Raw genomic sequence first — 54,278 nt, forward strand, 5'->3', positions numbered from 1 at the left:
TCGTGATCGGCGCGTTCACCACCTCCAGCGACGCGGAGAGCGGCGCCGGGCAGTTCACCTTCGACAACCTGACGGCCTCCGTCCAGGGCGGCTACCGGACGGCCATGCTGAGCAGCCTCAAGCTCTCCGCGCTGACCGCGCTGCTCGCCACCGTGCTCGGCGTACCGCTCGCCCAGGCCGTCGTCACCTCCCGGCGCGGCTGGCTGCGCCAGGCGGTGCTCACCGCCTCCGGCGTGCTCGCCAACTTCGGCGGCCTGCCGCTCGCCTTCGCGTTCGTCGCCACCCTCGGCAACGCCGGTGAGATCACCAGGCTGCTGCACCTCACCGACCACGGCTGGTCGCTGTACTCCTTCACCGGCCTGACGGTCGTCTACCTGTACTTCCTCGTCCCGCTGATGGTGCTCACCATCACCCCGGCCCTGGACGGCCTGCGGACCCAGTGGCGCGAGGCGGCCCAGAACAACCGGGCCACCACCGTCCAGTACTGGCTCCACGTCGCCCTGCCGATCCTGCTGCCCTCCCTGCTCGGCGGCTTCGTGCTGCTCTTCGGCAGCGCCTTCGCCGCCTACGCGACGGCCGCCGCCATGGTCGGCGCGACCGTCCCGCTGGTCAGCCGCTCGATCGCGGACGCGCTCTCCGGCAACGTGCTGGTCGGCCAGGGCAACCTCGCCCTCGCCCTCAGCCTCAACATGATCGTCGTGGCCGTCCTGGTGATGGCCGTGTACCTCCCCCTCCAGCGCCGGAGCGCCCGATGGCTCAGCTGACCACCCCCGCCCGCCCCGGCCGACGCGACGTGCGCTGGTGGCGCGGTGCCGTGCTGCTGCTCGCCGGCGTCTACTTCGTCGTCCCGCTCGCGGCCTCCTTCTGGTTCTCGATCGACGAGCCCAAGGGCATCTCCTTCTCCGCCTACACCGGACTGCTCTCCGCCCCCGGCTTCCTGGACAGCCTCTGGCTGACCCTCGGCCTCGCCGTGGTCACCGTCGTGGTGCTGCTGCTCCTGCTCGTCCCGGCGCTGATCGCCGTCCGGCTCGGCTCGCCGAAGCTGCGCCCGGTCATCGACGTGCTCTGCACCCTGCCGCTGGTCGTCCCGCCGGTCGCCCTGACCGCCGGCCTCATCGGCGTGCTGCGCTGGGGCCCGGACTACCTGATGGACACCCCGTTCTTCCAGACCTTCGTGTTCGTCCAGGACCCGGACTTCCCGCTGGTGCTGGTCATCGCCTACGTGCTGATGGCCCTGCCGCTCGCCTACCGCGCCCTGGACGCCGGCCTGCGCTCGATGGACGTGCGCACCCTGGTCGAGGCCGCCCGCAACTGCGGCGCGAGCTGGCCGCGCGCGGTGTTCACCGTGGTCCTGCCCAACCTGCGCGGGGCCCTGCTGAACGCCTCCTTCCTCACCCTGGCCCTGGTCCTCGGCGAGTTCACCACCGCCTCGATCCTCGGCTTCCAGCCCTTCCCGGTCTGGATCTACTCGGTCGGCAACAGCCAGGCCCACATGTCGGTCGCGGTCTCCATCCTGAGCCTGCTGCTCACCTGGCTGCTGCTGCTCCTGCTGGCCACCGCCGGGCGCGAGCGCCGCGCCAAGACCGCCACCTCCTGAAACCCCCCGGAGTCACCAGTCATGACCACGGCCACCGCCATCGCCAACGGCGTCTCGCTCTCCCCCGGCAGCGCCACCGTCGAATTCCGCTCCCTGCGCCGCGCGTTCGGCACCACCACCGCCCTCGACGGCCTGGACCTGACCGTCCACCCGGGCGAGCTGATCGCCCTGCTCGGCCCGTCCGGCTGCGGCAAGACCACCGCGCTGCGCATCCTGGCCGGCTTCGAGCAGCACGACTCCGGCGAGGTGCTGGTCGACGGCCGGGACATCACCGCGATCCCCGCGCACAAGCGCGACGCGGGCATGGTGTTCCAGTCGTACAGCCTCTTCCCGCACCTGACCGCCCTGGACAACGTCGCCTTCGGGCTGCGGATGCGCGGCACCGGCAAGGCCGAGCGCCGCAAGCGGGCCCAGGAGCTGCTGGAGCTGGTCGGCCTGCCGCACCGCGCCGACCACTACCCGCACCAGATGTCCGGCGGCCAGCAGCAGCGCATCGCGCTCGCCCGCGCGCTCGCCCTCCAGCCGCGCGTCCTGCTGCTGGACGAGCCGCTGTCCGCGCTGGACGCCAAGGTCCGCCTCCAGCTGCGCGACGAGATCCGCCGCCTCCAGCAGGAGCTGGGCATCACCACCCTGTTCGTCACCCACGACCAGGAGGAGGCGCTGTCGATGGCCGACCGGGTCGCGGTGCTGCGGGCCGGCAGGCTGGAGCAGTGCGCCGTCCCGTCCGAGCTGTACAGCCGGCCGGCCACCGCCTTCGTCGCCGAGTTCGTCGGCACCATGAGCCGCATCCCGTGCACCCGCACCTCGGACGGCGTCGAGGTGCTCGGCCGCCGGCACGCGGTGGACGGCGCGATCCCGGCCGACGGCGAGCTCCAGGTGCTGGTCCGCCCGGAGAACGTCACCCTGACCCCGGCCGAGGACGGCCCCGCGCTGGTGGTCACCGCCTCCTTCCTGGGCGCCGTCACCCGGCTCACCGTCCGCCTGGACGACGGCACCGAGGTCAAGGCCGACCTGCCCACCGAGGCCGCCGCCGCCCTGCCGGCCGGCGCCCGGGCCGCGCTCACCCTGCCGGAGCGCCCGGTGCTGGTGGACCGCCGCACCGCCTGAGAACCTCGTACCTCCCTGCTCCGTCCACCGGGGCACCGAAGAACCACCGAAGGTACCGCCATGCCTGACTCCGCCCTGCCCGACTCCGTCCTGCCCGAGAACTCCGCCCCGCCCGCCGCCGCGCTGCCCGCCGCCGTCCTGCCCGCCGCCGTCCTGCCCGCCGCCGTCCTCTTCGACATGGACGGCACCCTGGTGGACACCGAGCAGCTGTGGTGGCAGGCCGCCGCCGAACTCGCCGAGGAACTGAACCGCCCGCTCACCGACCAGGACGCCCCCGAGGTGCTCGGCCAGGCCATCGAGCACACCGCCGCCCACCTGCACAGGGTCAGCGGCACCACGCTCGGCGAGGCCGAACTCGCCGCCCGGCTCGGCGAGTCCTTCGCCGGCAAGGTCGCCGCCGAGACGGTTCCGCGCCCCGGCGCGCTGGCCCTGCTGGCCTCGCTGCGCGACGCCCGGGTGCCCACCGCGCTGGTCTCCGCCTCCCCGCGCCGGGTGGTGGACCTGGTGCTGTCCGCCATCGGCCGGGACTGGTTCGCCGTCACCCTGGCCGCCGAGGACACCGAGCGCACCAAGCCCGCGCCCGACCCGTACCTCGCCGCCGCCGAGCGGCTCGGCCTGGACCCGGCGGCCTGCCTCGCCGTCGAGGACACCCCGACCGGGGTCACCTCCGCCACCGCGGCCGGCTGCGCCGTGCTCGCCGTGCCGTCCACCGCGGTTCCGATGCCCCGGGGCGAGCGGATCACCCTGCTCGCCAGCCTGGAGCAGGCCGACCTCGCCCTGCTCGGGAAGCTCGCCGGTCCCGGCGCGGTTCGACCCTGACATGCCCTATCTCCTGCTCGCCCTCGCCATCGTCAGCGAGGTCTGCGCCACCAGCTGCCTCAAGCTCACCGAGGGGTTCACCCGGCTCTGGCCGAGCCTCGGCGTCGGCATCGGCTACGCGCTCTCCTTCGTGCTGCTCGGCCGCGCGCTCAAGCACATACCGGTCTCGGTCGCCTACGCGGTCTGGTCCGGGGCCGGCACCGCGGCGGTCGCCGGGATCGGCGTGGTCGCCTTCGGCGAGTCGCTCGGGCGGCTCCAGTGGCTGGGCATAGCGCTGGTGATCGTCGGGGTGGTCGTGCTCAACCTCAAGGGCGGACACTCCTGACGCCGTTCTGACGCTCCGTCAATTTCCGAATACGCTGGTCAACCACCCTGTCGGGGCGGGACGTCGGACGTGCCGGCCTCCCGCCCCGAAGCCTTCGCTACGGTGTCCCCCATGACGGACCCCCGACCCCACCACTACCGCTTCGTCCACCGCGAACTCGCCCGCCAGGTACTGGAGTTCGGCCCGCGCGTGGCCACCCCGACCCCGGACGGCGGCAGCCTGCTGCCCGTCGTCACCCAGATCTGGGACGACCTCGGCGCCGCCCTGCCGCCCGAGGACCGCCTGCCCCACCACGGCCTCGACTGCCGGCACCTGTCGGTCGACGGCCACCACATGCTGCTGGTCACCCTGCCCACCGCGGTCGGCGCCACCGAGGCCCACTTCGTCGCCGCCGTCCAGCCCCAGGGCGCCAGGTCGGTGCGCTACGTGACCCTGGAGCACGCGTTCAGCCCCTTCGACGGCAGCCCCGGCACCGTCCTCGGCGAGTGGACCGCCGAGAGCCACCTCAACCACGGCCCGGGGCCCTCGCCCGTCGCCGAACTGTTCGTCACGGCCGTGGTGCAGCTCGTCACCCCGAAGAAGCGCGGCTTCTGGCGCCGCTGAGACCGACCCTCGCACGTCCCACCGGGCCGGGCCGCCGACGTCAAGAAGGCGTCGACGGCCCGTAAAGGTCCCGCAAACATCCTCCCCCGGACCCCGGCGCGGGCGATCATCGGCGCACTGGTCGGGGCTATGCTCGCCCGGTCCGACAAACGACGCATCGGGGGGCGAAAGTGTCCGACTTCAAAGTCAGTACAGAATTCCTCGCCAAGCTGGCCCAGGACCTCAAAGGCTGCGGCGACGAACTCGAACAGGGGCTCAAGGCCTTCGAAGCGGCCGGCCACACCGGCACCGGCTTCGACTTCCTGGACGAGGCCTGCGGGCACTTCAAGGACAAGTGGCAGTTCGGCCTGAAGAAGGTCCGGGAGTGCGTCAAGGTCCTGGACGAGGGCCTGGAGCAGGTGCAGAAGAACTACGACGGCACCGAGCAGAGCATCGTCAAGGTCCTCACCCCGGCGGGGCAGTCGTGAGCGCCCCGACGCCGCCGGCGCCCGACTGGTCCGGCCTCGGCTTCAACCCCACCCCCGGCGACTCCGCCGCCGTCACCGCGCTCAGCACCGGCCTGCGCCGGGTGGGCCAGCACCTGACAGGCGTGCACACCACGCTCTCCCAGCTCTCCTCCAACCAGGGCGAGTGGACGGGCGAGGCCGCCAAGCAGTTCGCCAAGCAGTTCGACAAGCTCCCCGGCTACCTCCAGGACGCCGCCGACTCGATCACCGCGGCCTACACGGCGCTCGACGTCTGGTACAAGGCGCTGACCGAACACCAGCCCAAGGCGGCCGAGTTGGCCGCCTCCGCGGTCGCCGCCAAGAAGAAGAAGGACGAAGCGGACCGGGCGCACAGCGCCGCGGCCGCCGCCCCCGACCTCCAACTGGCCGGCCGCCACTACTCCGACGACGCGAGCCTCGCCGCCGCCGAACAGCGCTACAACACGGCGAAGAGCCACCTCGACTCGGCCGCCGGCCTGCTCACCAGCGCCTCCAACGAGCTGGCCGGCCTCCAGAAGCAGGCCCACGAGCTCGCCGGGACCCACCAGTCGGACGCGAGGAAGACGGCCGAGGCCGTCCGCAAGGCCGCCGACAGCAAGGCCCCGCCGGAGCCCGGCTGGCTCAGCAAGGTCGGCGACTGGTTCAAGAACCACGGCGCGGACCTGCTGACCGTCGCGGCCGGCGTCTGCGGCGTCGCGGCGATCTTCTTCCCCGCCTTCGCGCTGCCGGCGCTCCTGCTGAGCGCCGCCGCCGCGGGCGCGCACGCGACCCAGTACGCCGCCAAGGGCCAGCTGTGGCCGCCGCAGAAGAACATCGGCAACTGGCTGACCCTGGGCGGCGACGTCCTCGGCGCGATTCCCGGCGTGGGCGTCGCGGCCAAGGGCGTGACCGCCGTCCGGGAGGCCCGCGCCGCCGGTGCGGGCGTGCGCGGCGCGGTCTCCGCCGGGTCCACCGAGGTCCGGACCGCCGCCCGGGGGATCGACCCGGCCAACCCGCTCTTCACCACGGCGATCGAGAAGCCGGCCATCAAGCTCGGCGTCTCCAAGGCCACCGCGATGAACGTCTCCGACGGCGTCCAGGCCGCCACCACCGCCGGGCTCAACGCCCCGACCGCGTACGCGCTCACCCAGGACAACCCGAGCGACAACCTCGCCGGCGCGGTCAACTACACCACCGGCGGCAACAGCGTCATCGGCTCGGCGGGCATGGCGGCCGGCGGCGGCAAGGCCAACGTCATCATCGGCAGCGTGTCCACCGTCGGCAACCTGCTCGGCATGGGCGGATGGGCGGCCGGCTATGGCCGTTGAGACCCCGGGGGCCACCGCCCCGCCGCTCTGGCTCGACCTGCCCGCGGGCTTCACCGCCGTCGACCTGGACGAGGACCCCGGCGACCGGATGGCCCGGGCCGCGGAGCAGTTGGACACGCTCTTCCCCGACGCCGGGGCCGAGCAGAAGCTCGCCGCCGTGATCGCCTCCGAGACCGCGCTCCAGGCCCAGCTGCGGGAGGGCGCCGTCCACGTGTCCGGCTGTCTGGTCCGGGCCGGGGACGGCGGTCCGATCCACGGCGTGCTCTCCGTCTTCCTCCGCCCGCAGGACCTCGGCGCGCCGGGCAGCTACCCCGCGCGGGTCGCCGCGGAGCTGGCCGAGGCCTGGCCGGACGCCGACGTCGGCGTGGTGGACCTGCCGCTCGGCCGCGCCGCCCTGGCCGCCCGCGAGCTGACCGTCCCGGTGCCCGGCGCGGTCTTCGGCGTACCGGAGTCGGCCGTCGGCACGGTCCGCCAGCTCGAACTGCTGATCCCGCACCCGTGGAGCCCGTACGTGGTCGCCGCCGTCTTCACCACCGAGGACGTCGACCACTGGGACGAGTGGCTGCCGCTGGTCGCCGCCGCGTACCGGGGCATCTCCTTCCACCCGCCCCGGGACGAGAGCCGCGACACCGCGCCGCCCGACCAGTGGGACAACGTCCGGAAGGCCTTCGGATGACAGTCGCTCCGCCCGCCCAGGAGACCCGAAGCGGCCCGCGCCGGCTCGGGGGCGCGGTGGCGCTCATCGCGCTCTCCACCGCCGTGCTCGTCGCCGTCATCGCGCTGGACGTCTACGTCAACTCGTTCCTCGCCACCGTGGTCGGGTTCGGCTACCCCCTGGTGATGCTGATCGCGTTCGCCCTGCGCCGCGACGCCGACACCAACCCCGCGTTCCAGAAGAGGATGTTCGGCTGGAGCGCGGGCATCTGCGCGGTCGCCTTCGTCGCGTACCTCGCGGGTTCCGCCGCCTGGACCAACCTGATCCTGGGTTCGGGCCGGACGGTGCGGGCCGTGGTGGTCGACGAGAAGGTCACCGACTCGCTCCACGGCACCGGGCGGGCGTACACCCTGGCCGCCACGGAGCTGAACGACGAGGTCCCGGGCGGCCCGCTGGAGGAGCGCGACGCGCTGTTCAAGCGCGGCGACGTGGTCACCGTCCGGATGGACCCGGCCGGGCGGGTCGCCCCCAAGCTCCCCGGCGAGGTCGACTCCCCCGCCTACCTGCTGCTGTTCCTCGGCTGCAACGTCCTGATCGACGGCGTCGTGCTCTGGTCGGTGCGCCGGCCCGGGCCGTCGACCGTCTGAGCCGACCGGCAACCGCCCCGGGCCGGGCCCGGGGCGGGGTGCCGGATCAGCCCAGCAGGGCGGGCAGTTCGGCGATCGAGCCGAGGACGTGGGTCGCGCCGTCGGCCCGCAGGCGGGCCTCGTCGTGGGCGCCGGTGAGGACGCCGGCGACGACCGCGGCGCCGGCCCGGGTGCCGGTCAGCATGTCGTAGCCGGTGTCGCCGGCGACCGCGACCTGGTGGACCGAGTCGGTGCCGGTGCGCAGCAGCGCGGTGAGCACCAGGTCGGGGTACGGGCGGCCGCGGCCAGCCTCGGCGGGGCAGAGGGTCAGGTCGGCGACGGACCGCCAGCCCAGGGCGTCCAGGATGCGGTCCTGGGTGGTCCGGGAGAAGCCGGTGGTGAGGACCACCTTGCGGCCCCGGCCGCGCAGTTCGGCGATGGCCTCGGCGGCGCCGGGCAGGGCGGCGCAGTGGCCGGCGTCGACCAGGTCGTCGTAGGCGGCCTCGAAGGCGGCGTTGGCCCGCCGGGCCTTCTCCTCCTCGCCGAACAGGTGCCGGAAGACGGAGATCTTGGACTCGCCCATGGTGGCCCGGACGTGGGCCAGCATCGGGTCGAACTCCGGGCTGCCGGCCTCGACGCCGAGCGACGCGGCGGCCGCGGTGAAGGCCTGCTCGACCAGGCCGTCGTCGGCGACGGTGGTGCCGGCCATGTCGAGCACGACCAGGCGGATATCGGTGGTCACAACAAGGTTCCTTACAGGTTTGCGAGTTGGGCGGTGGTCTCGGCGATGGCGGGCGAGCAGGTCATGCCGCGGCCTCCGGGGCCGGTGACCAGCCAGACGCCGTCGCGCACGCGCTCGCGGTGGACGACCCGGGTGGTGTCGACGCACTGGGCGTACACCCCGGCCCAGCGGCGGCGGATCCGCGGCATCGGGCGGCCGAGCAGTTCCTCGACCACGCCGGCCAGGTGGTCGTACGGGTCCTCGACGACGTCGAAGCCGAACGGCTGGTCGTACTCGTGGGTGTCGCCGATGGTCAGGCCGCCGTCGCGGCGCTGGACCATCAGCAGCTGCATCCTGTGCTCGGCGGCGACCGGCGGCTGGGGCTGGGTCTCGCGCAGCCGGTCCAGGGCGGTGCCGGCGAAGGCCGGGTAGTAGCGGAAGCTGTCGCCGTCGGCGACGGAGGTGGTCAGGGTCTCGCCGAGCGGGTCGGTCTGCATCATCTGGAGGCGGACCCGGCGGACCGGCAGGGCGGGGGCGAGTTCGCGGACCAGGCCGCCGAGCCAGACTCCGGTGCAGAGGATCACCAGGTCGCCGGTGTGGATGTCGCCGTGGTCGTCGCGGACGGCGTTCTCGCCGACCACCTCGCGCACCTCGCGCCCGGGCAGGAAGGTGTACCGGCCGGTGGACTCCAGGTACCCGCGCAGCGCGCGCTGGGCGGTGCGGGGCTCGACGGCGGCGTCGCGCTCGCACCACAGGGCGCCGAGCAGCTTGCCGCGCAGGGCCGGGTTGACGGCGCGGGTCTCGTCCGGGTCGAGCAGCCGGTAGCCGCGGGCGGCGGCGTCCGGCAGGGTCAGGGCCTGCTCGGCGACGGCCAGTTCGGCCTCGGTGCGGATCGCGGTGAGCGACCCGTTCGCCCGGAAGCCGAGGTCCGGGACGCGGGCGCCGATGGACTCCCACAGTTCGCGGGCCCGCAGCGCGGTGTCCAGTTCCTCGCCCTGCGCCCGGCCGCTGACCCAGACCAGGCCGAAGTTGCGCACCGAGGCGCCGCGGGCCTCGGTCTCGCGCTCCAGGTGGACGACCTCGTGGCCGCGCTCGACGGCCTGCCAGGCGTGCATGCTGCCGAGCACGCCTGCTCCTACGACGATGACTCTCATGCGTCCAGGCTGATGCGCCCGGGTGTCCGAGGGGCGTCGGACTGCCGTCCCGGAGATGAACCACCTGGGAAGTTGTACAGACAACCCGACGGCCATTCGGGGGTGGCGCCCACGGCCCGGCCGCGCCTGCGGCCCCGTGACCCCGGCGGCCCCGGCGGTCGCAGCCGCCGGGCCCGTCGGGACGACCGGCGCGGCTACGACCGCACCACCCGCGCCCGCAGGTAGTTGCGCCGGCCGAAGTTCGGCTCGTCCACCGCCGTCAGCTCCTCCACCTGGAACCGGTACAGCGCAGCCGCCCCGCCGCCGGTCAGGAACTGCCGCCGGGCCTCCTCGTCCCGCGCGAAGGCCGGATAGCGCCCCTGGTAGGCGGCCAGCGCCGCCTCGGCCTGCCGCCCCCAGGCCTCGCCCGCGCTGCCGGTCAGCTGGAGGCCGCGCAGCTGCTCGCCGAAGACCGGCGGCGGCAGGAAGACGGTGGCGGCGGCCCGGGCCTCCTCGGCCAGGTGGTGGCTGTGCCGGGTGGAGCGCTCGCTGACGAAGTAGAGGACGAGGTCGTCGTCGTACGCGAAGAAGGCCAGGTTGGCGTGCGGGCCGTGCTCGTGCCCCGCGGTGGCGAGGGTGAGCACCATGGCCTCGGCCAGCAGCCCCTCGACGCCCTTGTACAGCAGGTCCCCCGGCCAGTCCCCCTGCGTGATGTCGAGTCGGTACGGCATTCGGCACTCCCTCCGCTGGCACGCCCGGCGCCCGCGCGCCCGAGCACGACTGAGCCGGGCGGGCGCCCCCCGGAGGAGGCCCCACGCCCGGCTCACATGCTCCACCCGTCGTCCGAAACCGGACAAGGGGCGGGCGGCCCGGGAAACGGCGTCCGAGCGCGCAGCGGCGTCGGAGTGCCCGGCGGCGTCGGCGGCGGGGTCAGCGCCCATGCGTCGCGTAGCCGCGGTCGACCGGGGGCAGCGCGCCCGGCCCGAGCAGCGGCCGCAGCGCACCCGCCCGCATCCGGTCCACCAGCGGTCCGCAGCGCCCGGCGAGCGGCGCCAGCACCACCGCGACCAGCAGCCCGACCAGCGCGCCCACCGCCACGTCGTGCGGGTAGTGCACGCCGACCCAGACCCGGGAGGCGGCCATCAGCACCGCGAACAGGCCGGCCACCCAGCCGAGCCGCCGGTCGACGAACCAGAGCGCGGCCGCGGCGGCGAAGGCGATCACCGAGTGGTTGCTCGGGAAGGACCAGTCCCCGGTACCCGGGCAGGTCTCCAGCGCGACGCTGCCGGGGATCTGGGCGCACGGCCGGAGTTCCTCGACCATGCCCTTGAACACCGAGTTGACGCCGTAGGCGACGACCACGATCACCGGCGAGGCGAGCACCCTGGCCATCACGGCCGAGTCCGCGCCGCGCGCCCGCCACCACGCGAGGAGCATGAAGACCGCGAACAGCCCGAGGCCGAGCGCCGACCAGACCTTGATCAGCTCGTCCAGCCAGTGCGGGGCCGACTGCGCCCAGCCGTTGACCCGGGTGTACAGGCCGCCGTCGATTCCGCTGCCGTCGTACACGGCGAGCGCCCGGGATGGCGTCACATGTCACCTCCGTGACGTCGCGCCTTACGGGCGCGGAACAGTTCGAGAACAATGGGGAGCACGGAGACAACTACTACCAGACCGATGATGGGCAGCAGGTACCGGTCGATACTGGGGACGGACGAGCCGAGCCCGTACCCGGCGAGCACCACGCCGACCGTCCAGACCACGCCGCCGAGCACCTGCCAGAGGGTGAACGAGCGGACCGGCACGTCGAGTACGCCGCAGAGCGGATTCAGCACCGTACGGACCACCGGGATGAACCGGGCGAGGACGATCGCCTTGCCGTGCCCGTACTTGGTCAACAGCTCCTCGGCCCGCGCCACGCCCTCCAGCAGGCTCTTGCGCCGGGTCCGGGCCAGCAGCGCCCGACCGCCGCGGCGGCCGATCAGGTAGCCGACCTGGGCTCCGACGAGCGCGCCGACCAGGGCGGCGGGCAGCACCTGCCACAGGTGCAGCTGCGGGCCCTTGGTGGCGCCGGGGACGCAGAGCAGTCCGGCGGTGAACAGCAGCGAGTCACCGGGCAGGAAGAAGCCCACCAGCAGGCCGGTCTCGGCGAACAGCACCACGGCGATGCCGAGCGCGCCGAAGGCGGCGAGCAGTGAGGACGCGTCCAGCGGGTTCACCGCGAGGTGAACGGCCGGATCGGCGAGGAACTGGAGCAAGGCCGACGGACCTCCCGTACGTTGGGGGGCGGTTCGCATCGGAACCCGCCCAGACCGTCTACAGTTGCGTAGACGGTCTACATGACTGTAGACGAAACTTGGAGGAAGCGCCGCCATGCCCGACGTACCGTCCGCCCGCCGGCCCGCCGGGGAGCTGGAGGCCGAGGTGCTGGCCGCCCTCTGGTCCGCCCGGCAGCCGATGACGCCGCAGGACGTCCAGGCCGCGCTCGGCGGGGACCTCGCCCGCACCACCATCGCGACGATCCTCGGCCGGCTGTTCGACAAGGGCACGGTCGTGCGCACCCGGGCCGGCCGGGCCTACGCCTACACCCCGACCGTCCAGGACACCGCGGGGCTCGCCGCCCGCCGGATGCACACCGAACTCGGCCGCGAGTCCGACCGCTCCACCGTGCTGGCCCGCTTCGTCTCCGACCTCTCCGCCGAGGACGAGCAGCTGCTCCGCGAACTGCTCGGCGACGGCGCCCCGGGCGCGGAGGCGACCGGGGCCGGCGCCGCGGGCCCGGACACCGCGGGCCCGGGCACCCCGGGAGCGGCCGGCCGATGATGCTCGCCGTCTGGGTCCCGCTGCTGCTGCCCTTCCTGGCCGCCCCGCTGGCCCGCCGCCTCGCCGAGGCGCTGCCGCCGCGGGCCGCCGCCTGGATGCTGGCCGCGACCACCGCCGTGCTGGCCGGCGGCACGCTCTGCTCGCTCGGCCTGCTCGCCGCCGACGGGCTGCTCCAGCTCCCGCCCGTCGCCGCCCTCGGCCACCTCTCGCTGCCCTGGCTCACCGCCGCCTCGCCCGGCGCGCCGTTCGCGGCCGCGCTCGCCGCCCTGGCGCTCCTCGCACTCGGCGCACTGGCGGCGCGCACCGTCCACCGGCGGCAGCGGGAGCTGCGCACCGCCCGGGCCGCGCTCCCGGCCCACGACCACCCCGGCCGACCCACCGACGGCACCGGCGGCACCGAGCGCACCGACCGCACCGACCGCACCGACCGCACCGACCGCACCGACCGCCACCGTACGGACCGGACGGACCGGACGGGCGCCCACCGGCCGGGCCGCGCCCCCTCCTCTGCCCAGCATTCGGACATGCGCCCCCCGTGCGCCTCCGTGCGCCGGTCACGCCCCTCGGCGTGGCCGCCCGCGCTCACCCGGCTGCGGCCGGTCGCCCTCCTGCGGCCCGCCGCGCTGTTCCGGCCCGCCGACCACCCGCTCACCGTGCTGGACGACGACTGCGCCGACGCCTTCGCCCTGCCCGGCCGCCTTGGCCGCCCCGGCCGACCGGGCGAGCCCGGCCGGATCGTGGTCACCTCCGGCATGCTGCGCGCCCTCGACGGCCCCGAGCGCTCCGCCCTGCTCGCCCACGAACGGGCCCACCTGACCGCCCGCCACCACCTCTTCCTCGCCCTCGCCGAGCACGCCGCCGACGTCCATCCGGCGCTGCGCCCGCTGCGCGCACCCCTCGGGTACCACCTGGAGCGCTGGGCCGACGAGGTCGCGGCGGCCCGGGTCGGCGACCGCGCCGTGACCGCCCGCGCGGTCGGCCGGGCGGCCCTGGCCGCGAGCCGTTCCCCCTGGCCGGCCCGCCCCCGGACGGTCGCCACCGCCCACTCCGGCCCGGTCCCGCGCCGGGTCGCCGCACTGCTCCGGCCCCGCCCGGCCTCCGCCCCGGGCACCTGGCTGCGGGCCGCCGCCGTGGCCCTGGCCGCCTGCCTGGCGCTGAGCACCGGCGCCGCCCTGGAGGCCACCGCCGACCTGCACCACACCGTGGAGGCGGCCCAGCAGGGCTCCGGCGCCCAGCGCTGACCGCCGGCCGTGGCCGCCGGGGGTCGGGCCCCGCACCCCGGTGGGCACGGCCGGGCCCGGGGCCGGACCCGCGTTCCGTACCGCCCGGTATGCCGACTTGCCCGACCCCGTCCCCAGCGGCCCACCGCACCCGTACGCTTTCGTCAGCGCGTCGGCCCCGACGCGTCCTCGAACGGCGGCGAGGAGCGAAGCGAGTGCGGCAGACCGGACGGCAGTCCCGACGACCAGAGCGCCGCACCCCGCCGTCCGCGACGGAGCTGGCCAAGGTCCACGACCGCACCCTCGCCGACGCCGCCGCCCGGGAACTGTCCACCCCCGCCCGCACCGAGGAGACCGGCGGCCCCGGCCTGCTCGAACCCCGGCCCGAGATCGGCGACTCCTGGGCCCGGCTGCGCCGCCTCGGCCTCGACCCCGACACCGGCGCCGCCGCCGTCCTGCTGGGCCCCGGCGAAATCGAACAGCGACGCCGCACCAGCGGGCTCGACACCGTCCTGCCGGTGCTGCGCGAGACCCTGGTGGAGACGGGCGGCACGGCCCCGCTGCTGCTGGCCGTCGCCGACGCCGAGGGCCACGTGCTCTGGCAGGAGGGCGAACGCGGCCTGCGCCGCAGCGCCGACCGGATCGGCTTCATCACCGGCGCCCGCTGGATCGAGGAGAGCGTCGGCACCAACGGCATCGCGGTCGCGCTGCGCGCCCGGCGCCCGATGCACGTCCACTCCGCCGAGCACTACCTGCGCAGCCACCACTCCTGGACCTGCGTGGCCGCACCGGTGCGCGACCCCGGCACCGGGCAGCTGGTCGGCGCCATCAACCTGAGCGGCCCCGCGCACAGCATCCGCCCGTACCTGCTCCAGCTCACCGCGACCGCCGCCCGGCTGGCCGAGACCGAGCTGCGCGCCCACCGGCTGGAGGCGCTGCACCAGCTGCGCACCCTGGCCGCCCCGCTGCTCGCCCGGGTCGGCGGACCGGCGCTGGTGGTGGACGCGGCCGGCTGGACCGCCGCCGCGGCCGGGCTGCCGCCGCCCAGCCGGCTGCGGGTGCCCAGCGAGGGCTGGACCCCGGCAGGCGTGCACTGGGTGCCGGGCCTCGGCGAGTGCGCGCTGGAGCCGCTCGCCGACGGCTGGCTGGTGCGCCCGGTCCGGCCGCCCGGGGAGAACGGCTCGGGCACGGTGACCGCCGAGCAGGCCGAGGGCGCCCACCTCCGGCTGGACCTGCGCCGCCCGGACCGCCCCGGGCTGTCCGTCCGGGGCGCGGCCGACAGCTGGTCGCACCCGCTCAGCCCGCGCCACGCCGAACTGCTGCTCCTGCTCGCCACCGGACGCGAGGGCAGCACGGCCGCCCAGCTCGCCGACGCGCTGTTCGGCGACCCGGGCCGGACGGTGACGGTGCGCGCGGAGCTCTCCCGGCTGCGCCGCTACCTGGGCGGGCTGCTGGCCCACCGGCCGTACCGGATCGCCGAGTCGGTGCTGGTCACCGTGGACGGGCCGGACGACCCGTACGACCTGCTGCCCTCCTCCTCGGCCCCGGCCGTGCGGCGGCTGCGGGCCGCGCTGGCCGCGGGGACGGCCCGGCTGCCCGGTGCGCCGCCCCTGCCGCCGCCGCGCGTCGCCGCGCCGACGGAGCGCCGCTGACGCTCCGCCGCCGGCCGGGCGGAGCGGATCCGGCGCCCCGTCGTCAGCCGTTCGCGAGCAGCGCGGCCAGCTCGGCGTCGGTGGGACCGCAGCGGCGCTCCTGGTGCTCGGAGACCAGCGCGTAGGTGCGGTCCAGCCAGGCCTGCACCCGGGGCTTGGAGGCCTCCAGCAGGGCGCTGCCGTGCGGGGATTCGAGCGCCAGGTGCAGCGTCGCGCCGTGGCACGGGCAGTACGCCGGCCACAGTTTGACGTCGCCCTGGCCGCTCAGCGCGCGCAGCCCGTCGCGCAGCAGTTCGCGTGAGAACACCCAGTCGGCCTCGTCGGGCCGCCCCAGGTGGAAGGTCAGCAGGACCTCGTACGGGCGCGCGGCGACGAACCGGAACCGGGTGCGCACCTCGCCGACCACCTCCTCGCCCAGCGAGATCCGCAGGATCAGCACCTCCTCCACCGCCGCCGGAGCGGCGGTGGAGCCGTCCCCATCGCCGCCCGTGGGGGTGGCGGCGAGGGGTGCACTTGAGGCTGCGGACAGCGGGTCGGGCGGCATGACGGTCTCTCCGGGACGGCGTGGGATGACCTCAGCCTGCGTCACGCCCGGCGCACCGGGCAAGGGTTGCAAGGGGGTTGCAATAACCCCCGTCCGGGGCGGCCGCTCCTTACCAGCCCTTGTCAGACGGACCGTCAACTTCCGTGTGTCGAAAGGGCGTCCACGAAATGGACGGGGGCCGACCGGGAGGTGATCACCCACTGGTACGCTCTGCCCTCTCCCCGGGCGGGCCCGCGCGGAACCGGCCCGCGACGGCCGGAGCCGGACCCGGCGGCGACGCGTGGGAGAATACGGCGACGCGACGGCGGCTTCGGGGAGGGAGGGGTCCGGTGGCTGTGCGCGAGGACACCGCGCGGGACGTGCACCACGAGCCCGCACGGCAGGGTCGGCACGGGCGGCCGCGCCCGTTCGGCGGCCTGTTCCGGCTGCCCACCCTGCGCCTGTCCGGTGCCGCGATGGCGATGTCCACCGTGGTCGGCATCAGCATCGCCACCACCCTGCTGCTCAACGAACAGCAGGGGATCGGCCGCCGGGCCGGCGTCGCCCGGGTCGGCTCCACCCCGCCGCCCACGCCGGGCGCCACCGACCAGGCCGAGGCGGCCTCGGAGCAGACCCCGACCGACGGCCTGTCGTCCGCCCCCGCCGCCGGCCGCCCCGCCGCGGGCCACCCCTCGACGGCCCCCTCCTCGCACCTCTCGGCACGCCCGTCGGGAGCCGCGCCGGTCGCCGCCACCCCGCCCGCGTCCCGCACACCGGGCCCTGGCACGCCCCAGACCGGCGGCCAGGCCTCGGCCGGGCAGGACGCACCGGCCCACGGCACCCAGCTCACCGGCACCGGCGCCGACGCCCCGGCCGGCCCCTCGCCCTCCCCTTCCGTCCCCGCCCCGCCCTGGAACGCCCAGCAGCCCGGCTACGACCCCTCCGCCCCCGGCCAGGGACCGAACATCCCCGGGCTGCGACCGACCGTGCCCGGCCGCCCGGTGCCGCCGCCCGCCGCGTCCCTCCCGGACGTCGGCGCCGCGGGCGCCCCGGGGAAGGACGCGCCCACCGGGCCCACCGCCCCCGTCGACCCCGTCGAGGGCGCCGGCCCGGCCGACCCCGGGAGCGCCCCGGACACCGACCACGCGCTGTCCGGCGCCGCCCTGCTCTCCCCGCTCGGCCGGGACGGCCTGCGCCACCGGCTCACCCTCGCGGTGGCCGAGCCGGTCACCGCGTTCCAGGCCGAGTTCCGGCTCGCCCCGGGCGAGTCGGCACCCGGCACCGGCGCCGCCTGGACCGACCTGCCGGGCGCCGTGGTCACCGCCCAGCAGGAACGCGGCACCCTCGTCTACCGCTTCACCACCCCGCCCGGCACCGACGTCCGGCCCGGCCACTACACCTTCGGCGTCCGCGGCGCCCGTCCGGCCGCGGAGCCGTCCGCCGCGGCGCGCAAGGCGGCCCCGGCGGAGAGCTGGAGCGTCTCCGCCTTCGCCCTCGACCACCCCCGCGCGGTCGCCGCGCTCGGGGGCTTCGGCCCGGCGCAGCCGCCGCCCGTCGAGCCGTGCGCGCCCCGCGCCCGGGCCGCCTCGCAGCTCCCCGAACCGGCCGACGGCCCGGCCCTTGCAACGGCCTCCGCAACGGCCCCCTCCCCGGGCTCCGCACCGTCCACCGCCCCGGCCACCGCGGCGCGCTGACCTGCCGACGGCCGGGTGTAACGGTCGTTCGACGATCCGCGGTCGGCCGTTCCGGACGGGCACATCCCCGAACCTCGTTCGTTACTGTGGGCAGCACCCCGGCCCGGCGCCCCGACGGCCCCGGCCGGGCCGCCGTTCCGCACCCGAGGAGGAGTCCGTGTCCACCGTCCTGACCCAAGGCGGCAACGCACCGCTGACCGCCGCGCGAGTGAGCGTCGAGGTCACCGCGCCCAAGGCGCTGGACGTCTCCGGCCTGCTGCTGACCGATGCCGGAAAGGTCCGCTCGGACGACGACTTCGTCTTCTTCAACGCCCCGAACGGCCCCGGCGTCAGCCACCGCCCGGCCACCGCCGGCACCCCCGACGCGATCACCGTCGACACCCGGGCCGTCCCGGCCGGCATCACCAAGATCGTGGTCACCGCGAGCCCCGCCGACCAGGTCTCCACCTTCGCCGGGATGGAGCCCACCGCCACCGTCCGCGACGCCGACACCGGCGAGGTGCTGGTCACCTTCACCCCGCCCCGGCTGGGCCTGGAGACCGCGCTCATCGTGGTCGAGGTCTACCTGCGGGGCGGTGCCTGGAAGGTGCGCGCCGTCGGCCAGGGCTACGCCGACGGCCTCGCGGGCATCGCCACCGACTTCGGCGTCTCCGTCGAGGACTCCCCGGCCCCCGCCTCCTCGGCCGCGGTCCCGGCCCCGGCCGCCCCGGCCCCCGCCGCGCCGGTCGCGCCGCCGGCCCCGGTGGACCGCACCGTCCAGCTCCCGGCTCCGCCGGCCGCCCCGCCCGCACCGGCCGGGCACCCGACCGCCACCCCGGTCTCCGGTACCCCGGTCGACCCGCGGATCGCCCTCGCCACCGGCCAGACCGCCGTCCCGGCCCCGCCCGCGGCTCCCCCGGCCCCCGCCGCGCCCGCGGCCCCGGCCGCCCCCGCCAAGATCACCCTGGACAAGGGCCGGGTCAACCTGGTCAAGGGCAGCTCGGTCTCCCTGGTCAAGAACGGCCGCCCGTTCCTCTCCTCCGTCCGGATGGCTCTCGGCTGGAAGTCCGCGGGCCGCGGCCGTGACATCGACCTGGACGCCTCCTGCCTCGCCTTCGACGCCCGGCACAAGCGGCTGGAGACGGCCTGGTTCATGAAGCTGAGCATCTTCAACGGCGCGATCTCCCACTCCGGCGACAACCTGGTCGGCGGCGAGGGCGGCGACGACGAGGCGATCACCGTCCACCTGGAGGGCCTGCCGGCGGAGGTCCACGGGCTGGTCTTCGTCGTGAACTCCTTCTCCGGCCAGAAGTTCACCGACGTGCGCGACGCCTACTGCCGTCTGCTGGACGCCCGGACGGAGGAGGAGCTGGTCCGCTTCGACCTCACCAACTCCGAGCCCCACACCGGTGTGATGATGTGCAAGCTGGTCCGCCGTCCGGGCGGCGAGTGGGAGATGACGGCAATCGGCGAGTACGTCGACGGCAAGACCGCGCGGGCGATGATCGAGCCCGCCGCCGCGGTGCTGTAGCCGCACACCGCCGCCGGTCCCGCGAGGCCGCGACGCCACGCGACGACCTCACGACGTCACATCCGCGCCCGTGAATTCACCCCCTTGAGGCATCAAGTCACCACCACGGCGACTCGATTGACTCTCAGGGGGGTGAATCCGCTCTCTCCCCCGCACCCCGAGGAGGAGAGCCGTGCCACACTTCCTGTCCCGCCTCGCCGTCGCCGGCACCGCCACCGTGCTCGCCGCCGGACTGATCACCCCGACCACCGCCCAGGCCAGCGCCCAGGCCGCCGCCCGGCCCGGCGACCGCGCCGCCGCACTGCGGTGGACAGCCCTCGGCGACTCCTACACCGCCGGGGTCGTCGTGGCCACCGGCGACGAGACCGAACCGCGCGACGGCTGCGCCCGCACCGTCGACTCCTATCCCGAGATCCTCCGCCGCGACCTCGGCTCCCTGGTCGCCCTGCGCAACGTCAGCTGCAGCGGCGCCACCACCGGCAGCGTCGACACCGGCGCGCAGTCCCCGCTCGGCCGGCCGCTCCCGCCGCTCGGCACCGACCCCAACGGCCCCTACCCGTCCGTCCCGCCGCAGATCGACGCAGTCGACCCGGCCACCGACCTGGTCACCGTCGGGATCGGCGGCAACGACCTCGGCTTCGCCGAGATCCTCAAGAGCTGCATCGAACTCGGCGCCGTCCAGCTCGGCCGGGGCACGCCCTGCAAGAACAAGTTCGACGCGAGCCTGCCCGACCGCCTGAACCGGCTGCGCGGCGACTACGCCCGGATGCTGACCGCGCTGCACGCCAAGGCCCCGTCCGCCAGGGTCCTCACCGTCGGCTACCCGCACCTCGTCCCCGAGGACGCCACGCTCTGCCAGTTCGGCAACCCCCTGCAGTTCGGCACCTTCACCACCGGCGACCTCGCCTGGGCCCGCACCGCGCTCCTGGAGCCGCTCAACGCGCTCATCGCCCAGGACACCGCCGCCCGCGGCGACACCTTCGTGAACCTCTACCCCGCCAGCGCCGGCCACAGCGTCTGCGACGCCGACCACTGGCTGGACGGCGTGCTGACCAGCGTCATCCCCCTCGAATACGCCGTGGTGCACCCCAACGCCCGCGGCCAGGCCCACACCGCCGCCCTGGTCGAGGACGCCCTCCTCGGCGGCTGACCCGCCCCGCGACGCGGCCCCCGACGACCGGCCCGACGGGCGGGACCACCGAAAACCGGTGGCCCGCCCGCCCGTCGGGGATCATCCTGGTCCGATGCCCATCGACATCCGCGAGGCCACCCCCGAGGACTGGCCCGCCATCTGGCCGTTCTTCCACGCCGTCGTCGCCGCCGGCGAGACCTTCCCCTACCCGCTGGACATGCCCTCCGAGCTGGGCCGCGAGTGGTGGATGCTCGCCGCCCCGAACCGCACGGTGGTCGCGGTGGACGAGGACGGACGGGTCCTCGGCACCGCCAACATGAACCGCAACCGCCCCGGCAACGGCTCGCACGTGGCCAGCGCCAGCTACATGGTCGACCCGGCCCGCCACGGCGAGGGGATCGGGCGGGCCCTGGTCGAGTACACCCTCGACTGGGCCCGCCGGGCCGGCTTCCGCGCCATGCAGTACAACGCGGTGGTCGCCAGCAACCACCACGCCGTGAAGCTCTACCGATCGCTCGGCTTCGAGATCGTCGGCACCGTCCCCGAGGCCTTCCTCCACCCGGTGGACGGATACGTCGGCCTGCACGTCATGCACCGGCCGCTGTAACCGCCCTACTCCTCGATCGCCCCGCCGACCCGCCGCAGGTGCTGCCGGAAGCTGTACGCCGGGTCCGCGGCGCGGCGCCGCAGGTACTCGTCGAAGGCGGTCTGCCGCCGCAGCGTGTCCCCGGCCGCGATCCGCCCGGCCTGCGCGCGCTCGGTCCGGGCGATCGCGCCGGCCGTCTCCAGCACCTCGCCGACCCGGTCGGCGGGCACGAACAGCACCCCGTCCGCGTCGGCGAACACCACGTCCTCGGCGCTCACCGGGTGCGGGCCGAACTTCGCCGTCAGCAGCGCCTCCGGCTCCCTGCCGTCCAGCCGCACCGGGCCGAGCGGCAGCGCCCCGTAACTGAAGACCGGCAGCCCGATCTCCAGCAGCTCGGGCGTGTCCCGGTGCAGCCCCCACACCACGATCCCGGCCACCCCGGCGGCCCGCGCCTCCAGCACCGCGAGGTCCCCGATGCAGGCCTCGTCGGTCCGCCCGCCGTTGTCGACCACCAGCACGTCCCCGTCCCGGGCCGCGCCGTACGCCTCCAGGAACACGTCCACGCTCCCGTAGTGCCGCACCGGCAGCACCCGCCCCGCCACCCGGGCCCCGGCCACCACCGCCCCCACTCCCACCGGCGCCACCCGCGGCTCCACCCCGAGCCGCACACAGGCGTCCGCCACCAACGGCGTGGACAGCTCCGCGAAAGCCTTCAGCATCGCCAACTCCTCTCACCGACAGCCCAGTTCACCAGCCCGGATCCTATGCCAGGCTTCAAACTCACACCATCGAGTGAAACTCCGCCGCCTACGGCACAGCCCGGTCGAGCCGCCAATAGCGTGACCACCCTCTGAAGGAGGGGCATCATGAGTGCTGTGGCGCATGAGCAACCGATCACGGGCTCCCCGACGCAGGCCGACATCCTGCTGGAGAGCTTCCTGAGCCTGCACTCCCCCGAAGGCTTCCGAGCCGAGCTCATCGAGGGAGAGATCATCGTGGCACCACCGCCGGACGGCGATCACGAGGACCACATCAATCACCTGCTCAAGCAGGTGATCCGCCTCTCCAGGACCGACATGAGCGTTTCGGGCGGCAAGGGCCTGCGCCTTGTGAGCGGCGGGCTCTGCCCGAAGAACCACGTCATCCCCGACGCCACGTTCGCTCCCGAGGAGCTCCGCCTCTTCCGCGGCGCGCCGTCCTGGATGGAACCGGACGGTGTCGCCATGGTCGCGGAGGCGACGTCCGCCAAACCCGATCAGGACCGGATCACCAAGCGGCACTGCTACGCGCGGGCCGGCATCCCGCTCTACCTGCTGATCGACCGCGAGAAGTCCCAGGTCAGCCTCTTCGGCAAACCGCATCGCGAGGAGTACACCGAGGCCCACCTCGCCGCCTTCGGTGAACCGCTCGCCATCCCCGCGCCGTTCGCATTCGACCTCGACACCAAGCCCTTCCTCTGACGCCGGGAACGCGGACGGCCCGCACCCCCCGTCAGGGGTGCGGGCCGTGGCCTGGGGCGCCGGGTCAGCCGCGGGTGGCCATGGCGCGCAGGAAGAAGGTCAGGTTGGCCGGGCGCTCCGCGAGGCGGCGCATGAAGTAGCCGTACCACTCCTGGCCGTACGGGAGGTACACGCGCATCGTGTTGCCCTCGCCGGCGAGGCGCAGCTGCTCCTCGGGGCGGATGCCGAACAGCATCTGGTACTCGAAGGAGTCCCGCTTGCGGCCGTTCCACTGGGCCAGCTGGCCGGCGATCTTGATCATGTTGGGGTCGTGCGAGGCGATCATCGGGTAGCCCTCGCCCGCCATCAGGACCTTCAGGGCGCGGACGTACGCGAGGTCGACCTCGTGCTTGCCCTGGAAGGCGACCGACTCGGGCTCCTTGTAGGCGCCCTTGCACAGGCGCACGCGGGAGCCCTCGCCCGAGAAGTCGCGGCAGTCGGCCTCGGTGCGGCGCAGGTAGGCCTGGAGCACGACGCCCAGCCAGGGGAAGTCCGCCCGCAGCTCGCGCGCGATGGCGAGGGTGGAGTCGGTGGTGGTGTGGTCCTCCATGTCGAGGGTCACCGTGGTGCCGGCGTCGGCGGCGGCCTCGCAGATGCGGCGGGCGTTCTCCAGCGCGATCTTCTCGCCGTCCACCGGGAGGAACTGGCCGACGGCCGACAGCTTGACCGACACCTCGGCGCCGGCCGCGAGGCCGGTGTCCTTGAGGGCCTTGAGCAGGTGCTCGTAGGCCTCGGCGGTGCCGGCGGCCTGGGCGGCGTCCTGGGTGTCCTCGCCGAGGTGGTCCAGGGTGACCTTGCGGCCGGTGGCGATCAGGTCGTCGGTGGCGGTGACGGCGTCGTCGAGGACGTCGCCGGCGACGAAGCGCTCGACTATCGCGTGGGTCGGCGGGAACTTCTCGACCACGGTGCGGACCTGCGGGGACCGGGAGGCCGCGAGAAGGGCGGAACGGAGCATCGTGACTCCTGGAGCTGGTGTTTCCAAGGGTGGCAGAAGGGCCGGGGCGGCGGGCATCCGGGGAGCCGCGCGCAGCGCGTCCCAAGAAGGGTGGCGGCGGGCGACGGGTGGGTGGGCCCCGCCGCCCCGGCGGGCGGCGCCCGGCTGCGGGACCGGGCGTCGCGGGTGACCGGTGGCTACTGGACGAGCCGTACGATCAGCGGCACGGGGCTGGTCAGCCCATGTGCGGGTAGCGGTAGTCCGTCGGCGGGACGAAGGTCTCCTTGACCGAGCGGGTGGAGGTCCAGCGCGCCAGGTTCTGCTTGGCGCCCGCCTTGTCGTTGGTGCCCGAGGCCCGGCCGCCGCCGAAGGGCTGCTGGCCGACGACGGCGCCGGTCGGCTTGTCGTTGATGTAGAAGTTGCCGGCCGCGAAGCGCAGCTTGTGCATCGCGTCCTGGGCCGCGGCGCGGTCCTGGGAGATGATCGAGCCGGTCAGGCCGTACGGGGACACCGACTCCATCTGGGCCAGCATCTCCTCGTACTTCTCGTCCTCGTAGACGTGCACGGCCAGGATCGGGCCGAAGTACTCGTCCTTGAAGTACTCGCTCGCCGGGTCCTGGCAGACCAGGACGGTCGGGCGCACGAAGTAGCCCACCGAGTCGTCGTAGCTGCCGCCGGCGAGGACCTCGACCTGCGGGTCGGCCTGGGCGCGGTCGATGGCCGCCTTGTTCTTGGCGAAGGAGCGGTCGTCGATGACGGCCGACATGAAGTTGCTCAGGTCGCTGACGTCGCCCATGGTGAGGCCCTCGACCTCGGCGGCGAACTCGTCCTTGAGGCCGGCCCAGATCGACGCCGGGACGTAGGCCCGCGACAGCGCCGAGCACTTCTGGCCCTGGAACTCGAAGGCGCCGCGGGTCATCGCGGTCTTCAGGACCTTCGGGTCGGCGGACGGGTGGGCGACCAGGAAGTCCTTGCCGCCGGTCTCGCCGACGATCCGCGGGTAGGTGCGGTAGCCGGCGATGTTGTTGCCGACCTCGCGCCACAGGTGCTGGAAGGTGGCGGTGGAGCCGGTGAAGTGGATGCCGGCCAGCGCCGGGTGCTTGAGCGCGACCTCGGAGACGGCCAGGCCGTCGCCGGTGACCATGTTGATGACGCCCTTGGGCAGGCCGGCCTCCTCCAGCAGCTGCATCAGCAGGTGCGCGGAGAACTGCTGGGTCGGGGAGGGCTTCCACAGCACCACGTTGCCCATCAGCGCGGGCGCGGTCGGCAGGTTGCCGGCGATCGCGGTGAAGTTGAACGGGGTGATCGCGTAGACGAAGCCCTCCAGCGGGCGGTGGTCGCTGCGGTTCCACACGCCGTCCGAGGAGATCGGCTGCTCGGCCAGGATCTGGCGGGCGAAGTGCACGTTGAAGCGCAGGAAGTCGACCAGCTCGCAGGGGGTGTCGATCTCGGCCTGCTGGGCGGTCTTGGACTGGCCGAGCATGGTGGCGGCGGCCAGGGTCTCGCGCCAGGGGCCGGCCAGCAGGTCGGCGGCCCTGAGGAAGATCGCGGCGCGCGAGTCGAAGGAGAGCGCCTGCCAGGCCGGGGCAGCGGCCAGGGCAGTGTCGATGGCGTCCTGCGCGTCGGCCTGGGTGGCGTTGCGCAGGGTGCCGAGCCGAGCCGCGTGGTTGTGCGGCTGGACGACGTGGATCTCGGTGCCGCCGCCCATCCGGCGCTCACCGTTGATCGTCATGGTCAGCTGGACCGGCTCCTGGCCGCCCAGCTCCTTCAGCTTGGCCTCCAGGCGAGCCCGTTCCGGGCTCCCGGGGGCGTAGCTGTGGACCGGCTCGTTCACCGGCGCGGGGACCTGGGTCACAGCGTCCATAGAGCGCACGCTCTCCTTCGTTCAGTGCGGGGGGACTGCCGGCGCGGGTTGCACGCCGACCACAGCACGAACGCTATTCCTGGCCACCGGGCCACTTGATTGGCCGCGCGGCTAAATTCCCCCGTACGGCGTTGTCCGGCCCGACGAACCTGGTCACGCCGCGGTCACGAATCGTCCCCTCCTACCCCATGGTTCACACCTCCGTGCACCACCGGCTCACGCTCCTGGCCCCGGCCACCGGCTCGCGCTCCGGCGCTCGGACTCCGAACAGCGCTCGGCCTCCGAACCGTGCGCGGACGGCGCACGCGGTGCGCCGGCGGGGTCACGGACGGCCTTCCGCCCGACGACAGCCCCGAACTCTGTCCGCCCGGCTAAAATCGACCGCGAAACGTTGTCCGGGCGGATGAAGGAGGACCGGCGTGACCACCTCCGGCCTGCCGCTCCGTCAACTCCTGATGTCCCTCGGCGAACCGCTGGTCGAACTGCAGGCCGCCCCGCAGGGCCTGGACGTCGCGGTGCGCGACGTCGCCATCCTCGACCCGGAGGACCCGCCGACCGCCGCCCCCGGCGAGCTCGTCCTCGCGATCGGCGCCCGCGGCCGCGCCGCCCTGCCCGCCCTGCGCGCGGCCGGCCGGGCCGGGGCCGCCGCCGTCGCGGTCAAGCTGGACGGCCCCGGCCAGGCCGACGCGCTGCGCGAGGCCGCCACCGACGCGGGCGTCGCCCTGCTCTCGGTGCGCCGCGAGACCCGCTGGGAGCACCTCGACTCGCTCGCCCGGGCGATCATCGCCGGCCCGGACGCCCCGGACGCCCCCGGCTCCCCCGAACCCAACGCCGGCGACCTCTTCTCCCTCGCCCAGACCGTCGCCGTGCTCACCAACGGCATCGTCTCGATCGAGGACACCTCCAGCCGGGTGCTGGCCTACTCCCGCTCCTCCGACTCCGACGAGGTCGACGACCTGCGCCGGCTGTCCATCCTCGGCTGGCAGGGCCCGGAGCCGTACCTCTCCAAGCTCCGCGAGTGGGGCATCTTCCAGCACCTGCGCAGCTCGGACGCCCCGATCGCGGTCGAGCCGCACCCCGAGCTGGGCCTGCGCCGCCGCCTGGCGGTCGGCATCCGGGCCGGGGCGCAGCCGCTCGGCACCATCTGGGTGCAGGAGGGCGCCCAGCCGCTGGCCCCGCTGGCCGAGCAGTCCCTGGTCGGCGCCGCCCGGGTCGCGGCCGCCCAGCTGGTGCGCCGCCGTCGGGAGCTGTCCGCCGACGTCCGGCTCACCCAGACCCTGCTCACCGGCCTGTTGGAGGGCTCCACCGGCCCCCAGTCGCTCGCCACCCACCTCGGCCTGGACCTGCGCCGCCCGGCCACCGTGCTGGCCTACAGCGCGCGCACCACGGACGCGCTGCACCGCTCCGACGTCACCGGCCTGATCTCGGTGCACACCGCGGCCCGGCACCGCACCGCGCTGCTCGCCCCGATCGAGTCCCGGGTGTACGTGCTGCTCCCCGAGCTGCCGCCCGGCCTGCCGATGACCACCGTGCGCGACTGGGCCTCCGAGGTGGTGACGGCCGCCCGCGAGCACCTGGGCGTCCCGCTGCGCGCCGCGATCGGCTCGACCGTCGACGGCCTGGCCCAAGTGCCCGACTCCCGCGCGCAGGCGGACCGGATCCTGGACGCGATGGGCCGCGGCGGGGTGGACCTCGACGTCGCGGCGCTGATCGACGTCCAGGCGGAGGTGCTGGTCAGCGAGATGCTGGCGCTGCTCCAGGAACGCTCCGGCCTGCGCGACCCGCGGCTGACCGCACTCGCCGCGTACGACCGCCGGCACGGCACCCGGCTCGCCGAGTCGGTGCTGGCCTGGCTGGACGCGCTCGGCGAGGTCCGGGTGGCCGCGGACGCCCTGCACATCCACCCCAACACCCTGCGCTACCGGGTCCGCCGGGCCGAGCAGCTGACCGGCATCGACCTCGCCCAGCCGCAGCAGCGCCTGCTGGCCATGCTGCAACTGCGACTGCCCGCGGACGAGTGGTCCGCGGGCAGCCCTTCACGCTCGGAGGGTCACTCGCCGTAGCCCTGGCCGCGCTTGTGCTCGTTCAGCCGGCGCCACGGGCCGCTGATGGCCAGCTGGATGCCCGGGGTCTGGATGTTGGCGAAGAGGGTCTTGCCGTCGTCCGAGAAGGTCACCCCGGTGAACTCGCTGAACTCGGGCTTCTCGGCGGTGCCGATGTTCAGCTCGTTGCGGGCGATCGGGAAGACCAGGCCCTCCTCGGTGGCGCCGAACAGGTGCGAGACGCCCTCGCCGTCCTCGCAGATCACGATGCCGCCGTACGGCGAGACGGTGATGTTGTCCGGGCCGTCGAAGTTGTCGTGGTCGCCCCAGACGTCGGTGTTGACGCCCAGCAGGACCTTCAGGGTGATGGTGCGGCGGGCCGGGTTGTAGAACCAGACCTGGCCGTCGTGCTGGAGCGGGCTCTCCGAGCGGGCGAAGCTGGAGACGAAGTAGAAGCCGCCGTCACCCCACCACATGCCCTCCAGCTTCCGGGCGCGGGTGACCTCGCCGTCCTTGAACTGCTTGCGCACCGAGACGGTCTTGGCGTCGCGGTCCGCGACCTTGACCCAGTCCACGCCGTAGGTGGTGCCGACCGCGGTGGCGCGGGAGAGGTCGTCGATGAACTTGCCCTGCGCGTCGAAGACCTTGAAGGCCTCCAGCACGCCGGCGTCGGCGGCCAGCCGGCGCAGCTTGTAGCGGCCGTGCTTGAAGCCGGCCGGCGGGGTCCAGCGGAACAGCAGGCCGTTCGGGTTCGAGGCGTCCTCGGTCAGGTAGACCTGGCCGCGCTTGGGGTCCACCACGACGGCCTCGTGGGCGTAGCGGCCGAAGGCCTTGACCGGCTGCGGGTCGCGGTTGTAGTCGTCGTCGAACGGGTCGACCTCGAAGATGTAGCCGTGGTCCTTGGTGAAGCCGTTCTTGCCGGCCTTGTCCTCGGTCTCCTCGCCGGACAGCCAGGTGCCCCACGGGGTCACGCCGCCGGCGCAGTTGGTGGCGGTGCCCGCGATGCCGACCCACTGCTCGACCGAGCCGTCCCGCTTGGCGTGCACGATGGTGCAGCCGCCGGCCGCGCCCGGGTCGTAGACGTGGCCCTCGGTCAGCGGCACCGGGTGCGGCCAGTTGGCGCGGGCGCCGGCCAGCTCGTGGTTGACGACCATGTAGTTGCCGCCGCGCTCGTCCTCGAAGGCGGAGGTGCCGTCGTGGTTGCTCGGGGTGAACTCGCCGGTGCGCAGCTTGGTGACGCCGGCCCGGTTGAGGACCTTGTACGAGAAGCCCTTCGGCAGGGACAGCAGGCCGCCCGGGTCCTGGACCAGCGGGCCGTAGCCGACGGCGGTGCCGGCGGCCGAGTTGGTCCCGGCGGCCGCGGCGACCGGGGCCTCGCCGCCGACCGGGGCGGCGATCGCGCCCGGGGCGCTGGCCAGCGCCTCGGCGCTGCCGGCGATCAGCACGCCGGCCCCGACGAGGGTGGAACGGTTGACGAAGTCCCGGCGGGACAGCGACATGGCAGCAACTCCTGAGGATGAGCGGGGGCGTCGGTGCGGGATGCCGACGCCCAGCAGGCTCCGCCGGACGGGTGAACCCGGCATGACGTCCACCTCACGCCCAGGCGGCCATTTGCCGACCGATGACCTTCACATGACCTCGGCTTTACGCCGGCCCCCTCCGGAGGGGCGCTCCGTCGGACGCCGCGCGGGCCGACAGCCCGTCAGTGCCGCGCCGCCCGCCACTGCTCCCAGGCCGCCAGCCACAGCTGCTCGGACAGCCGCTGCTCCTCCCACACGCCCGCCCCGCCGCCGCCCGGCCGCTCCCGCCACAGCTGCGCCCAGGCCCGCTGCGCCGGCAGGCTCGCCACCTCGCTCGCGAACACCGTGTACCGGACCACCTCCTCGACGGCCGCCTCGCCCTCCGCCGTGCCGACCAGCCAGTGCGTCTGCTGGGACAGCCGGTTGAGGTGGTTCACCATCGAGGTCACCGCCGCCGCGGCCTCCTCCCGGGTCTCGGTGGCCAGCCGCATCTGCTGGCGCACCGCCGTCTCCCAGCGCACCGCGCCGACGTCCCCGCGCAGCCCGCGCGGCAGCCGCGGCGTGCGCCCGACCCGCACCTGCGCCTCGATCGCGGCGGACTCGGCGACGGTCTGCGCGATCAGCGCCCGGTGCGCCTCCATCCCGACGGCGGGCGGCAGTTCGCGCTCCTCGACCGGCACGTGGCGGGCCCGCCGGGCGGCCAGGTCGCGCAGCAGTCCGGTGCGTCCGCGCAGGCAGCGCTCGAAGTCGCCGATCGCGCCGAGCTCCACCGCGCCGGGGGCCACCCCGCGCCCGCAGACCGTCACGGTCAGCCCGCCGACCCGCAGTCGCCCGGCCCACACCGCCTCCGGCCCGGACGCCGCCGGGGCGCCGGGCTCCGGCACCGGCCGGTCCTCGTGCACCTCCACCGCGCAGGGCTCGCCGTCCACCGTGATCCAGGCGCGCAACGCCCGTACCCGGCCCGGCCCGTCGCCCTCGTCGATGCCCAACTGCTCGTAGACGCGGTCCCGTTCGTCCTCGACCAGGTCCTCCAGCTCGGGCAGCCGCTCGCCCCGGTCGGCGCCCGGCCGGTAGGTGCGCACGGTGACGTACGGGCCGGCCGCCGAGCGCCAGTCACCGCACTGGACCTCGACCCAGCGCAGCTCGCCGCCGGAGGTCTCGAAGGCGGCCAGCGCCTCACCGTCCAGCGCCTCACCGTCGGCCCCGTCACCGGCCGCCCCGTCACCGGCCGCCGCGTCACCGGTCCGCACGTCCCCGGCCACCGTTCGACCGGCGATCACGCCGTACACCGGGAAGTCGGCCGCCGCCAGGGTCCGGCGGGAGAACGCCTCCTGATCGGCGAACGGGTCGACGGGCCGGCCGGCGGTCCGGTCCACGGGCGGTTCGGCCGCCCGGCCCGACGGCCGGTCGGCGGGCTGCTCCGCGGTCCGGTCCGCGCCGCGCTCCGCGGGCCGACCGGCGAAACGGTCCTCCCGGACCGGCCGGTCCGGAGCCGGGACGGACCCCGAGGGCCCGGTGTTCCGCTTCTGGTGCCTGCCGCCGTTCTCCCGCATCATCCTGTGCCGCACCCCCGATTCCTCGCACCCGCGCCGCTGACGCCACCTTACGTGCCCGCAGCTGCCGGGTCATCAGCTCCGCCTCCGGACGGGGGTGGTGGCCGTGTCAGGACGCCCGTTGTCAGCGGCCCTCCCTAACCTGGCGGCATGACAGCACAGAACGAGGCAGCACAGAACGGGGCGGCGCACGACGGCGCCGCCCAGGACCGGACCCAGCAGGGCGCCTTCCCCGCCCGGATCAGCATCGTCACCCTCGGGGTGACCGACCTCGACCGCAGCGCCCGCTTCTACGAGGCGCTCGGCTGGAAGCGCTCCGCCGCCTCCAGCCCGGAGATCGTCTGGTTCCGCACCGCCGACTCGGCGCTCGGGCTCTTCCCCACCGAGGAGCTGGCCGCCGACGCGGGCCTGCCCCCCGCCGGCGAGCCCTCCTTCCGCGGCGTCACCCTCGCGGTGAACCTGGAGTCCCCCGCCCTGGTGGACGCCGCGCTGCGGACGGCGGTGGAGGCCGGCGCCGTGGTGGTCAAGCCGCCGGTCCCGACCGACTGGGGCGGCTACTCCGGCTACTTCGAGGACCCGGACGGCCACCTCTGGGAGCTGGCCCACAACCCGTTCTTCCCCTTCACCGAGGACGGCTCGCTGGACCTTCCGTGACCCGGGCCCGGCTCGGCGCACTCCGTGAAGGGCGGGAGGATCAGCTCCTGGAGCGCGCCTTGAAGGCGGCCTTGCGCGCCTCCTTGGCCAGCGCCCGGTCCGGGTGCAGCTCCCCGATCGCCTCCAGGACGTCCGCCGTGTACGGGTGGTCGACCCGCCACAGCTCGCCGAACCACCCGGCCGGATCGCCGTTCACCGGCAGGTCGGTGATCAGTTCGCGGAGCAGCTCGGCGTCCCCGCCGTTGTCCAGCAGCTGGGCGGCGAAGGTGTCGACCACCGTCCACAGGGCCATCGCCCGGTCCGGCACCGGCACGTCCGTCGCGCCCTGCGCGGCCAGCCAGGCCCGCGCCGCGCCACCCAGCTCCGGGTCGTCCACGGCCTCCCGGACGGCCGGCTCCGCGTCCGGCCCGAGCAGGTTGAGCGCCGAGACGCAGAGCATCCGGCGCAGCGGGCCGTAGCCGTCGGTGCCGCGCGCCGCCGCGAGCAGCTCGCGCGCCGCCGCCACCGGCTCCCGGTCGGCGGTCCACACCCGCAGCTCCTCCTCCGGCAGCACGTTGGCGGACTCGCACACCCCGCGCAGCAGCTCGGCCGCGTTCCCCCGGGCCAGGTCGCCGACCAGCGGGGCGTCGTAGCCGTCCTCCAGCAGCCACTGGCGGATGCCGTACTGGCCGAGCGGGGTGAGCCGGACCAGCCCGAAGCGGGCCGACTCCTCCTCGTCCAGCGGCTCCTCGCCGACCACGGCGGACTCCTCGCCGTCCTCCTCGTCGAACAGCTCGGGGTCGATCGGGCGGTAGTCCAGCAGGCCGAGCTCGGCGAGGTCGCCCAGCATCGGGTCCAGCGCGACCATCACGTCCGTGATGTCGCCGAGCAGCTCCTCGCTGGGCTCCTCGCCCTCCGGGACGACCAGCAGCGCGGCCAGCACGCCCAGCGGCACGGTCTCGTTGCCCGGCTCGGCAAAGGCGGTGGTCTCGTAGAGCACCTGCAGGGCCTCGTCCAGCAGCTCGGCGGCCTCGTCGCGGGCCTCCTCGACCTCGGAGAGCCCGTCCTCGTCCTCCTCCTCGTCCGCGCCGTCCCCGGCCGGTTCCGCCGCGCCCTCGGCCCCCTCCGGGACGGAGTCCGCCTCGACGGCCAGCTCCCGGACGATCCCGGCGGCGGTCAGCCACAGCTCCAGGACGGTCTCCGGGTCGCCCTGCTCGGCGGGTTCCAGGTCCGGGCCCGGGACGGCGACGTGCTCGCCGTCCGCGGTCGTGCCGAGCTCCACCAGGTCCAGGTCGCAGGCCAGCGACCAGGCCCGCAGCGCCTCGACCTCGGCCTCCTCGGGCACCTCGCCCTCGGCCGGGGCCAGGCCCAGCAGCCGGGCCGCGGGTGCCCGGTCCGCCTCGACCAGGTCGCCGAACTCGTCCACTTCCCGGTGCGGGGCGGCCCAGCGGGCCAGCGCCAGCGCGTACCCGAACATCGGTACGGCCTTCGCCTGCTCGGCCAGCTCCCGCTCGGCGGGCAGCTTCACCGGCGGGACCAGGACGGCCGCGTCGTCCAGGTCCTCGTCGTCCAGCCCGTGCGCGGCGAACGCCCCGTAGAGGTCCTGGAGCTCCAGGTCCGCGGGCAGCACCGCCTCGGCCGCGCCCTCCCCCGCCGAAGCCCCGGTGTTCTTGCGACGTCGTCCGGCCATCGTTGTGCGCTCTCCCTCAGCCAGCGGTCAGCCCAACAGCGCCGCGTACCGATCCATCACCTCAGCGTATAGGCCGGGCACCCCCGATGCCCGGCCGTACGGGGCGCACCCAGGGGCGCGCGCCATGGACGTGCGCCCACCCCTTATCCTTCGGTCTGGTAGCGCGCACACCCCGCGCCTGCCACCGGGGCAACGAAGCCCAACCGCCCTCCGCCCGACCCCGGGCCGGAGGGGCCCTCTTCAGCTCACCTCGCCCCACCAGGGAGCCCGTACCCGCGGCCACCACCACAGCGCCTCCGGACGGGCGCGCCGGCACAACCCCGCCGACCCCGGTGGTGCCCGGCCACAGGAGACCCCTGCCATGGCGGACCTCTCCCCCGCCGGCTCCGGCCTGCGCACCGCGCAGCTCGACGGACGCCGACTGTCGGAGGCCCTGCTTCCCCTGGAGCTCGCGCCGCGCGCCCAGCTCCAGCTCGCCGCGATCAGCCGCTGGAACGCGCTGCGCGGCGTCCGCGTCGGCCTGGTGGCCGCCGCCCTGCTGCTGATGCTGATCGGCGCCAACCTCGCGACGCCGATCTACTCGCTCCTCCAGCAGCGGCTGCACCTCACCGCGCTCGACACCACCGTCCTGTTCGCGATCTACGTACTGGCGCTGGTCCCGGTGCTGGCCGTGGTCGGCCACTGGTCCGACCACCTCGGCCGACGCGCCCTGATCCTGCCCGCCGTCGCACTGGCCGCCGCCGGCGACGTCGTGTTCGCCACCTCCGGCAGCTTCTGGCAGCTCGCCGCCGGCCGAGCCGTCCAGGGCATCGCCGTCGGCCTGTCCACCGGCGCCGCCGGGGCCGCCCTCGGCGACCTGCTGCCCGACCGGCCGACCCAGGCCGCCAAGATCACCCTGGCCTGCTCGGCGGGCGGCGTCGCGCTCGGCCCGGTGGTCGGCGCCCTGCTGGCCGGCGGCTCCGACCCGCTGCTCACCCCGTTCCTGCTGCACGCCGTCGCCCTGCTGGCGCTCTGCGTGCCGCTGGCCCTCCTCCACCCCCGGATGCCCGGCCGCAGCCGCCCGCCGGCCTCCCCGCCCCGCATCACCACCCCGGCCCACCTGCGCCCGCAGCGCCTGCGGCTGCCGCGCACCGGGCGCCGCGAGTTCCTGCTCGCCGCCACCGCCGGCTTCATCTCCTACGCGGTGTTCGGCGTCTACCTCAGCCTGGCCCCGGCCTTCGCCGCCCAGCTGCTGCACACCGACTCCAAGCTGGTCGGCGCGATCGTGGCGGCCCTCCTGCTCGGCTCCTCGGCCGCCACCCAGCTGCTCGTCCCGCCGACCTCGGACCGCGTGGTGACCGCCCTCGGCATGGCCGGCCTGGCCGCCGGCCTCGGCCTGGTCGTCGCCGCCCAGTACACCGGCACGCCGGCGCTGCTCTTCATCGGCAGCGTCCTCGGCGGAATCTCCCAGGGCGTGGCCTTCCGCTCCCTGTTCACCGCCGCCGTCGGTGCGATGAACCCGGAACGCCGCGGCTCCGAGCTGAGCACCCTCTGGGTCATCGTCTACCTCGGCAGCTCCGCCCCCATCATCGCCCTCGGCGCCCTCGTCCAGACCTACGGCCTCCTCCCCTCCGTCAGCGGCTTCGCCGCCCTCGCCGCCCTCGCCTGCACCGGCCTGGCGATGGCCGTCGCCCGCAAACCCAGGCCCACGGCCTGACCCCACGAGAAAAGCCGCTGCCCGGGACTTCCGAAGAAGTCCCGGGCAGCCGGCGTTTCGGTCCCTACTCCCAGGGCTTCCATTTGCCGGTGTCGATCTCGACGTCAAAGGGCTTCGGCAGCCGGACGGTCTCACCGAACTTCCACTCGCCCAGCACCTCGTACGTTCCCTCGCCCCGGTTCGGCTCCCCGAACAGGGTGACACCGGACTGCCGCGGGTCGCGGTCCACCAGCAGGTAGTAGGGCACTCCGCCCCGGGCGTACCCGTTCCACTTGGTGGACTTGATCTGCCGACCGAACATCGGGCGGCGGTCGTAGCGGGCATTGGACGGGGAGGTCACCTCGACCGCCATGCCGATGTCGTCCGGGTGGAGGCGGGAGACGTCTCCGTTCAGAGCCCGCTCCTCCACCTCGGTGCCCACGATGACGAGGTCCGGGATGTAGCCGTCACCGATCTCCACCAGGTCCAGATTGACCGTCTGCAGTGCCCTCCACGGGAAGGCCGGATCCGAACCCAGGGCCAGCGTGAACCGTCGCTCAATGTGCGAGAGGAACACCGCATGAGTAACTGCCGACGCCGGTGACACGACGAACTCCCCTCCGATGACCTCGACCCGAGTGCCGTCGTCCGGAATCCGCAGATACCCCTGGAGCTCGCCCCGGACCCACATGGCGTACGGCGAGTCGGGCAACGTCCAGTGCCCGGTTGCTTCCACAGCCATTACGTCGCTCCCTCCACGGTCGCGGCTCCAGCCTGGCCGCCCGGTCGCAGATATACCACTGCCGCACAAACCTTTCCCTCGAAGGAGAGGTTCGCGCGGCAGCAGGTTGACGATCGGCGAACGTCCTCAGACGTTGAAGCCGAGGGCGCGGAGCTGGTCGCGGCCGTCGTCGGTGATCTTGTCCGGGCCCCACGGCGGCATCCAGACCCAGTTGATGCGCAGGTCCTGCACCAGGCCGTCGGTGGCGGTCTTGGCCTGGTCCTCGATGACGTCGGTCAGCGGGCAGGCCGCCGAGGTGAGCGTCATGTCGATGGTGGCCACGTCGGACTCGTCGATGTGGATGCCGTAGATCAGGCCCAGGTTGGGGTTCACCCGCCGCCGGGTGGACACCCGCGCGCCATCTGCTTCGTTGAGCAGGTTCACCGCCGTTCCCCGCCATCCACCCCCACCCCCCGCCCCCCGCCGCGCGTCGCACGGCCAGGGGGCGCATAAGCGATCTTTCGGACACGCTCGGGGCCGGCCCTCAGCCTTCGTCTTCGCTGAGACGAGGTAGTCACGTCCAGTCGCAGCCGAGGAAGAAGCGCCGTGCAACCACTGTGCGGCGTGGCCCTACGGGCGGGTCGCTCCGTGCTCCAGGTAGACGGTCTCGAACTGGGTCCTGGCCACGCGGGCGGCGCGGACGCGGCGGGCGAGGCGCGGGATGAGGAGGTCGTCGAGCTGGTCGGCGGCGTGGAAGGCGTACTCGCCGATCTCCACCCGGTCGACGGTGATGCTGTCGAGCTCGTCGGCGGGAAGGATGCCACCGTCGAAGACGAAGAGCAGCTTGTCGCCCTCGGTGGGGTGAGGTGCCCAGTCGGCGACGAGCAGGCGCCCGATCGGCGGGGTGATGCCGAGCTCCTCCTTGACCTCCCGGGCCGCGCCCTCGCTCGGGGTCTCGCCGGCGTGCAGGTAGCCGCCGGGGATCTCCCAGCCGGGCTTGTAGGTCGGCTGCACGAGGAGGACACGGTCGTCCTCGTCGAAGAAGAGCACGCCGGCGGCGGTGCGGGGCCGGGCCACGACCTCGTGAGGCTGGGAGTCGCTCATGGCGACGACTGTAGCCGCCCGACCCCGCCACGTGACGATCTTGAGCCGCTGTGCGACGCCCGCCGGCAAACAGCTGGGTTTGCCGCGCTGTTGGCGGACCCAGTTGGTCACCAGGTGTCGGGGATGAAGTGGTAGCGGACTTGCTCGGGGGCGATTTCGAGTGTGTGCCGTACCCGGCGTTCGAGCGGCAGGGTCGAGGAGTCCACGCGCGGCCCTGGGTCGAGGGCGATCTGGACGTCGCGGAGCTCCATGGCGGTCGAGATCCGGTGGATGGCCACGTTGGTGGGCCCGAAGGCCGTCCACATGTGGTTGGCGTCGTGGCCGAGGAGATGGTGACGCCCGAGGCTCAGTGGATCGGGCGGATCATCGCGGTCAGCCGGGGCGACTCCGGAGAGGGCTGTTGCGCGTTGAACGCCTGGTAGCCCCACATCTCGTAGAGCCGCTGGACCTTGCCGTCTCCGGCGAGCGGGTTGACCAGGAGGGTGACACGGCCCTCAACGCGGCGGCGCAGCAGGTCGTCGTGGATTCGGCGGGCGGCACCCGTGCCCCGCCATGGGCTCCGGACGCCGATTTCCTTGATGGCCAGAGCCGGGGCTTCGGTGTAGCCCTCTGGAAGGGGCTCGGTCATGCGCTTCCAGTACCGGTCGCTCGCCTCGACCGTGTTGCCATAGGCGTAGCCGACCGGTACCTCGCCGTCGTAGCCGAGGACGAGCTCGAAGCCGGGCTCGGTGGCATGCCGGTCGAGGCGTTCGGCGAACACGTCGACGCGGTAGTTCGGCAGGTGCAGCAGTGGGGCCCGCACGTCGGTGTACACGTCCAGCAGGTCCTGCCGGGCCCCGGGGGGCAGGGTGGTGTGGTGACGGAGTTCGACGGTCACGCGGTGGTCCTCCAGGTGTTGTGGGCGTACGCCGTCCAAGTGTGGTCCGGGCCACTACCGCCGGCCCGCCCGTTCAGCGAGTTGCCGAAGGCGGCCAGCATCCGGGTGACGCGGGGATGCGCGGAGTCCTCGACCGGGACGGACATGGCGGTTGCGATCGCGGGCTCCAGATCGCCCTGCCCGAGCTGGGCGCGGGCGAGCCGGACTGTGGTGATCGCTCGGGACCTCTGCATGGTGTCGCGCCGCTGGGCGATGCTGCGGTGCGCGTGTGCTTCCGCGTCCTCCCAGTTCCCGGCCGCGAGGTGGGCGGCGAGGGCGAGGGAGTCGAGTTCGGACTGGTCGTAGAAGGCGGTGATCCACACCGGTCGGGAGACGTCGAGGTCGGCCCGGTTGAGGGCGTCCTGTGCGTGCCCGATGGACCGACGGACCGCGTTGGAGTCCCCGGTCAGGCCGTGGATGGCCGCGTGGCGGGCGTGTCCGAGAGAGGCGAACAGCGGGTCACGTCGGGCGATCGGTAGGCTGCGGGCGACCTCATTGGCGGCGAGCGCGTCGCCTGTCTGCCCGAGGTGCCGGTACAGGCTCCCCGCGTGGGACCAGATGCGGAACTGGATGCCGGAGTCGCCGGACATCGCCGCCAGGGTGGCTGCCTTCTGGTGGTGTTCGAGGGCGGCGTCGAAGCGACGGCCGTCGATCGCGGCCCACATCGCCGAGGACATGAACGATGCCGCGCACGCGTACAGCTGGGCCCGGACCCGCTGGGTCGCGGTGCCGTTCTTCTGCAGGCCGAGGGCTTCCTCGGCGAGCGCGGTCGCCCTGGTCTCGATGCTGAGCCGACCGCCGTGGCGGTGGTCGCTGGCGATGACCTCGGCGAAGCGGGCCTGCAGTCTCCGCACGTCACCGACGCCGATCCGGCCGCCCGCCGCCACGGCAGGGGGGCTCGTGAGCACGGTCACGGCCGCGCCTCCGGCCGCAGCTATGAAGTCGCGTCGCCTCACGTCGTCCTCCGGTGTGGTGCGGGCCCGCCCGGTCGGGACGAAGCCCAGGTCTTCGGGCGCACATGCGAATACTGCCCTGAGTGCGAGGCGGATCTTCACGGGCGGCCACCGGGTCGCGCCGGTCAGCCAGTTGTGCACCGTACGCTCTGACACGGAGCCGAGCTTCCCCGTGAGGGCCCTGATCTCGGTGTTCACTTCGCGTGCCAACTCGGCCTTGGTCATGCGGCGTTCGGACATCCGGAGGCGGAGCGGGACATTGGCCAGCATGCGGCCAACGTAGTCGTGTTGTTACGTCCGTACAGAGGGCCGGGTAATGGGACGGTCAAGTTTTCCGGTCGAGATGGACCAGAGTGCCTGCAACTTTGCCTCACTGTACGACCTATGACGGTCGTTCACTGATTGCACGCCGCTCGGCCCCGGGCGGCCCCGGCGCAAGATCCCGCCCCGTGAACGGCCGTGCGCCGGCTCAGTCTCCACCCTTGGAGGAGCAGCATGATGCACTCCCCGGCCCGATATCGGCGCCGCATCGCCCGTCGTCCGAGGACGGTCGTTGTCCAAGCCGACTCTTTCTGCAACCTGGATTGCGCCTACTGCTACCTACCCGACCGCAAGCGGCGGGCCCTCATGTCGGTCGCGATCGCCGAGGCGGTAGCCCGTTCCGTCGCCGAGTTCGCCGATACCGCATCACCGGGGCCGGTCGAGGTGGTCTGGCACGCCGGCGAACCACTGGCCGTTGGCCGTACGCGGCTCGCGGAGCTGCTGGCCCCGTTCGAACCGTTGCGGCAGGCCGGGTTGGTCGAGCACTCGGTGCAGACCAACGCCGTACTGATCACCCCGGCCTGGTGCGACTTCCTCACCGCGTACGAGTTCCGCGTCGGGGTGAGCGTCGACGGCCCTTCCGCCCTCAACCGCTGGCGCGTGGACTGGTCCGGACGCCCGACCTTCGACCGGATCATGAAGGGCGTTGGGTGCCTGCGCGAGTACGGCGTACGGTTCTCGGCGATCGCGGTCGTCAGCGCGGAGAGCATCGGCGACCCCGAGGGCCTGCTCGACTTCATGGCCGACCTCGGTTGCCACATGGTGGGTCTGAACATGGAGGAAAGGGAAGGCGTCAACACCGACCGGGCGGTTCCCTCCGCCGAACAGGCCCGCGCGTTCTGGCGCCGCACCATTGCCTGGTCACGCCGCAACCGCGACCTGACCATCCGCGAGATCGACCGACTCGGCGGCTACCTGCGGGACGTCCGCGCCGGACACCGGGCCGCCTGGGACCGCGTGTTGATCGACCCGATCCCGACCGTCGCCTCCAATGGCGACGTCGTCCTGCTTTCGCCCGAACTCGCTGGAATCACCGACCCTGCCTACGAGGACTTCCGGGCCGGGAACGTCCTGGAGCGGAGCATCGGCTCAATGCTGGACCGCGCCCACCGCCTGCGCTATGTGCGCGAGTTTCTGACCGGCCTGGACGCGTGTGAGGCCACCTGCGACCTCTTCGACTTCTGCCGAGGGGCCCAGGCCGGCAATCGCTACTTCGAGAACGGCCGCCTGGACACCACGGAGACGAACTACTGCCGCGTGTCCCGGCAGGCCCTGGTCACCGCCCTGTCCGATACCGTCCAAGAGGAGAAAGTCGCATGACCCTGCTCGAACTGCTGGCCGCCAGCAACACTGCCGTCGTCGCCGACCTCACCGGCGTCAACGTGACGGCCCCCACCGCCGGGCCGTTCGACAACCGGCCCACCTGGGACAACAACGGGCCGAAGTTCGACAACCGGCCTACCTGGGACAACTGGTCGAACAAGAACAAGCGTAAGTAGCGCTACCCCGGACCACCCCGGGCCCACACCAGCTGGTGCGGGCCCGGCCCGACCTTCGAGAGAGCGGAGCCTCCCATGGGCGGCATCACCTTCGGCCGTGTCACCGTGACCCTGCCCCACCTGAACGAGCCCGGGCTCTACTTGTCCAACGTCACGACCCTGGACTCCGCCCGGGGCATCGTCCAGGACTTCCAGTACGGCGACGCCGACCTGCGGGCCCTGGATCTCGCCGAGACCCGCCTCGTCACCGGCCGCGTCTCCAACCTGCGGGTCGACCGCGTGCAGCTCGACCAGGTCCGCCTCGACTCCGTCGAGTTCGATACCTGCGACCTCGCCACCACTCGCATCACCGACAGCAAGCTCTCCCGCGTCGTCTTCCGCAACTGCAAGATCATGGGTGCCGGGCTCATCGGCGTGGCCCTGGACAACGTCCTCTTCGACAACTGCAAGTTCGACTACGCGACCTTTGAGCAGATCCGCGCCACCGGCGCGGTCGTCTTCTCCAAGTGCGGGCTCACCGAGGCGTCGTTCACTGGTTGCGACCTCGGCAGCGCGGTCCTCGACGCCTGCATCCTGCGGCTGACCGAGTTCGGCCGGGGCAAGTACCAGGGCCTCGATCTGCGAGGCAACAACCTCACCACACTGCGGGGCGTCGCCAACCTCGACAAGGTCCTCATCGACCGCACCCAGCAGGCCGAACTCGCCGAAGCCCTGGTCGCCGAGCTGGACGTGACCTTCGCTGACACCCTCGACGACCGGTAAACCCAGCCCGGGAGGAACCCGCGTGGCTCTCGCCATCGCCCACACCGATCCCGCCACCCTCATCGCCAGGTGTGACAGCACCGGCGTCCGCACCGCTCGCGGCGAGCCCGACTACGAGGACGGGGCCGTTCTCCCGGCCGGCCCCTGGCAGCCCCTCACCGCCGTGCTGGCGGCAGAACTCCGCCCGACCGAGCGGAGCGCCGACAGCGCGCTCGTGGAACTGGTGAAGCTGCCCGACGGCCCTCCACCGGCTACCCTCGCCACCCTCGCCGACCAACTCGGCGACCCCGACGCCGTCCACCTCGGCCAGGCCAGGAGCCCGGCCAAGACCCTCACCACCACCCCGAATTACCAGGACGGCCGCCGCATCGGCCTGCACATCGACAATTGGGACAGACTCCGCTGCCAGGCCAAGCACACCGGTCGCCGACGCCTGTGCTTCAACCTCGGTCCCGGAACCCGCTACCTCCTACTCAGTGGCCTCGACATCCGCGCCATCTGCCGCAATCTCCACGCCGACCCCGAGGACCGCTATCCGCACACCGACGACCTGCGGGCCTACGCCGCCCTCGGGCTGCCCCTGCGTGTCTTCCGGCTGCGGATCAACCCCGGCGAGGGCTACATCGCCCCCACCGAACTGCTGCCCCACGACGGCTCCACCGAGGACCAGCCCCAACCGTCCACCGCCGCGTTCTGGCTCGGCCACTGGCCACGTGGCGTCCTGGCCTCGCTGATCTGACACCGGCCCGTGCGAGCTGTTCCGCTGCCCGTGATGGTGGCAGCGCCGCGTCCGATCCCCATTCACGTTGGAGACTTTCATGGCTGCTGCGCCGCCGCAAAGCCCCCATCCGGTCACGCTTCGGCTGCCGATCGGCCCGACCTTCGACCAGGAGCTGTGCGGGCTCGTGCTCGACACCGCACCCCGCCTGTTCGCTGTCGTCCAGGTTTGGGGCGAGGGCCTCCCGGACATCGACGGGTGGGTCGTGGCCTGGGGAGTCGCCGACCACAGTGGGCGAGCGCACGTGATCAGCATCGACGGACAGGCGCGAATGACCCTCGCGTCTCCCGATCGGGCCTTGCGCCATTTCGCCGGGCGACCGGGGATCACCGCACGGCTGGTCTGGCTCGCACAGCCGAGTGCGGCAGCAGTGGATCGGACCGAAGCCGCCTGACCCTGGCCGGCCGACGCGAGCGGGCCGTGATGGACGCAGCGGGCTCGGGTCTTGGGGCCGAGCCCACCCGATTGGGCCGGGTGGGAGCGCTCCTGTGGCGTTGGTGCCGGCGACCCCGGCCTTCCTTGACCGGGGCCACCCCGAGGACGTCGCCTTCCTCGCCGGCCCCAGCGCTTCCTTCATCACCGGCCAGTCGTTGCACGTCGACGGCGGCCGGCTCCTCCACTGACCGGCCCATCCCACCGAACAGGAAGCAAGCCACCATGCAGCACCGCGTCCGCGCCGTACTCCTCACCCCGAACGACACCATGCTGTTGATCAAGCGCATCCGCCCCGGCATCGCCCCGTACTGGGTGATCGTCGGCGGCAGGATCGAGCCCACTGACGCCACCCCCGAGGAGGCCCTGCTGCGCGAGGTCCGCGAGGAGATCGCCGGCGAAGCCGAGATCGTCCGCCTCCTCTACACCGTCGAAGCCGGCGACGAGCGCCAGGAGTTCTACCTCGCCACCATCGAGAAGTGGAACTTCGAGGACCGCACCGGTCCCGAGTTCAGCCAGGAAGGCCGAGGCGAGTACCTCCTGGAGGAGATCCCCCTCACAATCGAAGCCCTCGACGCGGTCAACCTCCTGCCCCACGAGTTCGCCACGGCCCTCCGCGAGGCCGTCGAACGTGGGGACCTCCTCGCCGCCGGGTAACCACAGGCCGGTAGCCGTATCAGCGCACTGGGTGTCACAAACACCTCACGCAGCGTCAAGTGCCGTGGTACGTTCCGCATTCCAAGAGAAAACAGGCGACCCCGGCGGTGCTGGTAACACCCCGGGGTCCGGCAACAGGAGCTGAATCTCCCGATGCGCGTCCATCGTAGCGCCCACGTGCGCAACTTCACCGTGCTGCCCAACGCCGTGCTTCAGTACCGGCGGTTGAGCTACACCGCCCGCGGCCTGCTCGCGGATCTCCTCTCCCGCCCCGACGGCTGGCGGGAGGACGGTCGGCACATGGCCGACTCCAGCCCGCAGGGGCGCGGAGCGATCCGCAAGGCCCTGAAGGAGCTGACCGACGCGGGCTTCTACCGCGTTGAGAAGATCCGCATGCCGGACGGCACCATCCGCACCGAGACCCACGTGTACGACACACCATGGTTCGCGCCGGATGTCACCCGTCCGGCGCCCGGTGGAGCGGCCACCGGGCGCGCTGGCAGCCCTGTTGTAAAGGACCGGCAGCAAGAACCCACCCTCCCCGCGAGTCCGGCCGATGACGTCGAATCAGAAGGACGGGAGGAGGATTTCGAGACCGAAGAGGTCCGCGAGGCGGTCGCCACGCTGTTCCGGGTGATCCGCCCCGAGCCCCGACTGCGCCTGGGCGAGGCCGAAGCCGCCGAACTCGCGCCCCTCGTCGCACAGTGGCTGCAGCGCGGCGCGGCCCACACCGACCTCGCCCAGGCCCTGCTGCCGGGCCTGCCCACCCCGGTGCACTCGGCGGCCGCCGTGCTCCGCTACCGCCTGGAGCACAAGATGCCGCCCGCGCGGCCCGCCGCACGGCCACCAGCCCGGTACTCCGAGTGCGCCAAGTGCCACGACCCCGTGCCCCGACCGGGCATCTGCCGCCCGTGCGCCGGCCTGACAACCCGATCCCTCACGGTCGGCCAGGGGGCGGACGTGGCAGCCGCGGGTGCCGCCCGGGTCCGAACCGCACTGCGCTCCGCGATGACCGGCAGTCGACCTGCACACATCGCCGCCTGAACCACGTCGCCCTGCTCCATCAGCGCCGCGCGCCGCCTGGCCGGGCGGCGCGCCGCGAGGGCCGGGGCGGGCACCCGCCGGCAGGCGGGTGGGGGGTGGATGGTGGGGAACGGCGGTGAACCTGCTCAACGAAGCAGATCACGCGCGGGTGTTCACCCGGCGGCGGGCGAAGCGGGGCGCGGAAACGCCGCTGCCGCGCGAACCCCTCGGTTCGCGCGGCAGCAGGTTGACGATCGGCGAACGTCCTCAGACGTTGAAGCCGAGGGCGCGGAGCTGGTCGCGGCCGTCGTCGGTGATCTTGTCCGGGCCCCACGGCGGCATCCAGACCCAGTTGATGCGCAGGTCCTGCACCAGGCCGTCGGTGGCGGTCTTGGCCTGGTCCTCGATGACGTCGGTCAGCGGGCAGGCCGCCGAGGTGAGCGTCATGTCGATGGTGGCCACGTCGGACTCGTCGATGTGGATGCCGTAGATCAGGCCCAGGTTGACGACGTCGATGCCCAGTTCGGGGTCGACGACGTCCATCAGGGCCTCGGTCAGGTCCTCGACCGAGACCGTGCCGGCGGTGGTGCCGACGATGAGACCGGTCTGCTGCTCCGCAGCGGGGGCCTCGGTGCCGGTGGTGGTGGTGGTGGTGCTCTCGTCACTCATGGTCTTGTCCTCCTCTGCGGGGTCAGTCGTTCACGGCGGGGTTGTGGGCGAGCGCCTGGGCGGTGGCGTCCTTCCAGGCCATCCAGCTGAGCAGGGCGCACTTGACCCGGGCCGGGTACTTGGAGACGCCGGCGAACGCGACCGCGTCCTCCAGCACCTCCTCGTCGCCCTCGCCCTGGCCCTTGCTCTGCATCAGCTCCAGGAAGGCCTCCTGGACCGCCTGCGCCTCGCCCACGGTCTTGCCGACCACCAGGTCGTTGAGCACCGAGGCGCTCGCCTGGCTGATCGAACAGCCCTGCGACTCGTACGAGACGTCGGTGACGGTGGCGCCGTCGAGCTTCACCCGCAGGGTGATCTCGTCGCCGCACGTCGGGTTGACGTGGTGCACCTCGGCGTCACCGTCCCGCAGCCCCTTGCCGTGCGGGTTGCGGTAGTGGTCCAGGATGATGTCCTGGTACATCGAGTCGAGCTTCATGGTCGTCCTGCCCCGTCCCTCAGCCGAAGAAGTTCCGGACGTGGTGCAGGCCGTCGATCAGCGCGTCGACCTCGCCCGGCGTCGAGTACAGATAGAACGACGCCCGCGTGGTCGCCGGAATTCCGTACCGCAGGCACACCGGCCGCGCGCAGTGGTGGCCGACGCGCACGGCGATGCCCTGCTCGTCCAGCACCTGGCCCACGTCGTGCGGGTGGATGTCGCCGAGGGTGAAGGAGATCGCGGCACCGCGGTCCACGGCCGTGCGCGGGCCGATGATCCGCAGGTCGGGGACCTCCAGCAGCCGCTCGACGGCGTACTCGGTGATCGCGTGCTCGTGCGCCGCGATCTTCTCCATGCCGATGCCCTGGAGGTAGTCGATGGCCGCGCCGAGCCCGACCGCCTGGGCGATCGGCGGGGTGCCGGCCTCGAACTTGTGGGGCGCCGGGGCGTAGGTGGACGAGCCCATGGTGACGGTCTCGATCATCTCGCCGCCGCCGAGGAACGGCGGGAGGTCCTCCAGCAGCTCCTGGCGGCCCCAGAGCACGCCGATGCCGGTCGGGGCCAGCATCTTGTGGCCGGTGAAGGCGACGAAGTCGGCCTCCAGCGCCTGCACGTCCAGCACCATGTGCGGCGCGGCCTGCGAGGCGTCGATGACGACCAGCGCGCCGACCGACTGGGCCTTGCGGACGATCGTCTCGACCGGGTTGATCGTGCCGAGCAGGTTGGAGACCAGGGTGAAGGAGACCACCTTGGTCTTCTCGGTGATCAGCTCGTCGATGTTCGACAGGTCGAGCCGGCCCTCGTCGGTCAGCCCGAACCACTTGAGCTTCGCGCCGCTGCGCTGCGACAGCAGCTGCCAGGGGACGATGTTGGAGTGGTGCTCCATCTCCGTGATGACGATCTCGGAGTCGGCGTCCACCCGGTAGGGCTCGTCGGCCCAGGCCAGCATGTTGGCGACGAGGTTGAGCGACTCCGAGGCGTTCTTGGTGAAGATCACCTCGTTGCGGCTCGGCGCGTTGACGAAGGCCGCGACCTTGTCCCGGGCGCCCTCGTACAGCGCCGTGGCCTCCTCGGCGAGCACGTGCACGCCGCGGTGGACGTTGGCGTTGTGCCGCTCGTAGTAGGCGTTCAGGGCGTCCAGCACCTGGCGCGGCTTCTGCGAGGTGGCCGCGTTGTCCAGGTAGACCAGCGGCTTGTCGTCGTGCAGCACCCGCTGGAGGACCGGGAAGTCCTTGCGGATCGCGTCGGTGTCGAGCAGTCCCGCAAACGGATGGGTCACTCGGACGCGCCCCCCTTCACATACGACTCGTAGCCCTCTTCCTCCAGCTTGTCGGCCAGCTCGGCGCCGCCGGACTCGACGATGCGGCCGCCCGCGAAGACGTGGACGTGGTCGGGCTTGATGTACCGCAGGATGCGGGTGTAGTGGGTCACCAGCAGGGTGCCGACCTCGCCGGTCGAGCGGACCCGGTTGATGCCCTCGGAGACGACCCGCAGCGCGTCGACGTCGAGGCCGGAGTCGGTCTCGTCGAGGATCGCGATCTTCGGCTTGAGCAGCTCCAGCTGGAGGATCTCGTGGCGCTTCTTCTCACCGCCGGAGAAGCCCTCGTTGACGTTGCGCTCGGCGAAGGCCGGGTCCATCTGGAGGGCGGCCATCGCCTCCTTGACCTCCTTCACCCACAGCCGCAGCTTGGGGGCCTCGCCGCGGACGGCGGTGGCGGCGGTGCGCAGGAAGTTGGAGACCGAGACGCCGGGGACCTCGACCGGGTACTGCATGGCCAGGAAGACGCCGGCCTTGGCGCGCTCGTCGACGGACATCTCCAGGACGTCCTCGCCGTCCAGCAGCACCGAGCCGCCGGTGACGGTGTACTTGGGGTGGCCGGCCAGCGAGTAGGCGAGGGTGGACTTGCCGGAGCCGTTCGGACCCATGATGGCGTGGGTCTCGCCCTGCTTCACGGTCAGGTCCACGCCCTTCAGGATCTCGCGCGGGCCGTTCTCGGCGTCCACGGAGACGTGCAGGTCGCGGATTTCAAGGGTTGCCATGTGTACTCAGGACTCCTGGTTGACGGAGACGAGCACATCGTCCCCTTCGATCTTTACGGGGTAGACAGCGACCGGCTTGGTGGCGGGCAGGCCGGACGGCTTGCCGGTGCGCAGGTCGAAGCTGGAGCCGTGCAGCCAGCACTCGATCATGCAGTCCTCGACCTCGCCCTCGGAGAGCGAGACGTTCGCGTGCGAGCAGGTGTCGTTGACCGCGAACACCCCCTCGTCGGTGCGGACGACGGAGACCGGCACGCCGTTGAGGTCCACGCGCTTGGGAACGTCCTCCTGGAGGTCGCTCAGCGCGCAGGCACGGAGGAAGGTCATCGCGTTCAGACCGCCGATTCCAGCTCGGCGTCGATCTTCTCCATGAGCTGGTCCTGGACCTCGGCCACGCCGATCTGCTGGAGCAGCTCGGCGAAGAAGCCGCGCACGACCAGGCGGCGCGCCTCGTCGGCCGGGATGCCGCGGGCCTGCAGGTAGAACAGCTGCTCGTCGTCGAAGCGGCCGGTCGCCGAGGCGTGGCCGGCGCCGACGATCTCGCCGGTCTCGATCTCCAGGTTCGGGATCGAGTCGACCCGGGCGCCGTCGGTGAGCACCAGGTTCCGGTTGAGCTCGTAGGTGTCGGTGCCGACCGCGGCGGCGCGGATCAGCACGTCGCCGACCCAGACCGCGTGCGCGTCCTGGCCCTGGAGCGCGCCCTTGTACGCCACGTTCGACCGGCAGTGCGGCGTGTCGTGGTCGATCACCAGGCGGTGCTCCAGGTGCTGGCCGGCGTCGGCGAAGTAGAGGCCGAACAGCTCGGCCTCGCCGCCGGGGCCCGCGTAGGTGACCCGCGGGTGCAGGCGGACCAGGTCGCCGCCGAAGGTGACGACCACGGACTTGAAGGAGGCGTCCCGGCCGATCAGCGCGTTGTGCTGGGCGGCGTGGACGGCGTCGCGCTCCCAGTCCTGCACGGAGACGAAGGTGAGCTTGGCGCCCTCGCCGACCAGCAGCTCGACGTTGGCGGCCCGGGTGCCGGTGCCCTCGTGGTTCAGCACCACGACGGCCTCGGCGAACGGCTTGACGTCGATCACCACGTGGGCGAAGCGGACGCCGCCCTCGCCGCGCACGTCGATCCTGACCGGCTCGGCGAGCACCGACTCCTTGGGGACGGTGACCACCAGCGCCTGCTCGAAGGCGCTGAACGCCTGCGCGGCGACCCGGTCGACCGGCTTGCCGGCCTTGCCCAGGCGGGCGTCGTCCCGGCCGACGGTCTCGGCGGTGACGCCGTCCGGCAGCGTGAACTCGACCTTGTCCTCACCGCGCGGGGCGGAGGCGGCGGTGCCGTCGTGCAGCCCGCCGAGGCGGTGCAGCGGGGTGAACCGCCAGTCCTCCTCGCGGCCGGTGGGCACCGGGAAGTCGTTCACGTCGAAGGACGGCTTGACCGCGACGCGCGCGTCGATCGGCTGCTGGACCGCGGTGCGGCCGGTGCCGGGGCCGGCGAGCTGCGCGCCCGCGCCGGCGGTGCCGACCTCGATCGACCCGGCGGTGGTGGAGCCGGTGGTGTTCTGCTCAGCCATGGCTGTTCGTAGTGCTCTCTTCCTCGGAAATGAGTGGACGGCGGCGGCGGCCTGGGGTCAGCCGACCGCGCCCTCCATCTGCAGCTCGATCAGCCTGTTGAGCTCCAGCGCGTACTCCATCGGCAGCTCGCGCGCGATCGGCTCGACGAAGCCGCGGACGATCATCGCCATCGCCTCGAACTCGGTCAGGCCGCGGCTCATCAGGTAGAAGAGCTGGTCCTCGCTGACCTTGGAGACGGTCGCCTCGTGGCCCATGGACACGTCGTCCTCGCGGACGTCCACGTACGGGTAGGTGTCCGAGCGGGAGATGGTGTCCACCAGCAGCGCGTCGCACAGCACGTTGGACTTGGCGCCCTTGGAGCCCTCGCCGATCTCGATCAGGCCGCGGTAGGAGGTCCGGCCGCCGCCGCGCGCCACCGACTTGGAGACGATGTTGGAGGAGGTGTTCGGCGCCATGTGCACCATCTTGGCGCCGGCGTCCTGGTGCTGGCCCTCGCCCGCGAAGGCGATCGACAGGGTCTCGCCCTTGGCGTGCTCGCCCATCAGGTAGACGGCCGGGTACTTCATGGTGACCTTGGAGCCGATGTTGCCGTCGACCCACTCCATGGTCGCGCCCTCGTACGCCACGGCGCGCTTGGTGACCAGGTTGTAGACGTTGTTCGACCAGTTCTGGATGGTCGTGTAGCGGCAGCGGCCGCCCTTCTTGACGATGATCTCCACGACCGCCGAGTGCAGCGAGTCGGAGGAGTAGATCGGGGCGGTGCAGCCCTCGACGTAGTGGACGTAGGCGTCCTCGTCGACGATGATCAGCGTCCGCTCGAACTGGCCCATGTTCTCGGTGTTGATCCGGAAGTAGGCCTGGAGCGGGATGTCCACGTGCACGCCCTTCGGCACGTAGATGAACGAGCCGCCGGACCACACGGCCGTGTTCAGCGCGGCGAACTTGTTGTCGCCGACCGGGATCACGGTGCCGAAGTACTCCTTGAAGATCTCCGGGTGCTCGCGCAGCGCGGTGTCGGTGTCCAGGAAGATGACACCCTGCTCCTCCAGGTCCTCACGGATCTGGTGGTAGACGACCTCGGACTCGTACTGGGCGGCGACACCGGCGACCAGGCGCTGCTTCTCCGCCTCCGGGATGCCGAGCTTGTCGTAGGTGGCCTTGATGTCCGCGGGCAGGTCCTCCCAGGACTCGGCCTGCTTCTCGGTGGAGCGGACGAAGTACTTGATGTTGTCGAAGTCGATGCCGGAGAGGTCGGAGCCCCAGGTCGGCATGGGCTTCTTGCCGAACAGCTTCAGGCCCTTGAGCCGCAGGTTCAGCATCCACTCGGACTCGTTCTTCTTCGCCGAGATGTCGCGGACGACCTCCTCGCTGAGCCCGCGCTTGGCCGCGGCACCGGCGGTGTCCGGGTCGGCCCAGCCGTACTCGTAATTGCCGAGGCCTTCGAGCTCGGGGTGCGAAACGGTGTCAGTCATGCGAGCTTCCTAACGCGCGGACGCTGAATCTTCGGTGGACGTACCGGCAGTCGGCACTGCATCGGAGCCGCGTCCCGCCGGGGGCTGGGCGGGCGACGATGCGGCACCGGGTGCCGGCACATAGGTGGTGCAGACCCCGTCGCCGTGGGCGATCGTGGCCAGCCGTTGCACATGGGTGCCCAGGAGCTGGGAGAAGACCTCGGTCTCCGCCTCGCAGAGCTGCGGGAACTGCTCGGCGATGTGCGCGACCGGGCAGTGGTGCTGGCAGAGCTGGGCGCCCGCCGGGGCCTTGGCCGCGGCCGACGGGACACGCCGCACCGTGGCAGCGTACCCGTCCGCGCTCAGCGCCTGGGCCAGCGCCTCGGTGCGTTCCCCGGCGGCGGCCAGGCGCAGGGCCTCCAGGTACTTCTCGGCCTGCTGGCCGAACCGGGCGCGGGCGAAGGCGGCGACCGCCTCCTCCCCCGCCTTGCCGCCGCCCACCGAGTCCGCGATCCAGCGCAGCGCGTCGGCGGCGAGCTGGTCGTACGCCTGGTAGAAGGCGTCCCGGCCGGCGTCGGTGAGGGCGAAGACCTTGGCCGGACGGCCCCGGCCGCGGCTTCCGTAGACCCGCTGTTCGCGGGACTCGACCAGGCCGGTGGCGACCAGCCCGTCGAGGTGGCGGCGGACGGCGGCGGCGGTGAGGCCGAGCCGGTTCGCCAGGTCGGCGGCGGAGGAGGGGCCGTGGTCCAGGATCGACCGGGCGACCCGGTCCCGGGTGGCCCGGTGGCCCTCCAGCAGCACCTCGGCCGCCGTCACGGGCACGTCGCAGGAGGAGGCCGTCTCGGCCTCCTGCTGCTGGGCGTGCTCGCGCATGTTTTTCACAACACCAGTGTTGCGTAATTCCTTCCGCCGGGACAACCCGTGATCCAGGCCTCACCGGTGTCATCTGTCACGCAGGTTAGCCTTACCTGACCTGCGAAAACGATCATCGAGCCGCCGTCCGGCCCGCGCGTCAGGCCCTCTTACACTCGCCGGTATGCACTCCGAACCCGCGGTCCAGATCGCCGGGCTGGTCAAACGCTACGGCGACAAGCTCGCGGTGGACGGCCTCGACCTCACCATCCCGGCCGGCGCGATCACCGCCGTCCTCGGCCCCAACGGCGCCGGCAAGACCACCACCATCGAGACCTGCGAGGGCTACCGCCGCCCCGACGCCGGCACCGTCCGGGTCCTCGGCCTCGACCCGGTCGCCCAGAGCGCCGCGCTGCGGCCCCGGATCGGCGTCATGCTGCAGTCCGGCGGCGTGTACGCGGGCGCGCGCGCCGTCGAGATGCTGCGGCACACCGCCAAGCTGCACGCCCACCCGCTGGACGTGGACGCCCTGGTCGAGCGCCTCGGCCTCGGCTCCTGCGGCCGCACCGCCTACCGGCGGCTGTCCGGCGGCCAGCAGCAGCGGCTCGCCCTGGCGATGGCCGTGGTCGGCCGCCCCGAGCTGGTCTTCCTGGACGAGCCCACCGCGGGCCTCGACCCGCAGGCCCGGCGGGCCACCTGGGAGCTGGTGCGCGACCTGCGCCGGGACGGCGTCACCGTGGTCGTCACCACCCACCACATGGACGAGGCCGAGCAGCTCGCCGACCGGGTCGCCGTCGTGGACCGCGGCCGGGTGATCGCCGACGGCACCACCGAGGAGCTGTGCCGCGGCGGCGCCGAGGACTTCCTGCGCTTCGACGGCCCGCCCGGCCTCGACCTCGGACCGCTGCTCAAGGAGCTGCCCGAGGGCGCCACGGCCACCGAGACCGCCCCCGGCAGCTACCGCGTCGAGGCGCCCGTCGACCCGAGGCTGGTGGCCACCGTCACCGGCTGGTGCGCGGCCTCCGGCGTCCTGCCCGAACGGCTGTCCGTCCAGCGCCGCAGCCTGGAGGACGTCTTCCTCGACCTGACCGGACGGGAGCTGCGCTCGTGAGCGAACGGAGCGAGGGAACCATGACCGCCGCCACGACCGACTACTCCCCCGCGCCGGGCCCCGCGCCCGTCGGCCGGATGCTGCTCGCCCAGACCGCGTTCGAGACCAGGATGCTGCTGCGCAACGGTGAGCAGCTGCTGCTCACCGTGGTCATCCCGACCGTGCTGCTGGTGCTGTTCTCCGCCGTGGACGTCGTCGCGGTCGAGGGCCCCGGCAAGCGGGTCGACTTCCTGGCGCCCGGCCTGCTGGCGCTGGCCGTGATGTCCACCGCCTTCACCGGCCAGGCCATCGCCACCGGGTTCGAGCGCCGCTACGGCGTCCTGAAGCGGCTCGGCGCCAGCCCGCTGCCGCGCTGGGCGCTGCTGACCGCCAAGACCGGCTGCGTCCTGGTGACGGAGGCGCTGCAGGTGGCGCTGCTGTCGGTGATCGCACTGGCCCTCGGCTGGTCCCCGCACGGCGACCCGTTGACCGTCGCCGCGCTGCTGGTCCTCGGCACCGCCGCCTTCTCCGGGCTGGGCCTGCTGATGGCCGGCACCCTGAAGGCCGAGGCCACCCTGGCCGGCGCCAACCTGGTGTTCGTCCTGCTGCTGCTCGGCGGCGGGGTGATCGTGCCGCTGACCAGGTTCCCCGAGGCCGTGCGGTCGGTGCTGGAGCTGCTGCCGATCTCGGCGCTCTCGGACGGCCTGCGGTCGGTGCTCCAGAACGGCGCCGGGGTGCCGTGGGCCGACCTCGGCGTCCTGGCCGGCTGGTCGGTGCTCGGCCTGGCCGCGGCCGCCCGCTTCTTCCGCTGGGAGTAGGTCGGCGGGTACCGACGCACGACGCCCCCCGGCCGCCTTGGGCCGGGGGGCGTCGTGGTCATCGGGCCGGGGTGTCAGCTCTCGCTGCCGCCGCGGCGCTTGCGGGCGAGCAGGACGAGCGCGCCGCCGACCAGCAGCACGCCGCCGCCGGCCGCCGCGATGATCGGGGTCGAGTCGCTGCTACCGGTCTGGGCGAGCGCCGGCGCGCTGGTGGTGGGCGTCGGGGTCGGCGTCGGGGTCTTGCTCGGGGTGGGCGTGGCCGACGGGGTCGGCGTGGCCGGGGGCGTGGTCGACGGCGTGGGGGTCGGGGTCGCGGTCGGCGTCGGCGTCGGGGTCGGCGTCTTGGTGGGGGTGGGCGTGGGGGTGGGAGTCGGCGTGTGGCACGGCTCGATGGTCTTGGTCTCGTTGATGTTCCAGCCCTTCTCGTTCGGGTTCTCCGTGGTGGTGACCACCAGGTTCGCCTTGATCGGGGCGTTGTGATCCTTCACCGGGAAGGTGCCGTGGTACTCCTTCGGGAAGGTCTTGCCGTCCAGGACCTTCTCGCCGTCGATGGTGAGGCTGACGGTGTTCTTCACGGTCTCGTTGCCGCTGTAGTTGATCAGATCGATCACGATCTTGTCGCAGGTCACCGTCCAACTCGGCACGTGCGCCGAGGCATTGGTGGCCAGCGCCAGGGGCAGGAGAAAACCGGCCGCAGCCGTTCCGGCAAGCGCCGTCGCACCGATCGCGAAGTGCCGCTGCTGTCGTGCCATTACTTTGTTCCCCTCCGAACGGTCTTGTGCAGCAGGCGTGTTGAGTGGTTCGCGGTGGCCCGCTACGACTGTCCGGGGGACTCTACCGGCACTCCCGCACCCCGCCACACCCCGCCGTACGACCGGATATCGACTGTCCGTCCGTCTTCCGATGTGCATGACCAGCCCATCACAGCTGTCACCTCGCGGAACGCGGATTCGACAAACCTGAATGGACTTCGTCACCTTCAAGACAGAACGGAGCCCTCGGTGATCGGGTTCAATCACCGAGGGCTCCTATTCAGTCAGCCGACGAACAGCGGGCCATTCCGGCCTTTCCGTCGATTCCGCCCCTCCGCGGCCGGGGCCGCGGCCGGGGCGGGCTCGACCGGCTCAGGCCTTCCTGGCCGCCTTGCGCCGGGCCGCCACCACGATCGCGCCGCCGGCCGCGAGCACGACCGCACCGCCGATCGCCAGCGGCAGCACCGGGCCGGAGCCGGTGTGCGCCAGGTTGCCGCCCGCGTCCGGCTGGGCGGACGGGCTGCCCGAGGCCGACGGGGCGGTGGTCGCGCCACCGGCCGACGCGCTGGGCGAACCGCTCGCGCCGGGCGTGCCGGTCGCCGGGGCGGACGGGCTGCCCGAGGGGCTCGCCGAACCGCTCGGGGAGGTCGAGGCGCTCGGCGTGGCCGACGGCGAGCCGCTCGGCACGGTCGGCGGCACCGTCGGCGTGCCGGACGGCGTCGGCACGGTGCCCGGCAGGCAGCCGGTGAAGGGGTAGTGGTGCGTCTCCGCACCGCCCTTGCCGGTCAGCGAGGCGGCGATCACCGAGCCGTTGACCGGACCGCCGCTGCCGAGGTCGAAGGCGGCGTTCGGCGCGAGCACGGTCCCGGCCCAGGCGGCCTGGCTGTTCTTGACCACCTTGGTGGCGGTCGGGAAGTTCCAGAGCAGCTTGGAGCGGATCGCCCCGCCCGCGGCGCTCTGCAGCTTGTCGTCCAGCACGAAGGCCTTCCGGCCCTCGTCCCACAGGTGGAAGCCGGTGGTCCCGGCCGCCGCCATGTCGTACGAGCCGCCGGTCACGTTGACCACCGTCACCGAGCCGGCCGGCACCTTGAGGAAGACGTCCTTGGCGCCCTGCAGCCTGGCCGCGTCGACGGTGAAGCTGTTGTACTTCGCGTCCCCGCCGGTGAACGTCAGCTTGGCGCCCTCGGCCTGGACGGTGGCGCCGGCGGTCTGCGGCACGGCGGCCAGCGAGGTCGCGGCGGCGCGCAGCTTGGCGAACTCGGCCTTGAAGTCGATCGGCGAGGAGCCCTGGGCGACGGCCCCCTGGTGGGCCTGGACGGTGGCGCCGTCGGCCTTGGAGCCGAAGACGCCGTTGCCCTTCATCACCTGGGTGTTGTGGCCGGTGATCCGACCCGCCACGACCAGGGCGTTCTTGCCGGGCAGGGCGTCGACCTGGGCCGCGGTGAGCTCCTGGCCGACCGAGAAGCCGCCGGTGAAG

The 54,278-nt window shown here is 73.1% G+C and carries 59 protein-coding genes (2 of these 59 only partly in view); 31 read left to right on the top strand and 28 right to left on the bottom strand.

The window, feature by feature from the left end; all coding sequences use genetic code 11:
• The 10 genes from ACGFSC_RS25440 to ACGFSC_RS25485 all read left to right on the top strand — a co-directional run.
• Positions 1-764, top strand: partial view of an ABC transporter permease subunit gene (locus tag ACGFSC_RS25440; RefSeq protein WP_359905435.1) — the 3' portion only. Its footprint begins 217 nt before the window's first position; 764 of the gene's 981 nt are visible here — the last part of the coding sequence; its start codon lies off the left edge, out of view; its stop codon occupies positions 762-764.
• Positions 752-1,597, top strand: coding sequence for an ABC transporter permease subunit (locus tag ACGFSC_RS25445; RefSeq protein WP_359905433.1), 846 nt, complete (start codon positions 752-754; stop codon positions 1,595-1,597). Before ACGFSC_RS25440 ends, ACGFSC_RS25445 begins: the two co-directional genes overlap by 13 nt.
• A 21-nt stretch (positions 1,598-1,618) precedes the next feature.
• Positions 1,619-2,704: an ABC transporter ATP-binding protein gene (locus ACGFSC_RS25450; RefSeq protein WP_359905430.1), complete on the top strand. Its 1,086-nt coding sequence runs from the start codon at positions 1,619-1,621 to the stop codon at positions 2,702-2,704.
• Between the two features lie 60 nt (positions 2,705-2,764).
• On the top strand, positions 2,765-3,523 hold the full coding sequence (locus tag ACGFSC_RS25455; RefSeq protein ID WP_359905427.1) for an HAD family phosphatase: 759 nt from the start codon (positions 2,765-2,767) through the stop codon (positions 3,521-3,523).
• 1 nt (position 3,524) lies between these two features.
• A complete protein-coding gene (locus ACGFSC_RS25460) occupies positions 3,525-3,848 on the top strand; it encodes a multidrug efflux SMR transporter (RefSeq protein WP_359905424.1) in 324 nt (107 codons plus the stop codon).
• A gap of 111 nt (positions 3,849-3,959) precedes the next feature.
• Positions 3,960-4,451 carry a hypothetical protein gene (locus tag ACGFSC_RS25465; RefSeq protein ID WP_359905421.1) on the top strand — a complete coding sequence of 164 codons (492 nt, stop codon included), beginning with the start codon at positions 3,960-3,962 and terminating at the stop codon, positions 4,449-4,451.
• Between the two features lie 170 nt (positions 4,452-4,621).
• On the top strand, positions 4,622-4,918 hold the full coding sequence (locus ACGFSC_RS25470) for a hypothetical protein (protein ID WP_359905419.1): 297 nt from the start codon (positions 4,622-4,624) through the stop codon (positions 4,916-4,918).
• Positions 4,915-6,243, top strand: coding sequence for a putative T7SS-secreted protein (locus ACGFSC_RS25475; RefSeq protein WP_359905416.1), 1,329 nt, complete (start codon positions 4,915-4,917; stop codon positions 6,241-6,243). The genes ACGFSC_RS25470 and ACGFSC_RS25475 overlap by 4 nt, the downstream gene beginning before the upstream one ends.
• A complete protein-coding gene (locus tag ACGFSC_RS25480; RefSeq protein ID WP_359905413.1) occupies positions 6,233-6,919 on the top strand; it encodes a hypothetical protein in 687 nt (228 codons plus the stop codon). The genes ACGFSC_RS25475 and ACGFSC_RS25480 overlap by 11 nt, the downstream gene beginning before the upstream one ends.
• Positions 6,916-7,545, top strand: a complete 630-nt coding sequence (locus ACGFSC_RS25485) for a hypothetical protein (protein ID WP_359905410.1) — start codon at positions 6,916-6,918, stop codon at positions 7,543-7,545. Before ACGFSC_RS25480 ends, ACGFSC_RS25485 begins: the two co-directional genes overlap by 4 nt.
• A 46-nt stretch (positions 7,546-7,591) precedes the next feature.
• On the opposite strand, the gene ACGFSC_RS25490 is transcribed toward ACGFSC_RS25485, so the two are convergent.
• The 5 genes from ACGFSC_RS25490 to ACGFSC_RS25510 all read right to left on the bottom strand — a co-directional run bounded on the left by ACGFSC_RS25490 (position 7,592) and on the right by ACGFSC_RS25510 (position 11,636).
• A complete protein-coding gene (locus ACGFSC_RS25490; protein ID WP_359905407.1) occupies positions 7,592-8,266 on the bottom strand; it encodes a phosphonatase-like hydrolase in 675 nt (224 codons plus the stop codon).
• Positions 8,267-8,277: 11 nt separating this feature from the next.
• Positions 8,278-9,399, bottom strand: a complete 1,122-nt coding sequence (locus tag ACGFSC_RS25495) for a TIGR03364 family FAD-dependent oxidoreductase (RefSeq protein WP_359905404.1) — start codon at positions 9,397-9,399, stop codon at positions 8,278-8,280.
• Positions 9,400-9,593: 194 nt separating this feature from the next.
• On the bottom strand, positions 9,594-10,109 hold the full coding sequence (locus ACGFSC_RS25500) for a pyridoxamine 5'-phosphate oxidase family protein (protein ID WP_359905401.1): 516 nt from the start codon (positions 10,107-10,109) through the stop codon (positions 9,594-9,596).
• 199 nt (positions 10,110-10,308) lie between these two features.
• Positions 10,309-10,971: a phosphatase PAP2 family protein gene (locus ACGFSC_RS25505; protein ID WP_359905398.1), complete on the bottom strand. Its 663-nt coding sequence runs from the start codon at positions 10,969-10,971 to the stop codon at positions 10,309-10,311.
• Positions 10,968-11,636 (bottom strand): DedA family protein, encoded by a 669-nt coding sequence (locus ACGFSC_RS25510; RefSeq protein WP_359905395.1) that lies wholly within the window; start codon positions 11,634-11,636, stop codon positions 10,968-10,970. The genes ACGFSC_RS25505 and ACGFSC_RS25510 overlap by 4 nt, the downstream gene beginning before the upstream one ends.
• 115 nt (positions 11,637-11,751) lie before the next feature.
• Here ACGFSC_RS25510 and ACGFSC_RS25515 point away from each other — a divergent pair, with 115 nt between their 5' ends.
• The 3 genes from ACGFSC_RS25515 (at position 11,752) to ACGFSC_RS25525 (ending at position 15,073) form a co-directional block, all read left to right on the top strand.
• Entirely contained in the window at positions 11,752-12,201 is a 450-nt protein-coding gene (locus ACGFSC_RS25515; RefSeq protein WP_359905392.1) for a BlaI/MecI/CopY family transcriptional regulator, read from the top strand.
• Positions 12,198-13,442, top strand: a complete 1,245-nt coding sequence (locus tag ACGFSC_RS25520) for a M56 family metallopeptidase (RefSeq protein ID WP_359905390.1) — start codon at positions 12,198-12,200, stop codon at positions 13,440-13,442. The genes ACGFSC_RS25515 and ACGFSC_RS25520 overlap by 4 nt, the downstream gene beginning before the upstream one ends.
• Positions 13,443-13,636: 194 nt before the next feature.
• Positions 13,637-15,073 (top strand): GAF domain-containing protein, encoded by a 1,437-nt coding sequence (locus ACGFSC_RS25525; protein ID WP_359905387.1) that lies wholly within the window; start codon positions 13,637-13,639, stop codon positions 15,071-15,073.
• 43 nt (positions 15,074-15,116) lie between these two features.
• On the opposite strand, the gene ACGFSC_RS25530 is transcribed toward ACGFSC_RS25525, so the two are convergent.
• Positions 15,117-15,617: an SsgA family sporulation/cell division regulator gene (locus ACGFSC_RS25530; RefSeq protein WP_359905384.1), complete on the bottom strand. Its 501-nt coding sequence runs from the start codon at positions 15,615-15,617 to the stop codon at positions 15,117-15,119.
• A gap of 329 nt (positions 15,618-15,946) precedes the next feature.
• Between ACGFSC_RS25530 and ACGFSC_RS25535 the strand changes: the two genes are divergently transcribed.
• The 4 genes from ACGFSC_RS25535 (at position 15,947) to ACGFSC_RS25550 (ending at position 20,539) form a co-directional block, all read left to right on the top strand.
• Positions 15,947-17,290, top strand: coding sequence for a hypothetical protein (locus ACGFSC_RS25535; protein WP_359905381.1), 1,344 nt, complete (start codon positions 15,947-15,949; stop codon positions 17,288-17,290).
• A gap of 169 nt (positions 17,291-17,459) precedes the next feature.
• Positions 17,460-18,800, top strand: coding sequence for a TerD family protein (locus tag ACGFSC_RS25540; protein WP_359905454.1), 1,341 nt, complete (start codon positions 17,460-17,462; stop codon positions 18,798-18,800).
• 172 nt (positions 18,801-18,972) lie between these two features.
• Positions 18,973-19,950, top strand: a complete 978-nt coding sequence (locus ACGFSC_RS25545) for an SGNH/GDSL hydrolase family protein (RefSeq protein WP_359905378.1) — start codon at positions 18,973-18,975, stop codon at positions 19,948-19,950.
• Between the two features lie 100 nt (positions 19,951-20,050).
• On the top strand, positions 20,051-20,539 hold the full coding sequence (locus tag ACGFSC_RS25550) for a GNAT family N-acetyltransferase (protein WP_359905452.1): 489 nt from the start codon (positions 20,051-20,053) through the stop codon (positions 20,537-20,539).
• Positions 20,540-20,544: 5 nt separating this feature from the next.
• Here ACGFSC_RS25550 and ACGFSC_RS25555 read toward each other — a convergent pair whose 3' ends face one another.
• A complete protein-coding gene (locus ACGFSC_RS25555) occupies positions 20,545-21,237 on the bottom strand; it encodes an RraA family protein (protein WP_359905375.1) in 693 nt (230 codons plus the stop codon).
• Positions 21,238-21,384: 147 nt separating this feature from the next.
• Between ACGFSC_RS25555 and ACGFSC_RS25560 the strand changes: the two genes are divergently transcribed.
• Complete coding sequence (locus ACGFSC_RS25560; protein WP_359905373.1) at positions 21,385-21,978, top strand: Uma2 family endonuclease; 594 nt, start codon at positions 21,385-21,387, stop codon at positions 21,976-21,978.
• A gap of 64 nt (positions 21,979-22,042) precedes the next feature.
• On the opposite strand, the gene ACGFSC_RS25565 is transcribed toward ACGFSC_RS25560, so the two are convergent.
• Positions 22,043-22,972 (bottom strand): proline dehydrogenase family protein, encoded by a 930-nt coding sequence (locus ACGFSC_RS25565; protein ID WP_359905370.1) that lies wholly within the window; start codon positions 22,970-22,972, stop codon positions 22,043-22,045.
• Positions 22,973-23,186: 214 nt separating this feature from the next.
• Entirely contained in the window at positions 23,187-24,815 is a 1,629-nt protein-coding gene (pruA, locus tag ACGFSC_RS25570) for an L-glutamate gamma-semialdehyde dehydrogenase (RefSeq protein WP_359905367.1), read from the bottom strand.
• A 419-nt stretch (positions 24,816-25,234) separates the two neighbouring features.
• On the opposite strand from pruA, the gene ACGFSC_RS25575 reads away from it, so the two are divergent.
• A complete protein-coding gene (locus ACGFSC_RS25575) occupies positions 25,235-26,878 on the top strand; it encodes a helix-turn-helix domain-containing protein (RefSeq protein WP_359905364.1) in 1,644 nt (547 codons plus the stop codon).
• On the opposite strand, the gene ACGFSC_RS25580 is transcribed toward ACGFSC_RS25575, so the two are convergent.
• Together ACGFSC_RS25580 and ACGFSC_RS25585 are read right to left on the bottom strand one after the other, a co-directional pair.
• Positions 26,866-28,356, bottom strand: coding sequence for an alkaline phosphatase PhoX (locus ACGFSC_RS25580; RefSeq protein ID WP_359905361.1), 1,491 nt, complete (start codon positions 28,354-28,356; stop codon positions 26,866-26,868). The two genes, ACGFSC_RS25575 and ACGFSC_RS25580, sit on opposite strands and share 13 nt — an antisense overlap.
• Before the next feature lie 203 nt (positions 28,357-28,559).
• On the bottom strand, positions 28,560-29,945 hold the full coding sequence (locus ACGFSC_RS25585; RefSeq protein WP_359905358.1) for a hypothetical protein: 1,386 nt from the start codon (positions 29,943-29,945) through the stop codon (positions 28,560-28,562).
• A 135-nt stretch (positions 29,946-30,080) separates the two neighbouring features.
• Here ACGFSC_RS25585 and ACGFSC_RS25590 point away from each other — a divergent pair, with 135 nt between their 5' ends.
• On the top strand, positions 30,081-30,584 hold the full coding sequence (locus ACGFSC_RS25590) for a VOC family protein (RefSeq protein ID WP_359905355.1): 504 nt from the start codon (positions 30,081-30,083) through the stop codon (positions 30,582-30,584).
• A 40-nt stretch (positions 30,585-30,624) separates the two neighbouring features.
• Here the strand turns inward: ACGFSC_RS25590 and ACGFSC_RS25595 are convergent, their stop codons facing one another.
• Entirely contained in the window at positions 30,625-32,253 is a 1,629-nt protein-coding gene (locus tag ACGFSC_RS25595; protein ID WP_359905352.1) for a hypothetical protein, read from the bottom strand.
• A gap of 361 nt (positions 32,254-32,614) precedes the next feature.
• Here ACGFSC_RS25595 and ACGFSC_RS25600 point away from each other — a divergent pair, with 361 nt between their 5' ends.
• On the top strand, positions 32,615-33,949 hold the full coding sequence (locus tag ACGFSC_RS25600) for an MFS transporter (protein WP_359905349.1): 1,335 nt from the start codon (positions 32,615-32,617) through the stop codon (positions 33,947-33,949).
• Positions 33,950-34,013: 64 nt separating this feature from the next.
• On the opposite strand, the gene ACGFSC_RS25605 is transcribed toward ACGFSC_RS25600, so the two are convergent.
• From ACGFSC_RS25605 to ACGFSC_RS25630, 6 genes are all read right to left on the bottom strand, one after another.
• Positions 34,014-34,670, bottom strand: coding sequence for a Uma2 family endonuclease (locus tag ACGFSC_RS25605; protein ID WP_359905346.1), 657 nt, complete (start codon positions 34,668-34,670; stop codon positions 34,014-34,016).
• A gap of 126 nt (positions 34,671-34,796) precedes the next feature.
• A complete protein-coding gene (locus ACGFSC_RS25610) occupies positions 34,797-35,093 on the bottom strand; it encodes a metal-sulfur cluster assembly factor (protein WP_359905344.1) in 297 nt (98 codons plus the stop codon).
• A 186-nt stretch (positions 35,094-35,279) separates the two neighbouring features.
• Positions 35,280-35,753 carry an NUDIX hydrolase gene (locus tag ACGFSC_RS25615; protein WP_359905342.1) on the bottom strand — a complete coding sequence of 158 codons (474 nt, stop codon included), beginning with the start codon at positions 35,751-35,753 and terminating at the stop codon, positions 35,280-35,282.
• A 107-nt stretch (positions 35,754-35,860) separates the two neighbouring features.
• On the bottom strand, positions 35,861-36,058 hold the full coding sequence (locus ACGFSC_RS25620; protein WP_359905340.1) for a hypothetical protein: 198 nt from the start codon (positions 36,056-36,058) through the stop codon (positions 35,861-35,863).
• Between the two features lie 41 nt (positions 36,059-36,099).
• Positions 36,100-36,630: a GNAT family N-acetyltransferase gene (locus ACGFSC_RS25625; RefSeq protein ID WP_359905338.1), complete on the bottom strand. Its 531-nt coding sequence runs from the start codon at positions 36,628-36,630 to the stop codon at positions 36,100-36,102.
• A complete protein-coding gene (locus ACGFSC_RS25630; protein WP_359905336.1) occupies positions 36,627-37,583 on the bottom strand; it encodes a hypothetical protein in 957 nt (318 codons plus the stop codon). Before ACGFSC_RS25630 ends, ACGFSC_RS25625 begins: the two co-directional genes overlap by 4 nt.
• A 534-nt stretch (positions 37,584-38,117) precedes the next feature.
• Here ACGFSC_RS25630 and amcB point away from each other — a divergent pair.
• The 8 genes from amcB to ACGFSC_RS25670 all read left to right on the top strand — a co-directional run bounded on the left by amcB (position 38,118) and on the right by ACGFSC_RS25670 (position 43,115).
• Positions 38,118-39,263, top strand: a complete 1,146-nt coding sequence (amcB, locus tag ACGFSC_RS25635; protein ID WP_359905334.1) for a cyclophane-forming radical SAM peptide maturase AmcB — start codon at positions 38,118-38,120, stop codon at positions 39,261-39,263.
• On the top strand, positions 39,260-39,442 hold the full coding sequence (gene amcA, locus ACGFSC_RS25640; RefSeq protein ID WP_359905332.1) for a multiple cyclophane-containing RiPP AmcA: 183 nt from the start codon (positions 39,260-39,262) through the stop codon (positions 39,440-39,442). Before amcB ends, amcA begins: the two co-directional genes overlap by 4 nt.
• A gap of 75 nt (positions 39,443-39,517) precedes the next feature.
• Positions 39,518-40,204 carry a pentapeptide repeat-containing protein gene (locus tag ACGFSC_RS25645; RefSeq protein ID WP_359905330.1) on the top strand — a complete coding sequence of 229 codons (687 nt, stop codon included), beginning with the start codon at positions 39,518-39,520 and terminating at the stop codon, positions 40,202-40,204.
• 22 nt (positions 40,205-40,226) lie between these two features.
• A complete protein-coding gene (locus ACGFSC_RS25650) occupies positions 40,227-40,943 on the top strand; it encodes a hypothetical protein (protein ID WP_359905328.1) in 717 nt (238 codons plus the stop codon).
• A 79-nt stretch (positions 40,944-41,022) separates the two neighbouring features.
• Positions 41,023-41,376, top strand: a complete 354-nt coding sequence (locus ACGFSC_RS25655; protein ID WP_359905325.1) for a hypothetical protein — start codon at positions 41,023-41,025, stop codon at positions 41,374-41,376.
• A 94-nt stretch (positions 41,377-41,470) separates the two neighbouring features.
• A complete protein-coding gene (locus ACGFSC_RS25660; RefSeq protein ID WP_359905322.1) occupies positions 41,471-41,605 on the top strand; it encodes a hypothetical protein in 135 nt (44 codons plus the stop codon).
• Positions 41,606-41,639: 34 nt separating this feature from the next.
• Positions 41,640-42,071 (top strand): NUDIX domain-containing protein, encoded by a 432-nt coding sequence (locus tag ACGFSC_RS25665; protein WP_359905319.1) that lies wholly within the window; start codon positions 41,640-41,642, stop codon positions 42,069-42,071.
• A gap of 153 nt (positions 42,072-42,224) precedes the next feature.
• Complete coding sequence (locus tag ACGFSC_RS25670; protein ID WP_359905316.1) at positions 42,225-43,115, top strand: hypothetical protein; 891 nt, start codon at positions 42,225-42,227, stop codon at positions 43,113-43,115.
• A gap of 246 nt (positions 43,116-43,361) precedes the next feature.
• Here ACGFSC_RS25670 and ACGFSC_RS25675 read toward each other — a convergent pair whose 3' ends face one another.
• Genes ACGFSC_RS25675 through ACGFSC_RS25710 form a run of 8 tightly spaced genes read right to left on the bottom strand, consistent with a single transcriptional unit; the run spans position 43,362 to position 50,162 of the window.
• Positions 43,362-43,763 carry a metal-sulfur cluster assembly factor gene (locus ACGFSC_RS25675; protein ID WP_359905313.1) on the bottom strand — a complete coding sequence of 134 codons (402 nt, stop codon included), beginning with the start codon at positions 43,761-43,763 and terminating at the stop codon, positions 43,362-43,364.
• 22 nt (positions 43,764-43,785) lie between these two features.
• Complete coding sequence (sufU, locus tag ACGFSC_RS25680; RefSeq protein ID WP_359905310.1) at positions 43,786-44,238, bottom strand: Fe-S cluster assembly sulfur transfer protein SufU; 453 nt, start codon at positions 44,236-44,238, stop codon at positions 43,786-43,788.
• A gap of 19 nt (positions 44,239-44,257) precedes the next feature.
• Positions 44,258-45,517 carry a cysteine desulfurase gene (locus tag ACGFSC_RS25685; RefSeq protein WP_359905307.1) on the bottom strand — a complete coding sequence of 420 codons (1,260 nt, stop codon included), beginning with the start codon at positions 45,515-45,517 and terminating at the stop codon, positions 44,258-44,260.
• Positions 45,514-46,278, bottom strand: coding sequence for a Fe-S cluster assembly ATPase SufC (gene sufC, locus ACGFSC_RS25690; protein WP_359905304.1), 765 nt, complete (start codon positions 46,276-46,278; stop codon positions 45,514-45,516). Before sufC ends, ACGFSC_RS25685 begins: the two co-directional genes overlap by 4 nt.
• Positions 46,279-46,284: 6 nt before the next feature.
• Positions 46,285-46,602: a bifunctional 3-phenylpropionate/cinnamic acid dioxygenase ferredoxin subunit gene (locus ACGFSC_RS25695; RefSeq protein ID WP_359905302.1), complete on the bottom strand. Its 318-nt coding sequence runs from the start codon at positions 46,600-46,602 to the stop codon at positions 46,285-46,287.
• A gap of 5 nt (positions 46,603-46,607) precedes the next feature.
• On the bottom strand, positions 46,608-47,837 hold the full coding sequence (gene sufD, locus ACGFSC_RS25700) for a Fe-S cluster assembly protein SufD (RefSeq protein ID WP_359905299.1): 1,230 nt from the start codon (positions 47,835-47,837) through the stop codon (positions 46,608-46,610).
• A gap of 57 nt (positions 47,838-47,894) precedes the next feature.
• A complete protein-coding gene (gene sufB / locus ACGFSC_RS25705) occupies positions 47,895-49,310 on the bottom strand; it encodes a Fe-S cluster assembly protein SufB (RefSeq protein WP_359905296.1) in 1,416 nt (471 codons plus the stop codon).
• A gap of 9 nt (positions 49,311-49,319) precedes the next feature.
• A complete protein-coding gene (locus ACGFSC_RS25710) occupies positions 49,320-50,162 on the bottom strand; it encodes a MarR family transcriptional regulator (protein ID WP_359905292.1) in 843 nt (280 codons plus the stop codon).
• A gap of 163 nt (positions 50,163-50,325) precedes the next feature.
• Here ACGFSC_RS25710 and ACGFSC_RS25715 point away from each other — a divergent pair, with 163 nt between their 5' ends.
• Both ACGFSC_RS25715 and ACGFSC_RS25720 read left to right on the top strand, forming a co-directional pair.
• Entirely contained in the window at positions 50,326-51,252 is a 927-nt protein-coding gene (locus tag ACGFSC_RS25715; protein WP_359905289.1) for an ABC transporter ATP-binding protein, read from the top strand.
• Positions 51,253-51,272: 20 nt separating this feature from the next.
• Positions 51,273-52,049 carry an ABC transporter permease gene (locus tag ACGFSC_RS25720; RefSeq protein ID WP_359905287.1) on the top strand — a complete coding sequence of 259 codons (777 nt, stop codon included), beginning with the start codon at positions 51,273-51,275 and terminating at the stop codon, positions 52,047-52,049.
• Positions 52,050-52,123: 74 nt separating this feature from the next.
• Here ACGFSC_RS25720 and ACGFSC_RS25725 read toward each other — a convergent pair whose 3' ends face one another.
• Positions 52,124-52,801, bottom strand: a complete 678-nt coding sequence (locus ACGFSC_RS25725; RefSeq protein WP_359905283.1) for an LAETG motif-containing sortase-dependent surface protein — start codon at positions 52,799-52,801, stop codon at positions 52,124-52,126.
• Between the two features lie 372 nt (positions 52,802-53,173).
• Positions 53,174-54,278, bottom strand: partial view of a choice-of-anchor A family protein gene (locus tag ACGFSC_RS25730; protein ID WP_359905280.1) — the 3' portion only. It continues 206 nt past the right edge of the window; the window shows 1,105 of its 1,311 coding nt (coding positions 207-1,311); the start codon falls outside the window, past its right edge — the gene reads right to left on this strand; it ends in the stop codon at positions 53,174-53,176.

It is taken from the genome of Kitasatospora sp. NPDC048715 (genome assembly GCF_043198905.1).
Lineage (GTDB): Bacteria > Actinomycetota > Actinomycetes > Streptomycetales > Streptomycetaceae > Kitasatospora > Kitasatospora lactacystinica.

Coding starts and splice junctions, on each gene's coding strand:
- ACGFSC_RS25445 (WP_359905433.1), top strand. CDS start 752: ATGGCTCAGCTGACCACCCCCGCCCGCCCCGGCCGACGCGACGTGCGC.
- ACGFSC_RS25450 (WP_359905430.1), top strand. CDS start 1,619: ATGACCACGGCCACCGCCATCGCCAACGGCGTCTCGCTCTCCCCCGGC.
- ACGFSC_RS25455 (WP_359905427.1), top strand. CDS start 2,765: ATGCCTGACTCCGCCCTGCCCGACTCCGTCCTGCCCGAGAACTCCGCC.
- ACGFSC_RS25460 (WP_359905424.1), top strand. CDS start 3,525: ATGCCCTATCTCCTGCTCGCCCTCGCCATCGTCAGCGAGGTCTGCGCC.
- ACGFSC_RS25465 (WP_359905421.1), top strand. CDS start 3,960: ATGACGGACCCCCGACCCCACCACTACCGCTTCGTCCACCGCGAACTC.
- ACGFSC_RS25480 (WP_359905413.1), top strand. CDS start 6,233: ATGGCCGTTGAGACCCCGGGGGCCACCGCCCCGCCGCTCTGGCTCGAC.
- ACGFSC_RS25485 (WP_359905410.1), top strand. CDS start 6,916: ATGACAGTCGCTCCGCCCGCCCAGGAGACCCGAAGCGGCCCGCGCCGG.
- ACGFSC_RS25495 (WP_359905404.1), bottom strand. CDS start 9,399: ATGAGAGTCATCGTCGTAGGAGCAGGCGTGCTCGGCAGCATGCACGCC.
- ACGFSC_RS25500 (WP_359905401.1), bottom strand. CDS start 10,109: ATGCCGTACCGACTCGACATCACGCAGGGGGACTGGCCGGGGGACCTG.
- ACGFSC_RS25515 (WP_359905392.1), top strand. CDS start 11,752: ATGCCCGACGTACCGTCCGCCCGCCGGCCCGCCGGGGAGCTGGAGGCC.
- ACGFSC_RS25520 (WP_359905390.1), top strand. CDS start 12,198: ATGATGCTCGCCGTCTGGGTCCCGCTGCTGCTGCCCTTCCTGGCCGCC.
- ACGFSC_RS25530 (WP_359905384.1), bottom strand. CDS start 15,617: ATGCCGCCCGACCCGCTGTCCGCAGCCTCAAGTGCACCCCTCGCCGCC.
- ACGFSC_RS25555 (WP_359905375.1), bottom strand. CDS start 21,237: ATGCTGAAGGCTTTCGCGGAGCTGTCCACGCCGTTGGTGGCGGACGCC.
- ACGFSC_RS25560 (WP_359905373.1), top strand. CDS start 21,385: ATGAGTGCTGTGGCGCATGAGCAACCGATCACGGGCTCCCCGACGCAG.
- ACGFSC_RS25565 (WP_359905370.1), bottom strand. CDS start 22,972: ATGCTCCGTTCCGCCCTTCTCGCGGCCTCCCGGTCCCCGCAGGTCCGC.
- pruA (WP_359905367.1), bottom strand. CDS start 24,815: ATGGACGCTGTGACCCAGGTCCCCGCGCCGGTGAACGAGCCGGTCCAC.
- ACGFSC_RS25580 (WP_359905361.1), bottom strand. CDS start 28,356: ATGTCGCTGTCCCGCCGGGACTTCGTCAACCGTTCCACCCTCGTCGGG.
- ACGFSC_RS25590 (WP_359905355.1), top strand. CDS start 30,081: ATGACAGCACAGAACGAGGCAGCACAGAACGGGGCGGCGCACGACGGC.
- ACGFSC_RS25595 (WP_359905352.1), bottom strand. CDS start 32,253: ATGGCCGGACGACGTCGCAAGAACACCGGGGCTTCGGCGGGGGAGGGC.
- ACGFSC_RS25600 (WP_359905349.1), top strand. CDS start 32,615: ATGGCGGACCTCTCCCCCGCCGGCTCCGGCCTGCGCACCGCGCAGCTC.
- ACGFSC_RS25605 (WP_359905346.1), bottom strand. CDS start 34,670: ATGGCTGTGGAAGCAACCGGGCACTGGACGTTGCCCGACTCGCCGTAC.
- ACGFSC_RS25615 (WP_359905342.1), bottom strand. CDS start 35,753: ATGAGCGACTCCCAGCCTCACGAGGTCGTGGCCCGGCCCCGCACCGCC.
- ACGFSC_RS25620 (WP_359905340.1), bottom strand. CDS start 36,058: ATGTGGACGGCCTTCGGGCCCACCAACGTGGCCATCCACCGGATCTCG.
- amcB (WP_359905334.1), top strand. CDS start 38,118: ATGATGCACTCCCCGGCCCGATATCGGCGCCGCATCGCCCGTCGTCCG.
- amcA (WP_359905332.1), top strand. CDS start 39,260: ATGACCCTGCTCGAACTGCTGGCCGCCAGCAACACTGCCGTCGTCGCC.
- ACGFSC_RS25645 (WP_359905330.1), top strand. CDS start 39,518: ATGGGCGGCATCACCTTCGGCCGTGTCACCGTGACCCTGCCCCACCTG.
- ACGFSC_RS25655 (WP_359905325.1), top strand. CDS start 41,023: ATGGCTGCTGCGCCGCCGCAAAGCCCCCATCCGGTCACGCTTCGGCTG.
- ACGFSC_RS25665 (WP_359905319.1), top strand. CDS start 41,640: ATGCAGCACCGCGTCCGCGCCGTACTCCTCACCCCGAACGACACCATG.
- ACGFSC_RS25670 (WP_359905316.1), top strand. CDS start 42,225: ATGCGCGTCCATCGTAGCGCCCACGTGCGCAACTTCACCGTGCTGCCC.
- ACGFSC_RS25675 (WP_359905313.1), bottom strand. CDS start 43,763: ATGAGTGACGAGAGCACCACCACCACCACCACCGGCACCGAGGCCCCC.
- sufU (WP_359905310.1), bottom strand. CDS start 44,238: ATGAAGCTCGACTCGATGTACCAGGACATCATCCTGGACCACTACCGC.
- sufC (WP_359905304.1), bottom strand. CDS start 46,278: ATGGCAACCCTTGAAATCCGCGACCTGCACGTCTCCGTGGACGCCGAG.
- ACGFSC_RS25695 (WP_359905302.1), bottom strand. CDS start 46,602: ATGACCTTCCTCCGTGCCTGCGCGCTGAGCGACCTCCAGGAGGACGTT.
- sufD (WP_359905299.1), bottom strand. CDS start 47,837: ATGGCTGAGCAGAACACCACCGGCTCCACCACCGCCGGGTCGATCGAG.
- sufB (WP_359905296.1), bottom strand. CDS start 49,310: ATGACTGACACCGTTTCGCACCCCGAGCTCGAAGGCCTCGGCAATTAC.
- ACGFSC_RS25710 (WP_359905292.1), bottom strand. CDS start 50,162: ATGCGCGAGCACGCCCAGCAGCAGGAGGCCGAGACGGCCTCCTCCTGC.
- ACGFSC_RS25715 (WP_359905289.1), top strand. CDS start 50,326: ATGCACTCCGAACCCGCGGTCCAGATCGCCGGGCTGGTCAAACGCTAC.
- ACGFSC_RS25720 (WP_359905287.1), top strand. CDS start 51,273: ATGACCGCCGCCACGACCGACTACTCCCCCGCGCCGGGCCCCGCGCCC.
- ACGFSC_RS25725 (WP_359905283.1), bottom strand. CDS start 52,801: ATGGCACGACAGCAGCGGCACTTCGCGATCGGTGCGACGGCGCTTGCC.